54 protein-coding genes (2 of these 54 cut by a window edge) are annotated in these 56804 nt (G+C 74.5%); 41 read left to right on the plus strand and 13 right to left on the minus strand.

Annotated elements, in window-relative coordinates; all coding sequences use genetic code 11:
• Positions 1-540: the 3' portion of a S9 family peptidase gene (locus KOV94_RS17425; RefSeq protein ID WP_218052736.1), read on the plus strand. Its footprint begins 1488 nt before the window's first position; 540 of the gene's 2028 nt are visible here — the last part of the coding sequence; its start codon lies beyond the left edge, outside the window; the stop codon is at positions 538-540.
• Positions 541-559: 19 nt separating this feature from the next.
• Here the strand turns inward: KOV94_RS17425 and KOV94_RS17430 are convergent, their stop codons facing one another.
• A complete protein-coding gene (locus KOV94_RS17430) occupies positions 560-1585 on the minus strand; it encodes an aldo/keto reductase (protein WP_218052737.1) in 1026 nt (341 codons plus the stop codon).
• Positions 1586-1799: 214 nt separating this feature from the next.
• Here KOV94_RS17430 and KOV94_RS17435 point away from each other — a divergent pair, with 214 nt between their 5' ends.
• The gene (locus tag KOV94_RS17435) at positions 1800-1997 is read left to right on the plus strand and encodes a DUF5302 domain-containing protein (RefSeq protein ID WP_124342213.1); all 198 of its coding nucleotides are present in this window, start codon (positions 1800-1802) and stop codon (positions 1995-1997) included.
• Between the two features lie 98 nt (positions 1998-2095).
• Here KOV94_RS17435 and serA read toward each other — a convergent pair whose 3' ends face one another.
• Positions 2096-3295 carry a phosphoglycerate dehydrogenase gene (gene serA / locus KOV94_RS17440; protein WP_124342214.1) on the minus strand — a complete coding sequence of 400 codons (1200 nt, stop codon included), beginning with the start codon at positions 3293-3295 and terminating at the stop codon, positions 2096-2098.
• Between the two features lie 80 nt (positions 3296-3375).
• A complete protein-coding gene (locus KOV94_RS17445; protein WP_218052738.1) occupies positions 3376-5625 on the minus strand; it encodes a HelD family protein in 2250 nt (749 codons plus the stop codon).
• A gap of 208 nt (positions 5626-5833) precedes the next feature.
• On the opposite strand from KOV94_RS17445, the gene KOV94_RS17450 reads away from it, so the two are divergent.
• The 5 genes from KOV94_RS17450 to KOV94_RS17470 all read left to right on the plus strand — a co-directional run bounded on the left by KOV94_RS17450 (position 5834) and on the right by KOV94_RS17470 (position 10602).
• The gene (locus tag KOV94_RS17450; RefSeq protein WP_124342216.1) at positions 5834-7069 is read left to right on the plus strand and encodes a PP2C family protein-serine/threonine phosphatase; all 1236 of its coding nucleotides are present in this window, start codon (positions 5834-5836) and stop codon (positions 7067-7069) included.
• A complete protein-coding gene (locus KOV94_RS17455; RefSeq protein ID WP_218052739.1) occupies positions 7066-8649 on the plus strand; it encodes a sensor histidine kinase in 1584 nt (527 codons plus the stop codon). Before KOV94_RS17450 ends, KOV94_RS17455 begins: the two co-directional genes overlap by 4 nt.
• An 11-nt stretch (positions 8650-8660) precedes the next feature.
• The gene (locus KOV94_RS17460; RefSeq protein ID WP_124342218.1) at positions 8661-9101 is read left to right on the plus strand and encodes a response regulator; all 441 of its coding nucleotides are present in this window, start codon (positions 8661-8663) and stop codon (positions 9099-9101) included.
• Positions 9102-9192: 91 nt separating this feature from the next.
• Positions 9193-10125, plus strand: coding sequence for a proteasome assembly chaperone family protein (locus tag KOV94_RS17465; RefSeq protein ID WP_124342219.1), 933 nt, complete (start codon positions 9193-9195; stop codon positions 10123-10125).
• Positions 10126-10398: 273 nt separating this feature from the next.
• On the plus strand, positions 10399-10602 hold the full coding sequence (locus tag KOV94_RS17470; RefSeq protein ID WP_013770758.1) for a cold-shock protein: 204 nt from the start codon (positions 10399-10401) through the stop codon (positions 10600-10602).
• Between the two features lie 52 nt (positions 10603-10654).
• Here the strand turns inward: KOV94_RS17470 and KOV94_RS17475 are convergent, their stop codons facing one another.
• Positions 10655-11548 (minus strand): spermidine synthase, encoded by an 894-nt coding sequence (locus KOV94_RS17475; protein WP_308160628.1) that lies wholly within the window; start codon positions 11546-11548, stop codon positions 10655-10657.
• Between the two features lie 164 nt (positions 11549-11712).
• On the opposite strand from KOV94_RS17475, the gene KOV94_RS17480 reads away from it, so the two are divergent.
• Genes KOV94_RS17480 through KOV94_RS17490 form a run of 3 tightly spaced genes read left to right on the plus strand, consistent with a single transcriptional unit; the run spans position 11713 to position 13891 of the window.
• The gene (locus KOV94_RS17480) at positions 11713-12192 is read left to right on the plus strand and encodes an SAV_6107 family HEPN domain-containing protein (protein WP_218052741.1); all 480 of its coding nucleotides are present in this window, start codon (positions 11713-11715) and stop codon (positions 12190-12192) included.
• Complete coding sequence (locus KOV94_RS17485) at positions 12189-13460, plus strand: DNA polymerase IV (protein WP_124342221.1); 1272 nt, start codon at positions 12189-12191, stop codon at positions 13458-13460. Before KOV94_RS17480 ends, KOV94_RS17485 begins: the two co-directional genes overlap by 4 nt.
• 35 nt (positions 13461-13495) lie before the next feature.
• Complete coding sequence (locus tag KOV94_RS17490) at positions 13496-13891, plus strand: SCO2097 family morphological protein (RefSeq protein WP_124342222.1); 396 nt, start codon at positions 13496-13498, stop codon at positions 13889-13891.
• 194 nt (positions 13892-14085) lie between these two features.
• On the opposite strand, the gene KOV94_RS17495 is transcribed toward KOV94_RS17490, so the two are convergent.
• The 3 genes from KOV94_RS17495 to KOV94_RS17505 are packed head-to-tail and all read right to left on the minus strand — an operon-like array spanning position 14086 to position 18640.
• Complete coding sequence (locus KOV94_RS17495; RefSeq protein WP_218052742.1) at positions 14086-16389, minus strand: transglutaminase TgpA family protein; 2304 nt, start codon at positions 16387-16389, stop codon at positions 14086-14088.
• A complete protein-coding gene (locus tag KOV94_RS17500) occupies positions 16386-17627 on the minus strand; it encodes a DUF58 domain-containing protein (RefSeq protein WP_124342224.1) in 1242 nt (413 codons plus the stop codon). The genes KOV94_RS17495 and KOV94_RS17500 overlap by 4 nt, the downstream gene beginning before the upstream one ends.
• Complete coding sequence (locus KOV94_RS17505; protein WP_124342225.1) at positions 17627-18640, minus strand: AAA family ATPase; 1014 nt, start codon at positions 18638-18640, stop codon at positions 17627-17629. Before KOV94_RS17505 ends, KOV94_RS17500 begins: the two co-directional genes overlap by 1 nt.
• A 360-nt stretch (positions 18641-19000) precedes the next feature.
• Here KOV94_RS17505 and mraZ point away from each other — a divergent pair, with 360 nt between their 5' ends.
• From mraZ to KOV94_RS17620, 23 genes are all read left to right on the plus strand, one after another.
• Positions 19001-19477 carry a division/cell wall cluster transcriptional repressor MraZ gene (gene mraZ, locus KOV94_RS17510; RefSeq protein ID WP_124342229.1) on the plus strand — a complete coding sequence of 159 codons (477 nt, stop codon included), beginning with the start codon at positions 19001-19003 and terminating at the stop codon, positions 19475-19477.
• Between the two features lie 211 nt (positions 19478-19688).
• A complete protein-coding gene (gene rsmH, locus KOV94_RS17515) occupies positions 19689-20699 on the plus strand; it encodes a 16S rRNA (cytosine(1402)-N(4))-methyltransferase RsmH (RefSeq protein WP_124342226.1) in 1011 nt (336 codons plus the stop codon).
• Positions 20696-21112: a cell division protein FtsL gene (ftsL, locus tag KOV94_RS17520; protein ID WP_162351733.1), complete on the plus strand. Its 417-nt coding sequence runs from the start codon at positions 20696-20698 to the stop codon at positions 21110-21112. The genes rsmH and ftsL overlap by 4 nt, the downstream gene beginning before the upstream one ends.
• 266 nt (positions 21113-21378) lie before the next feature.
• Positions 21379-23097, plus strand: a complete 1719-nt coding sequence (locus tag KOV94_RS17525) for a peptidoglycan D,D-transpeptidase FtsI family protein (protein ID WP_124343951.1) — start codon at positions 21379-21381, stop codon at positions 23095-23097.
• Between the two features lie 61 nt (positions 23098-23158).
• On the plus strand, positions 23159-24736 hold the full coding sequence (locus KOV94_RS17530) for a UDP-N-acetylmuramoyl-L-alanyl-D-glutamate--2,6-diaminopimelate ligase (RefSeq protein ID WP_218052744.1): 1578 nt from the start codon (positions 23159-23161) through the stop codon (positions 24734-24736).
• Positions 24733-26184, plus strand: a complete 1452-nt coding sequence (locus tag KOV94_RS17535; protein ID WP_218052745.1) for a UDP-N-acetylmuramoyl-tripeptide--D-alanyl-D-alanine ligase — start codon at positions 24733-24735, stop codon at positions 26182-26184. The genes KOV94_RS17530 and KOV94_RS17535 overlap by 4 nt, the downstream gene beginning before the upstream one ends.
• Positions 26181-27263: a phospho-N-acetylmuramoyl-pentapeptide-transferase gene (gene mraY / locus KOV94_RS17540; protein WP_124343948.1), complete on the plus strand. Its 1083-nt coding sequence runs from the start codon at positions 26181-26183 to the stop codon at positions 27261-27263. The genes KOV94_RS17535 and mraY overlap by 4 nt, the downstream gene beginning before the upstream one ends.
• 45 nt (positions 27264-27308) lie before the next feature.
• On the plus strand, positions 27309-28694 hold the full coding sequence (murD, locus tag KOV94_RS17545) for a UDP-N-acetylmuramoyl-L-alanine--D-glutamate ligase (RefSeq protein ID WP_235843522.1): 1386 nt from the start codon (positions 27309-27311) through the stop codon (positions 28692-28694).
• 4 nt (positions 28695-28698) lie between these two features.
• Entirely contained in the window at positions 28699-29925 is a 1227-nt protein-coding gene (gene ftsW, locus KOV94_RS17550) for a putative lipid II flippase FtsW (RefSeq protein WP_124343946.1), read from the plus strand.
• On the plus strand, positions 29918-31063 hold the full coding sequence (gene murG, locus KOV94_RS17555; protein ID WP_218052746.1) for an undecaprenyldiphospho-muramoylpentapeptide beta-N-acetylglucosaminyltransferase: 1146 nt from the start codon (positions 29918-29920) through the stop codon (positions 31061-31063). Before ftsW ends, murG begins: the two co-directional genes overlap by 8 nt.
• A gap of 56 nt (positions 31064-31119) precedes the next feature.
• Entirely contained in the window at positions 31120-32487 is a 1368-nt protein-coding gene (murC, locus tag KOV94_RS17560) for a UDP-N-acetylmuramate--L-alanine ligase (RefSeq protein WP_218052758.1), read from the plus strand.
• Positions 32484-33635, plus strand: coding sequence for a cell division protein FtsQ/DivIB (locus tag KOV94_RS21370; protein WP_308160630.1), 1152 nt, complete (start codon positions 32484-32486; stop codon positions 33633-33635). Before murC ends, KOV94_RS21370 begins: the two co-directional genes overlap by 4 nt.
• Positions 33636-33854: 219 nt before the next feature.
• On the plus strand, positions 33855-35111 hold the full coding sequence (gene ftsZ, locus KOV94_RS17570) for a cell division protein FtsZ (RefSeq protein ID WP_218052747.1): 1257 nt from the start codon (positions 33855-33857) through the stop codon (positions 35109-35111).
• A 2-nt stretch (positions 35112-35113) separates the two neighbouring features.
• Positions 35114-35863: a peptidoglycan editing factor PgeF gene (gene pgeF / locus KOV94_RS17575; RefSeq protein ID WP_308160632.1), complete on the plus strand. Its 750-nt coding sequence runs from the start codon at positions 35114-35116 to the stop codon at positions 35861-35863.
• A 179-nt stretch (positions 35864-36042) separates the two neighbouring features.
• Positions 36043-36528, plus strand: a complete 486-nt coding sequence (locus KOV94_RS17580) for a cell division protein SepF (protein WP_124342209.1) — start codon at positions 36043-36045, stop codon at positions 36526-36528.
• A gap of 1 nt (position 36529) precedes the next feature.
• Entirely contained in the window at positions 36530-36820 is a 291-nt protein-coding gene (locus KOV94_RS17585; RefSeq protein ID WP_124342208.1) for a YggT family protein, read from the plus strand.
• A gap of 154 nt (positions 36821-36974) precedes the next feature.
• Positions 36975-37634 carry a DivIVA domain-containing protein gene (locus KOV94_RS17590; protein WP_124342207.1) on the plus strand — a complete coding sequence of 220 codons (660 nt, stop codon included), beginning with the start codon at positions 36975-36977 and terminating at the stop codon, positions 37632-37634.
• Between the two features lie 148 nt (positions 37635-37782).
• A complete protein-coding gene (locus KOV94_RS17595; RefSeq protein ID WP_124342206.1) occupies positions 37783-38244 on the plus strand; it encodes a TraR/DksA family transcriptional regulator in 462 nt (153 codons plus the stop codon).
• A 20-nt stretch (positions 38245-38264) separates the two neighbouring features.
• On the plus strand, positions 38265-38978 hold the full coding sequence (locus KOV94_RS17600; RefSeq protein WP_218052748.1) for a signal peptidase II: 714 nt from the start codon (positions 38265-38267) through the stop codon (positions 38976-38978).
• On the plus strand, positions 38971-39909 hold the full coding sequence (locus KOV94_RS17605) for an RluA family pseudouridine synthase (RefSeq protein WP_124342414.1): 939 nt from the start codon (positions 38971-38973) through the stop codon (positions 39907-39909). The genes KOV94_RS17600 and KOV94_RS17605 overlap by 8 nt, the downstream gene beginning before the upstream one ends.
• Before the next feature lie 154 nt (positions 39910-40063).
• Positions 40064-43603 (plus strand): DNA polymerase III subunit alpha, encoded by a 3540-nt coding sequence (gene dnaE / locus KOV94_RS17610; RefSeq protein ID WP_218052749.1) that lies wholly within the window; start codon positions 40064-40066, stop codon positions 43601-43603.
• Positions 43604-43661: 58 nt separating this feature from the next.
• Positions 43662-44027 carry an ArsR/SmtB family transcription factor gene (locus KOV94_RS17615; protein ID WP_124342418.1) on the plus strand — a complete coding sequence of 122 codons (366 nt, stop codon included), beginning with the start codon at positions 43662-43664 and terminating at the stop codon, positions 44025-44027.
• Positions 44024-44536 (plus strand): SRPBCC family protein, encoded by a 513-nt coding sequence (locus tag KOV94_RS17620; RefSeq protein WP_124342412.1) that lies wholly within the window; start codon positions 44024-44026, stop codon positions 44534-44536. Before KOV94_RS17615 ends, KOV94_RS17620 begins: the two co-directional genes overlap by 4 nt.
• Before the next feature lie 3 nt (positions 44537-44539).
• Here the strand turns inward: KOV94_RS17620 and KOV94_RS17625 are convergent, their stop codons facing one another.
• Entirely contained in the window at positions 44540-44758 is a 219-nt protein-coding gene (locus tag KOV94_RS17625; protein ID WP_162351753.1) for an RNA-binding S4 domain-containing protein, read from the minus strand.
• A gap of 83 nt (positions 44759-44841) precedes the next feature.
• On the opposite strand from KOV94_RS17625, the gene hisD reads away from it, so the two are divergent.
• From hisD to KOV94_RS17660, 7 genes are all read left to right on the plus strand, one after another.
• Positions 44842-46164 carry a histidinol dehydrogenase gene (gene hisD / locus KOV94_RS17630; protein WP_124342410.1) on the plus strand — a complete coding sequence of 441 codons (1323 nt, stop codon included), beginning with the start codon at positions 44842-44844 and terminating at the stop codon, positions 46162-46164.
• Positions 46165-46243: 79 nt separating this feature from the next.
• Positions 46244-47386 (plus strand): histidinol-phosphate transaminase, encoded by a 1143-nt coding sequence (locus tag KOV94_RS17635; RefSeq protein WP_218052750.1) that lies wholly within the window; start codon positions 46244-46246, stop codon positions 47384-47386.
• Complete coding sequence (gene hisB, locus KOV94_RS17640) at positions 47383-48003, plus strand: imidazoleglycerol-phosphate dehydratase HisB (RefSeq protein WP_124342408.1); 621 nt, start codon at positions 47383-47385, stop codon at positions 48001-48003. Before KOV94_RS17635 ends, hisB begins: the two co-directional genes overlap by 4 nt.
• Positions 48000-48773, plus strand: coding sequence for a hypothetical protein (locus KOV94_RS20835; protein WP_225916908.1), 774 nt, complete (start codon positions 48000-48002; stop codon positions 48771-48773). The genes hisB and KOV94_RS20835 overlap by 4 nt, the downstream gene beginning before the upstream one ends.
• A 63-nt stretch (positions 48774-48836) precedes the next feature.
• On the plus strand, positions 48837-49484 hold the full coding sequence (hisH, locus tag KOV94_RS17650) for an imidazole glycerol phosphate synthase subunit HisH (RefSeq protein WP_124342407.1): 648 nt from the start codon (positions 48837-48839) through the stop codon (positions 49482-49484).
• 45 nt (positions 49485-49529) lie between these two features.
• Positions 49530-50270 carry a bifunctional 1-(5-phosphoribosyl)-5-((5-phosphoribosylamino)methylideneamino)imidazole-4-carboxamide isomerase/phosphoribosylanthranilate isomerase PriA gene (gene priA, locus KOV94_RS17655; RefSeq protein ID WP_124342406.1) on the plus strand — a complete coding sequence of 247 codons (741 nt, stop codon included), beginning with the start codon at positions 49530-49532 and terminating at the stop codon, positions 50268-50270.
• A 7-nt stretch (positions 50271-50277) separates the two neighbouring features.
• The gene (locus KOV94_RS17660) at positions 50278-51012 is read left to right on the plus strand and encodes an SseB family protein (RefSeq protein WP_218052751.1); all 735 of its coding nucleotides are present in this window, start codon (positions 50278-50280) and stop codon (positions 51010-51012) included.
• 15 nt (positions 51013-51027) lie between these two features.
• Here KOV94_RS17660 and KOV94_RS17665 read toward each other — a convergent pair whose 3' ends face one another.
• The 3 genes from KOV94_RS17665 to KOV94_RS20840 are packed head-to-tail and all read right to left on the minus strand — an operon-like array spanning position 51028 to position 53043.
• The gene (locus KOV94_RS17665) at positions 51028-51450 is read right to left on the minus strand and encodes a spore germination protein GerW family protein (RefSeq protein WP_218052752.1); all 423 of its coding nucleotides are present in this window, start codon (positions 51448-51450) and stop codon (positions 51028-51030) included.
• A 46-nt stretch (positions 51451-51496) separates the two neighbouring features.
• On the minus strand, positions 51497-52228 hold the full coding sequence (locus KOV94_RS17670; protein ID WP_235843392.1) for a S1C family serine protease: 732 nt from the start codon (positions 52226-52228) through the stop codon (positions 51497-51499).
• Positions 52225-53043 (minus strand): hypothetical protein, encoded by an 819-nt coding sequence (locus KOV94_RS20840; RefSeq protein WP_225916909.1) that lies wholly within the window; start codon positions 53041-53043, stop codon positions 52225-52227. The genes KOV94_RS17670 and KOV94_RS20840 overlap by 4 nt, the downstream gene beginning before the upstream one ends.
• Positions 53044-53229: 186 nt before the next feature.
• Here KOV94_RS20840 and KOV94_RS17680 point away from each other — a divergent pair, with 186 nt between their 5' ends.
• Entirely contained in the window at positions 53230-54591 is a 1362-nt protein-coding gene (locus tag KOV94_RS17680; RefSeq protein WP_225916910.1) for an MFS transporter, read from the plus strand.
• A 172-nt stretch (positions 54592-54763) separates the two neighbouring features.
• Here the strand turns inward: KOV94_RS17680 and KOV94_RS17685 are convergent, their stop codons facing one another.
• Positions 54764-55159, minus strand: coding sequence for a DUF1844 domain-containing protein (locus KOV94_RS17685; protein ID WP_225916911.1), 396 nt, complete (start codon positions 55157-55159; stop codon positions 54764-54766).
• A gap of 208 nt (positions 55160-55367) precedes the next feature.
• Positions 55368-56804 carry the 3' portion of a catalase gene (locus KOV94_RS17690; RefSeq protein ID WP_218052754.1) on the minus strand. The gene runs 66 nt beyond the window's last position, so 1437 of the gene's 1503 nt are visible here — the last part of the coding sequence; the start codon falls outside the window, past its right edge; it ends in the stop codon at positions 55368-55370.

The following is a 56804-nucleotide window of genomic DNA, read 5'->3' on the forward strand; positions in this document are numbered from 1 at the left end:
CACCGCGCGTTCGGCACGGTCGACACGGACGACGTGCTGGCGCTGCTCGACGCGGCGGCGACGCTGCCGGAGGTCGACGCGGACCGGGTGGGCGTGATGGGCGGGTCGTACGGCGGGTACCTCACGGCGTGGCTGACGACGCGCACGGACCGGTTCGCGGCGGCGGTCGTCGAGCGCGGGTTCCTCGACCCGGTGAGCTTCGTCGGCTCGAGCGACATCGGCTGGTTCTTCGGCCTGGAGTACCTGGGCGACGCGGGCGACGAGGACGGTGCGCGCGCGGTCGCGGCGCAGTCGCCGATGGCGCACGTCGGTGCGGTGCGCACGCCGACGCTGGTGATCCACTCGGAGCAGGACTGGCGGTGCCCGGTCGAGCAGGGGCAGCGGTGGTTCGTGGAGCTGCGTCGGCGCGGTGTCGAGGCGGAGCTGCTGCTGTTCCCGGGCGAGGGCCACGAGCTGACGCGGTCCGGGCGTCCGCGGCACCGCCGCCAGCGCTTCGAGCACGTCCTCGCGTGGTGGGGCAGGCACCTGCCGGCCTCCTGACGGGCCGTCCGGCGACGACTCAGCGGTCGCTCGACCGCGGCCCCCACAGGTTGACGCCCGCGTCCACGGCGTGGGCGTCGACCGCGGCGACCTCGTCGTCGTCCAGGGGAGCCGCGGTCGCCGCGGCGAGGTTGTCGTCGAGCTGCTCGACGGTGCGCGCGCCGACGAGGACCGAGGTCACGCGCGGGTCGCGGAGCACCCAGGCGAGCGCGAGCTGCGGCAGCGTGCGTCCACCGGCGCGCGCGACGCCGTCGAGCGCGCGCACGTGGTCGAGCACCTCGGGGGTCAGCCACTCGGGGCGCAGCGGGCCGCCGCGTGCGGCGCGCGAGTCGGCGGGGACCCCGTCGAGGTACCGGGGCGTGAGCATGCCCTGCGCGAGGGGCGAGAACGCCACGACGGCCATCCCGGCGTCGCCGGCGACGTCGAGCAGCGACCGGCCGTCGGCGCCGGGTGTCTCGACCCACCGGTTGAGGATCGAGTAGGCGGGCTGGTGCACGGCGAGGCGCACCCCGAGGCGTGCGGCGACGTCGAGCGCCTCACGCGTGCGGTCCGCGGAGTACGACGAGATGCCCACGTGCACGGCCTTGCCCGCGCGGACCGCGGCACCGAGCGCACCGATCGTCTCCTCGAGCGGCGTCGTCGGGTCGTAGCGGTGGCTGTAGAACACGTCGACCGCGTCCACGCCGAGCCGCCGGAGGGACTCGTCGAGCGAGGCGCGCAGGTACTTCGCGGACCCGTGCTCGCCGTACGGGCCGGGCCACGCGCGGTACCCGGCCTTCGTGGTCAGGACGAGCTCGTCGCGGTGGCCGCGCAGGTCCGTCGCGAGCAGCCGTCCGACGGTCTCCTCGGCGGCGAACGGCGGTGGCCCGTAGTTGTTCGCGAGGTCGAGGTGCACGACGCCGCGCTCGACCGCGTGCAGCACGACCTCCCGCTGCTGCGCGTACGGTCGCGCCTCGCCGAAGTTCTGCCACAGCCCGAGCGAGACGGCCGGGAGCGAGAGACCGCCCGCGCGCCGGTGCGGGAGGGGCGGCGGTGCGGTGCTCACCGCTCGACCGTACCGCGCACGCGAGGACGACCGACGGGCCGTGAGGCCGCGCCTGCCGCCGCGCTCGTCGCACGGCAGGTCTGGGAGGACGCACGGCAGGCCTGGGACGACACGGGTGCCCCAAACGGGTGGCGCGGCCGCGCGCGGTCCGGGAGGCTGGACCGACGCGCCCCCCGGGTGCGTCGACAGACCGAGTCACACCGAGGAGTAGCCGATGAGCAACGACAGCGCGAAGCCGGCAGCGGAGGCGGTGAGCGAGGACGCCAAGGCGAAGTTCCGGGAGGCGCTCGACCGCAAGAAGGCGGCGCAGCACCGGACGGCCGCGGGCTCCACGAACACCGGGCAGGTCCACGGGTCGGAGACGGCGGGTCCGGCCCAGCGCCGGTTCCAGCGCAAGTCCGGCTCGTCCTGAGCCTCACCCGCACCGCATGACGAAGGGCCCCGCCGGCGACCGGTGGGGCCCTTCGTCGTGCACGGGCCAGCAGCGGTGACCGCCGCCGTGCACGAGGGTCAGGACAGCAGGCGCAGCCGCACCGTCTCCGGGCGCGACGACAGCGCGTCGACGACGGCCTGGTCGACGGCCGAGCCGGCGTCGGTGACCACGTAGCCGAGGTCGCCGCGCGTCGCGAGGAGCTGGCCCTCGATGTTGACGCCGTGCTCGGCGAGCGTGGCGTTCACCGCGGCGAGGACCCCGGGCACGTTGTGGTGCAGGTACGCGAGGCGGTGCACGCCCGGCGGCTGGTCGAGCGCGAGGTTCGGCACGTTGACGCTGAGCGTCGTCGAGCCCGTGGACAGGTAGTCCCGCACCTTGTTCGACACGAACTGGCCGATCGCCTCCTGCGCCTCCTCGGTCGAGCCGCCCGTGTGCGGCGTGAGGATGACGTTCGGCAGGCCGCGCAGCTCGGAGTCGAACGGGTCGCCCTTGCGCTTGGGCTCGACGGGGAAGACGTCGACGGCCGCGCCGCTCACGTGACCCGACACGACGGCGTCGCGCAGGGCCGAGTAGTCGACGACGAAGCCGCGGGACAGGTTGAGGAACACCGCGCCCGGACGCATGCGCGCGAACTGCTTGGCACCGAAGAGGCCCGCGTTGCCGCTGCGGCCGTCGACGTGCAGCGTGACGATGTCGGCGGCCTCGAGCAGCTCGTCGAGCGTGTCCATGCGACGCGCGTTGCCGAGCGCGAGCTTCTCGGCCGTGTCGTAGAAGACGACGGACATGCCGAGGTTCTCGGCGAGCACCGACAGCTGGGTGCCGATGTTGCCGTAGCCGATGATGCCGAGCGTGCGGCCGCGGACCTCGTGCGCGCCGGTCGCGGACTTGTTCCACACGCCGTCGTGCATGGCCTTGTCGAACTCGGTGAGGCGGCGGGTCAGCGCGATGATCTCGGAGATCGCGATCTCGACGACCGAGCGCGTGTTCGAGAACGGCGCGTTGAACGTCGCGACACCGCGCGACGCCGCCGCGGCGAGGTCGATCTGGTTGGTGCCGATGCAGTACGCGCCGATCGCGACGAGGTCGGACGCCTGCTCGAGCACCGCGGACGTCACGTGCGTCTTGGAGCGGATGCCGAGGAGCTGGACCCCCTCCAGGGCCTCGACGAGCTCGTGCTCGTCGAGCGCACCCGTGCGGGTGGTCACGTCGTAGCCGGCGGACTCGAGGATCGAGCGCGCCTGCGGGTGGAGGTTCTCGAGCAGCAGGGCCTTGGGCACGTCCCTATGGTGCGCCCCGTCCGGCCCGCGACCCAAGACGGTCCGGCCCTCGGACACGAGCCGCCCGCGGTCGTGACGCGTCAGTCCGCCGCCCAGCCGGCGGGCAGCGGCGCGCTGTGGAGCACGCGCAGCGCACGCGTCGGGCGGGTCATCGCGACGTACAGGTCGCCCGCGGAGGCCGCGAGCACGTCGGCGGGTTCGACGAGCACGACGACGTCGAACTCGAGGCCCTTGGCCTCGCGCGGCGTGAGCAGCACGAGCGGGGCGTCGAGGTCGGCGCTCGTCGCACCGGCGCCCAGCACCGCGGGCGTGCCGGCGTCGCGCAGCGCCTCGTGCACGCGCCCCAGGTGGCCGGGCGTCGCGACGACGGCGACGCGCCCCGCGCCGGACGCGTCGGTCACCTCGGTGACCGCCTTCTCGGCGTACCGGGCCGCCGCCGCCCCGATCGCGTCGCCCCCGACGGACTCCACGACCAGGGCGTCCGGCACGTCGCGCGCCGAGGTCAGGGGGCTCACGGGCAGCCCGGCGGCGACGGCCACGCGGCGGGCCGTGTCCGCGACGACCGCGGGAGTCCGGTAGTTCACGGTGAGCTCCGCGAGCCGCCACGACGAGCGCAGCACCGGGTCGAGCATGCGCGCCCAGTCGCGCGCACCGGCGGCGGCGGTCGTCTGGGCCACGTCACCGACGATCGTGAGCGACCGCGTGGGCACGCGGCGCAGCAGGGCGCGCCACGCCATGGCCGACAGCTCCTGCGCCTCGTCGACGACGACGTGCCCGTAGGTCCAGCTGCGGTCGGCGGCGGCGCGCTCCGCGGTCGTCAGCGCGGGACCGGACGACGCGAACCGGTCGGCGAGCATCTCGGCGGACACGAGCGCGCCGCTGCCCGTCGACTCGAGCACCTGACGCGCGTACTCGAGCTCCGACTGGCGGCGCTCGGCCGCCGCGCGGGCCTGCGCGCGCACCGCCTGGTCGTCCTCGCCCAGCAGCTCGGCGGCCTCGTCGAGCAGCGGCACGTCGGCGGGCGTCCACGGGGCGTCGGGGTCGCGCGCGAGCAGCCGGCGCTGGGCGGGGGAGAGCTGCGGCGCCGCGGACTCGAGCCGCCAGGGCTTGGCCCACAGGTCGGCGAGCAGCTTCTCCGGGGTCAGCGGCATCCACGCGAGGTTGAGCGCGATGCGGATCTCGCGGGTCGTACGGAGCTCCTCGACGATCTCGCTGCGCTCGTCGGAGGGGATCTCGCCGCCGAGCTGCTGCACGTACTGCTCGGCGAGCCGCGCGAGCATGTCGCGGACGAAGCCGACGCGCGCGAGGTTGTGCGGCCGGTGGTTGCGCCGGGCCCGGGCGATCGCCGACGCGACGTCCTGCGGCCGCACGACGATCGTCCGGCCGTCGACGCGCACCGTCGTCGCCTCGGCGGGTACCCGTTGCCGGTCGCGGACGGCACGCCCGACGACCGACGCCATGACGGCGCGGCCCTTGAGCTCGGCGACCGCCTCGGGCTCGGTGCCCGTCGCGACGATGCCCGGGACGAGCTCGGCGACGGTCGTCGTGACCACCCCCGTCTCGCCCAGGGACGGGAGCACCTGGTCGATGTAGCGCAGGAACGTGCGGCTCGGCCCGACGAGCAGGACGCCGGAACGCTCGAGCACGCGCCGGTGCGCGTACAGCAGGTACGCCGCGCGGTGCAGCGCGACCGCGGTCTTGCCGGTGCCCGGCCCGCCCTGCACGACGAGGGCGCCGGTGAGCTCGTCGCGGATGATCCGGTCCTGCTCGGCCTGGATCGTCGCGACGATGTCGCCCATCCGCCCGGTCCGGCCGGCGGCCAGGCCCGCGAGCAGGGCGCCCTCGCCCGACAGGCCCGAGAGGCGCGCGTCGTCGCCGTCGGTGAGCAGGTCGAGGTCGAGCACCTCGTCCTCGACACCCGTGACCGTCCGCCCGCGCGTGACGACGTGCCGTCGCCGCACGACGCCGTCGGGGTGCGCGGCGGTGGCGCGGTAGAACGGCTGCGCCGCGGGTGCGCGCCAGTCGGTGAGCAGCGGCGACTGCTCCTCGTCGGTCAGGCCGATGCGTCCCACGTACCGGCGCACGCCGTCCTCGAGGTCGAGCCGCCCGAACACCAGGCGCTCCTCGACGGCCTCGAGCTGCGCGACGCGGTCCTCGTACAGCGTCGCGAACGCGTCGCGCTCGCTGCGGTTCTGGGGCGACCCCGAGGGACCGGACCGGCGGACCCGTGCGAGCCGGTCGCGCGTCTGGGCGCGCAGGTCGTCGAGCCGCGCGTAGAGCCCGTCGACCGTCTGCTGCTCGGCGGCGAGCTCTGCCTCGATTCCTGCCACGTGCGCGATCCTCCGTCCGCGGAACGGTGCTCCGCTCGAACCTGCCGCCCGTTCACCCGGTCGGGTCGACGGGCGCCGAAAGCGGCCGTCCATTGTCCACCACGACGGGGACGCCTCGCACCGTCCGGTCGGCGGCCCGCCCGGCGGTGGGGGACGCACGAAGGCCGCGCGGGGCCTACGCTTCCCCCAGCCCGACGAGAGGAGACCCGTGACCCACGCGACGACCGCGGGCGACGACGCCCGCGGCACCGCCACGCCCGGTCCCGTCGGCTCCCGGGATGGTGTCGTCCGGATCCTCCTGGTCGAGGACGACGACGGCGACGCCCTTCTCGTGCGGGAGCACCTGAGCGACGCCGGCCTGCCGGTCGACCTCGTGTGGGTGCGCTCCCTCGACGAGGCGCTCGAACGGCTGGACGTCGACTGCGTGCTCCTGGACCTCGGCCTGCCCGACGCGATGGGGATCGGCGCGCTCGAGCGCCTGCTCGGCGCCGGTGCCCCCGCGGTCGTGGTGCTGACGGGACTCTCAGGCGCCGACGCCGGCGTGCAGGCCGTCGCCGCGGGTGCCCAGGACTACCTCGTCAAGGGCGAGGTCGACGGCGAGCTGCTGTCGCGCTCGGTGCGGTACGCCGTCCAGCGCCGCCGGCTCGAGGAGACCGACCGCGCGCTGTACCGGAGCCTGGTGCGCGCCGAGGAGACGACGCGCCTCGAGCGGGCGCTGCTCCCGACGCCGGCCGTGCGCGACGACAAGCTCGAGGTCCGCGTCGGGTACCGCGCGGGTCGCGACGGGCTCCTCGGCGGGGACTTCTACGACGTCGTCGAGCTGCCCGACGGCCGGGTGCTCGCGCTCGTCGGCGACGTGTGCGGGCACGGTCCGGACGAGGCCGCGCTCGGCGCGACGCTCCGCACGGCGTGGCGCACGCTCGTGCTGGCCGGGACGCCGGCGGGCGACATCCTCGGACTGCTCGAGCGCGTGCTCGCGTTCGAGCGTGCGCGTCCCGAGGTGTTCACGACGGCGACGATGCTGGTCGTCGCGCCCGACCGCGCGAGCGCCGACCTCTACCAGGCGGGTCACCCCGTGCCGTTCCTGCTCGGCCCGCCGTCGGCGCTCCTGCCGACGCAGCGTCGCGGCCGCGCGCTGGGCATCCCCGTGCACGGCGGCTGGGAGCCGGAGCGGCTCGAGCTCGACGGGGACTGGCGCATCCTCATGTACACCGACGGGCTGCTCGAGGCGACGGTGCACGGCGGACCGGAGCGCGTCGGCAAGGCCGGGCTGCTCGCGGTCGTCGACCGCGTCCTCGCGACCGAGCGTCGCGGCACCGACGACGCCCGTGCCGACGACGACCCCGTCGACCTCGTCGAGCGTGTCCTGCACGAGGTCCGCGGGCTGCACGGCGGCGACCTCGTCGACGACGCCGCGGTCGTCCTGCTCGGGTGGGGTGCATGAGCGCTCCGACCACCCCCCGCGTCGGCGGGCGGGTCACGCTGCGCCGTCGCCTGCTCAGGCTGCTCGTCACGGCGGCCGCCCTCCTCGCGCTCGTCGTGGTCGGAGCCGCGCTCGTCCTCGGCCGCGTCGTCGAGCGGCAGGACGCCGTGACGCAGACGTACTTCGACGCGATCACCCAGGCCGACGGCGCGTACATCCAGCTCGTCGACGCCGAGACGTCCGTCCGGGGGTACGCGCTGACGGGCGACGAGGTGACGCTCGAGCCGTACCAGCGCGCGCTCGAGGACGACCTGTCGTTCCGGGTCCTCGCCGAGCGCGAGCGCGAGCACGGCGCCGACCCGGAGCTCACGGCCGCCGCGCAGGCCGCCGCCGACGCGGGGGCGCGCTGGAACGAGGAGTTCGCGCAGCCGACCATGGCGCAGGTCGCGTCCGAGGGCACGGCGTCCGTGACCTCCGAGGAGATCGAGGCCGGCCGGCAGCTCTTCGACGAGGCCCGTGTGCAGGCCGACGCCTACATCACCCTCCTGCGGGACCGCCGCGCGGAGGCCGTCGACGAGCTGTCGCACTGGATGCTCGTCGCGGCGCTGTCCGTCATCCTGCTGGTGGTCGCGGCGATCGGTGTCGGCGTCGCGCTCTGGGTCGCCCTGCGCCGCTGGGTGCTGGAGCCCCTGGGCGAGCTCGCGGCGGACGCCCGCGCGGTCGCGTCGGGCGAGCTCGCGCACCCGGTCGACACGACGGGTCCGGGCGAGATCGCCGACCTCGCGGACGACGTCGAGCGCATGCGCGTCGCGCTCGTGACCGAGGTGCGCGCCGTCGAGCAGTCGCGGTCCGAGATCGCCGAGGCGCACGACCAGCTCACCGCACAGGCGGAGGAGCTGCGCCGCTCGAACCGCGACCTCGAGCAGTTCGCGTACGTCGCGTCGCACGACCTGCAGGAGCCGCTGCGCAAGGTCGCGAGCTTCACGCAGCTGCTGCAGAAGCGCTACGGCGGCCAGCTCGACGAGCGTGCCGACCAGTACATCGACTTCGCCGTCGACGGCGCGAAGCGCATGCAGCGGCTCATCAACGACCTGCTCGGCTTCTCCCGCGTCGGTCGGCACGGCGGCGAGGTGACCGACGTCGACCTCGACGCGGCGTTCGCGGAGGCCGTCGACAACCTCGAGGAACGGATCGCGGAGACGGGCGCGGTCGTCACGCACGACCCGCTGCCGACCGTGCGCGGCGAGGAGGCCCTGCTCGTCCAGCTCTTCCAGAACGTCGTCGGCAACGCCGTGAAGTTCCGGGCTCCCGACCGCGTGCCGCACGTGCACGTCAGCGCGCGTCAGGTCGGCGACGAGTGGGAGCTCGAGTGCCGGGACAACGGCATCGGGATCGACGCGCAGTACGCCGAACGGGTGTTCGTGATCTTCCAGCGGCTGCACGCCAAGGACGTCTACGAGGGCACGGGCATCGGGCTCGCGCTGTGCAAGAAGATCGTCGAGTTCCACGGCGGCCGCATCTGGATCGAGCCGTCGCAGGACGTCGGGACCCGTATCCTCTGGACGTTGCCTGCACCGGCTTTCGACACCCTCACCGCCTGAACGGAGCTCCTGTGCCCTCCAGCACCAAGGTCATCGACGTCCTTCTCGTCGAGGACGACCCGGGCGACGTCCTCATGACGCGTGAGGCCTTCGAGCACAACAAGGTGCGCAACCGGCTCTGGGTCGTGGCCGACGGCGTGAGCGCCATGGAGTTCCTCCGCAAGGAGGGTGAGCACACCGACGCGCCGACGCCGGACCTGATCCTCCTCGACCTCAACCTGCCGCGCATGGACGGGCGTGAGGTGCTGCAAGCCCTCAAGGTCGACGAGTCGCTGCGGTCGATCCCGGTCGTCGTGCTCACCACCTCGGAGGCCGAGGAGGACGTGGTGCGCAGCTACTCGCTGCACGCGAACGCGTACGTCACCAAGCCCGTCGACTTCGACCGGTTCATCGACGTCGTCCGCCAGATCGACGAGTTCTTCGTCGAGGTGGTGCGTCTCCCCGGTCGCTGACCGCCCGGGGAAGACTTCCGACCGTCCCGACGTTGTGGCGGGCAGGCCCACCCGCAGCGGGTGGGTGGTCGGAGGAAGGCGAACGCCCACGATGTTGGACCCCAGCGAGATCTACGACGTCGACCCGCAGGCGGCTGCGGCGCTCGCGGAGCACGCCCGGGAGGGCTCCGGCCCGGTCCTGGTGCACGCGGTGCGCGGGTTCGTCGACGCCGGGAGCGCGGGGCAGCTCGTCGCGGAGCACCTCACGGAGGAGCTCGGCACGACACGCCTCGTGACCTTCGACGTCGACCAGCTGCTCGACTACCGCTCGCGCCGCCCCGTGATGACGTTCGACTCCACGACGTGGAGCGACTACGCGGAGCCCGAGCTCGTCGTCGACGTCCTCGAGGACGCGGCCGGCGTCCCGTTCCTGCTGCTGCACGGCTCCGAGCCCGACGTGCAGTGGGAGCGGTACGTGGCGGCCGTCCGGCAGATCGTCGAGCGCTTCGACGTGCCCCTGACGATCGGCGTGCACGGCGTGCCCATGGGCATCCCGCACACGCGCCCGATCTCCGTGACGGCCCACGCGACGCGTCCCGACCTGGTCGCCGACCACGCGTCGTGGTTCGGCCGCGTCCAGGTCCCGGCGAGCGCGAGCGCCCTCCTGGAGCTGCGCCTCGGCCAGTCCGGGCACGACGCGATGGGCTTCGCGGTGCACGTCCCGCACTACCTCGCGCAGTCGTCGTACCCGCAGGCGAGCGTCGCGGCGCTCGAGGGGATCGAGCGGGCGACGGGTCTGGACCTGCGCGTCGCCGCGCTGACCGAGGCGGCGAAGGACGCCGAGCGGGAGATCGAGCGTCAGGTCGCGGGCTCCGAGGAGGTGTCGACCGTCGTGCGTGCGCTCGAGGAGCAGTACGACGCGTTCGCCCGGAGCATCGGCCGCACGAGCCTGCTTGCCGGGACGACCGACCTGCCGACGGCGGAGGAGCTCGGTGCGGAGTTCGAGCGCTTCCTCGCCGAGCAGGGTGGCGACGACCCTCGCTGAGCCTGGCCGCGACCGTTCTGCGACCGAACGTTTACCGGATCGTTGTCGAGTCGCGCCATGCACGTGCCAGAAATCGTGGCGTGGCGTAGGTCACCGTGCGAGGATGCAGTCGTTGCAGTGACGTACTCGTTTGACCGGCGCCGGCCCGCTCACCTGGGCTTCGGTACCTTCCAGCCGCAGGGCTGGTCCACCCGGTGCAGGACGTGAGGCATTGCGGCACGGCTCGGACAGAGGGTCTGGGCCGTCACACCGGTTGGACAGAGGGAAACGGTCATGGCACAGGGTGCTGTCAAGTGGTTCAACGCCGAGAAGGGCTACGGCTTCATCGCGCAGGACGGCGGCGGCGCTGACGTCTTCGTCCACTACTCCGCGATCGACACGCAGGGCTACCGCTCGCTCGACGAGGGCCAGCGCGTCGAGTTCGAGATCACGCAGGGCGACAAGGGCCCGCAGGCGGAGCACGTCCGCCCGCTCTGACCCCGCCCGCGCGCCGGACGGGCGCGCCGCACGGTTCCCACAGGGCCGCACCTCACGAGGTGCGGCCCTGTGCGTCGTCCGGGGCACGGTCCGGGACCGAGACCGGCGCCGTGCGTGCCCCGGGTCCGGCTCCCGCCGGGTCATCAGGGCCCGGGTGCGGGTCGACGTCCGGGTCCAGCAGGACACCCGCGCCACCGGTGAACGCGACCACGTCGTCACCGTGCAGCAGTCGGGCCGGCGCGGGCAGGCTCCGCACCGCGCGGGCCAGCGCGGGGGAGCCGAGCAGCTCGGGGTCGTCGGTCGCGGCGAGCACGACGTTGCCGTAGCCACGCCCACGCAGCAGCCCGGGCTCGGCGACGACCGCCACGTCGTCGAACACGTCCGCCAGGGTCGCGGCCTCCGACCGAGCGTCGGCGAGCGGGGGCCGGTCGGCGCAGTTGACGAGGTAGACGCCGCCGGGTCGCAGCACGCGCGCGACGTCCGCCGCGACCGCGCGCGTGCGCACGTGCGCGGGCGTCGTGTCCCCGGCGAAGACGTCCCGCACGACGACGTCCGCGGACGCGTCGGCCAGCCGGGCGAGCTGCTCGCGCGCGTCGCCTGCACGGATCCGCAGCGCGGGGGCGCGCGGCAGGTCGAACCAGCCGCGGACCAGCTCGGGCAGCGCGGTGTCGAGCTCGACCGCGACCTGCTGGGACCCGGGGCGTTCCGCGTCGACCGCGCGCGCGAGCGCACAGCCGCCCGCACCGAGGTGGACGACCGACAGCGGCGAGCCGGGCGGCCCGACGCGCTCGATGACGGCCGCCATCTGCTGCATGTACTCGAACACCAGCCGCGTCGGGTCCGCGGTGTCGAGGTAGGAACTGGGCACGCCGTTGACCAGCACGGTCACGCCGTCGGGGTCGTCGGGGTCGCGCACGAGCTCGACCGTGCCGGTGGGGATCGCCACGGGTCCGGTCGGCCACGGCGTGCGGGTCGCCGCCCGCCCCGGCCGTGTGGGTCCTCGGTGCGCTCCTGAGGTGCGGCGGGCGTTCCGGTCGGGCATGCCCCCACGCTACGGCGTTGACGGGATCGAACACGTGTTCGATACTGGAGGAGGTGGAGGGAGACGCGATGGGCGCCACGACGATCGGCACGGACGGGCAGGGCGGTGTCGTGCAGCGTCTCGACGCCGCACGGACGGCGCCGCGCGCCGCGGAGCTCCTCGGCCGCGCCGACGCCGAGCTCCTCGCGGCCCAGTTCTCGTCGGAGGCGTGGGAGCAGTTCTCGCACGCGCACCTCGCGGCGCTGCGGGCGGGCGCCGCCGTCATCGCCTCGCGCGGCCGTCCGGCGGGTCGTCGCGCGCTGCGGACCGTCTGGGAGATCCTCGACGTCGTGGCACCCGAGCTCGCGACCTGGAGCGGCTACTTCGCGGACGCGGCCCCGCTGCGGTCGGCGGTCGACGCCGGCCGTTTCGACGCCGTCACCCCGGCGCGCGCCGAGCAGGCGGTGTGCGCAGCCGAGGACTTCGTCGACGCCGCGCGCGCCCTGGTCGAGGCGTCGTCGACCGCGCTGCCGGGTGCACCGCGCATGCTCGCGGTGACGGCCTCGTGAGCCGAGGCCCACGGGCCGCCGCGGCCCGACGTGACTGGGGTCGCGAGGAGGACGGCTGCTCGATCCTGCACGTCGACATGGACGCGTTCTTCGCCTCCGTCGAGCTCGCGCGGCGGCCACAGCTGCGCGGGCTCCCCGTCATCGTCGGGGGCGCGCAGCGCGGCGTCGTGCTCGCGGCGACCTACGAGGCACGGGCCTTCGGCGTGCACTCGGCGATGCCGATGACAGCGGCGCTGCGCATGTGCCCGCAGGCCGTCGTCGTCCCGCCCGACCACACCGCGTACCGCGACGTCTCGCAGGGCGTCATGCGGATCCTGCACGACGTGACGGCGCTCGTGGAGCAGGTCAGCGTCGACGAAGCGTTCCTCGACGTCGCGGGCGCGCGACGCCGGCTCGGCCCTCCGACCACGATCGCGGCGGAGATCCGGCGGCGGGTGCACGCCGAGTTCGGCATCACGTGCTCGGTCGGCATCGCCGCGAACAAGTTCGTCGCCAAGCTCGCGTCCGGCCACGCCAAGCCCGACGGCGTCCTGCTCGTGCCCCGTGCGGCGACGCTCGACTTCCTGCGGGTGCTGCCCGTCGGCGCGCTCTGGGGCGTGGGGGAGCGGACGGAGGCCGCGCTCGCGCGCTGGGGCATCCGGACGGTCGCGGAGCTCGCGGACAGCGACGTCGCGACCGTGCAGCGCGCGGTCGGCAAGGTGGCCGGCGCGCACCTGTTCGACCTCTCGTGGGGGCGGGACCCGCGACCCGTGCAGCCGCACCGCGAGGAGAAGTCGATCGGCGCCGAGGAGACGTTCGCCGAGGACGTCGCCGACCTCGGGGTCGTCCAGGCCAAGGTGCTCGAGCTCGCCGACCGGTGCGCGACGCGCCTGCGGCACAAGGAGCTCGTCGCCCGGACGGTGACCGTCAAGGTCCGCACGTCCGACTTCCGCACGCTGACGCGCTCACGGACGCTCACCACGCCGAGCGACGTCGGCCGCGAGCTCTACCTCGTCGCCCGCGAGCTCGTCGCCGGTGCGGACCTCGGCGGGCTGCCGGTGCGGCTCGTCGGCGTGCGCGCCGAGGGTCTCGAGCCCGCCGCGGCGACCGTCCGGCAGCCGACGCTCGAGGAGGCCGTCGCGGAGCCGACGCCCGACCGACGGGACGCCGAACGGGTGATGGACGAGGTGCGCGCCCGGTTCGGGGCCGCTGCCATCAGGACAGGTGTCCATTCATCCGACCCTGAGGCGCGCTCGACTACCACCTTCGTTCCCGCGGATCTATCCTGAACCCGTCACGGATCCACAGCCCAACGGGGGTCGGAATGCCTCTCTCCGAGTACGAGCAGCGCGTACTTGAGCAGATGGAGCGCCAGCTCACCTCTGACGACCCGCGCTTGGCCAACACGCTCACCCAGCGTGGCCGCCGGCCCGTCAGTCGGTACCTCATCGCCGGCGGCGGCGCAGCCGTCGGCCTGCTCCTGCTCGTGCTCGGTGCCGCGGGAAGTCTTCCGTGGCTCGGCGTCGTCGGTTTCGTCGTGATGTTCGCGGGCGTTGCGTTCGCGTTCGCCGACCCGCACCGCGGCGCGCGACGGCACGGCCCGCAGGGCGTCGTCCAGGCGGACGGTGCCGTCCGTCGGGCTCCGCAGGCGCGCAAGAGCGGTTTCATGTCGCGGCTCGAGGAGCGCTGGGACCGTCGCCGGGGTCAGCAGGGTCGCTGATCCGCCGCGCTTACTCCCGGGCGCACGCGACCGCGAGCACGCGGTCGCCGTTCACCGGGCGTCGTCACCAGTGAGTCGGTGGGCGCGCCCTCCCTCGTCCCGCGACGGGACGTCGTCCTGTCGCCGGACCTCTTCCTGTCGCGAGGTCGAGCCTCGTCTTCCTGTCGCGAGGTCGAACCCTCACCGACCGGACGTCAGGACGAGGACCGGGACGCCCCCGTGAGCACCGACCCCACGCCGTCGACGATCTCGTCCGTCCACCGCACGAGCTGGTCGGGGTCCACGTCGCCCGGGACCGGCGCGTACCGCTGACGCTCGACGGTCCGCGCGAGCGCACGCAGGGCGGCCGCGGTGACCTCGTCGAGGTCGGCCCCCGACGTGGCGCGGACCTGGTCGTGCACGGCCGCGACCGCGTCGCGCGGTGTCGTCGAGTCCGACCACGACACTCCCTTCGCGGCGAGCCGCCGACGGGTCCGCAGCCAGGCGCGCTCGGGTGTCTCGTCGGCGCGGGTCCGCGTGCGACGCCGGACGAGCGACAGGCCGACGACGACGAGGACGAGCACGATCCCCCCGATGACGCCCACTCGGGTCCAGCTCGCGCCGGCCTCCTCCTGGGCGGTCGGGCCGGACGGCACGGGTGCGGTCGTGGCGGCACCGGTCGGCGCGGCGGCCGCGGAGGGGATCGCCTCGTCGGGCTGGCTCGCGGGCGCGTCGACGGCGCTGAACGGGTCGCTCCAGACCGGCGGGAGCCCTGCCTGGATCGCGGGCGTCGGCTCGAACCGCACCCAGCCCTGGTCGGCGAAGTACAGCTCGGGCCACGCGTGCGACTTGCGACCGGTGACGACGTACTGGCCGTCGCCGTTCGCGTCGCCAGGGAGGAAGCCGACACCGACGCGCGCGGGGATGCCGAGCATGCGGGCCATGAGCGTCATCGACGTGGCGAACTGCACGCAGTACCCGCGCCGTGACTGCAGGAAGTCCCACACGGCGTCCTCGGTGCGCGCGGGCGCGATCCGGGTGTCGTACGTGAAGTTGGTGCCGGCCCGGAAGTAGGACTGCAGCGCCATCGCCTGCTGGTACGGGGTCTCGGCGTCGGCCGTGATCTCGCGTGCGAGGTCGGCGATCTGCTCGCGGTGGTCGGTGCCGGGCACCTCGAGGGAGGCGCCGCCGTCGTCGGGCGTGCCGACGGGCGCGTCCTCGAGGTCGTCCGGCATGAGGTCGGGGACCTCGACGACCATCGAGTAGCGCATGCCGTCGAAGGTGCTGCGGCGCCCGACGACCTCGTCGCGCAGCTCGTCGTAGCTCCAGCCGCCCTCGACGGTGACCGTACGGGGGAAGGTGCTCACGGGCAGGCGTCGTTCGCGGAGTGCGCCGACCTCGACGTCGACGGTGGCCAGGGAGCCGCGGGTGGCGTCCGGGGCGCCGCCGCGCAGGGCGGGGTCCGAGGCGAGGAGCTCGCCGGGCTCCCACGTGGACAGGTCGAGGGTGTCGTCGCGCTGCCACTCCCGGCCGTCGAAGGTCGTGAGCGTGAAGGCGCGCAGCGGGCCCACGATGCGCGCGGTGACGACGACGGCGTCGTCGGTGGGTGCGGGGACCGGGACCTCGAGGGCACCGGTCGCGTCCTCGTCCGGCTCGGCGCTCGCCTCGGCGGCGGCGGCGTCCTCGGGCGACACGACGGTGTACCGCAGCACGACCTGACCGGAGCGGGTGCCGAGGCTCTCGCGCAGGTCCAGGTTGTCGGACAGCTGGAGAGGACCGACCGGGCCGTTGCCGAACGTGGGCAGCGCGAGCGACGCCCATCCCGGCAGCGCGGCGACCACGGGACCGGCGACCAGCGCGAGCACGACGACGGCGACGGCTCCGGCGAGCGCTCCGCCGGTCCGACGGGCGCGGTCGCTGTGCGCGGTCGTCGGCGTGGCGCTGAGCGCGAGCAGCAGCAGGTAGGCGAGGCCGGTCCAGGCGACCGCCCAGCTGCTCGCGGGGAAGCCGAGCACCACCGTCGGCGTCCACAGCGCGAGGAGCGGGATCCCGGCGAGCGCGGGGATGCCGATCCCGACGGCCACGAGGTCGGTGACGAGGAGCACGGTGACGGCGCCGGCGACGACGAGCAGCTCGGCGGGTCGGACGCCCGCCATCGGGACCAGCGACGCGTTGATCACAGCGGCACCCTCACGGGCGGTCGCGAGCGTGCGGTCGAGCGAGCCGAGGTCGGGCAGGACCTGGATGCGGCCCGGGGGAGCGCCGTACCGGACGAGCAGCCCGGCGGCGAGGACGACGAACCCGACGAGGGTCGGTGCCCACCAGGACCGGGTGACGGCGCGCGTCCCGGCCACGACCCCGGCGACGAGGAGCACCGCGACCCAGGTGACGGTGAGCCAGCGGCCGGGCTCGATGAGGTTGGACAGCGCGGTGACGGCGGCGCACGTCGCGATCGCGCACAGCGCGGTGGCGATCAGGCTGCGGGGGCCGCGCGGGACGCGCCCGGGGGCGGCGTTCACCGGGCGCTCCCGAGCAGCCGCAGCCAGCAGCCGACGATGTCCTCGCCGGGGGAGACCGTGCACGCGCGCCATCCCGCCCGGCGCAGGGCGTGCACGGTGTGCTGCGCCTCGCGCTCGTGCGCGGGCGACGCGCCGTCGGCCCGGACGACGGCCCAGCCCTGGGCGTCGTCGGCGACGTGCGCGAGCGCGGCGCGCGCGCTCGCGCCGAGCGGGCCCAGGACCGCGAGCACGATCTCGCCGCCCGCGTCGGTCGTCTCGAGCAGGTGCGCCGCGTCGAGCAGGTGGCTCTCGGCCTCGTCGGACGTGCGAGGCGCCTCGAGGTCGACGGTCGAGTCGAGCAGCGCGGTGCGTGCGGTCGGGCCGGTGCGCGCCTGGTGGAACGTCGACGGGGTCCCGGCCCGCCCGCCGACGAGCCGGACGGGGTGGCCGCCGTCGAGCATCGCGAGCGCCATCGACGCGGCGAGCGAGATGGTCCACTCGAGCGCGGTCAGCTTCGCGGGCAGGTCGAGGAGCACCGACACCGGGCGCATCCCGGCGCGCTCGTCCGAGCGGACCATGAGGGCCCCGCGGCGTGCGCTGCTGCGCCAGTGCACGCGACGCAGGTCGTCGCCCTCGCGGTAGTCGCGCAGCGACGCGTCGTCCGTCGACGGCGTGCGGGCCCCGAGCGCGACGCGGTCCGGCTCGCCCACGAGCACGTCGGACGCGGTGGGCAGCGGGACGACGGCGGGCCACACGACGACCTCGGCGTGGTCGCCGAGCGTCGCGCTGGACCGGGCCACGCCGAACGGGTCGCCGCGCGTGACGACGAGCGGGCCGAGCTGCCAGCGCCCGCGCCGGGCCGCGTCGACCTGGTAGGAGACGGTGACCTGCTGCGGCGATCGCTGGACGCGCGCGCGCAGCGGACGCCCGCCGGAGAGCTCGGTGGCCGCCTGCTCGGAGAACCGCAGACCGGCGAGACGCACGCGCGCGGCGGGGTCGGACGCCTTGATCCGCACGTCGACGCGCGCGTGCTCACCGGCGTGGACCGGGTTGGGCTGGACGTCGCGCGCGACGGCGAGCCGGTGCCGCCCGCGGCCCGGGTCGAGCATCCCGACGAGGACGCACGCCCCGACGACGAGCAGCACGACGAGCGTGCCGATGCGCACGAGGTCGACGGCACCGAGCCCGACGCCGAGGAGCCCGAGGGCGACCCCGCCGAGCCCGAGCGCCCAGCCTCGACGGGTGGGCCGCAGGCCCATCAGCCGATGGCGCGTCGGGCGCGCGAGGCGGTCGCGGTCAGCGACGCGGGCACGGGGAGCGGCGTGCGCTCCACGATGTCGGCGACGATGTCGCTCGTGCTGCGCCCGGAGAGCCGGGACTCGGTGCTGGGCAGGAGGCGGTGCGCGAGCACGGGCTCGGCGAGCCGCTGCACGTCGTCGGGCAGGACGTGGTCGCGCCCGTCCATCGCGGCGACCGACTTGGCGGCGCGCAGCAGCTGGATCGCGGCGCGGGGGGACGCCCCGAGCCGCAGCCCGTGGTCCTGGCGCGTCGCGGTGACGAGGTCGACGACGTACCGCTTGACGGCGGGTGCGGCGAAGAGGCGGCGCGTGGTGCCGATGAGCCGGGCGACCGCCTCGGCGTCGGTCACGGGGCGCAGCTGGTCGAGCGGGTCGGACGTCTCCTGCAGGTCGAGCATGTCGAGCTCGGACTCGACGCTCGGGTACCCGACGGTGAGCCGTGCCATGAAGCGGTCGCGCTGCGCCTCGGGCAGCGGGTAGGTCCCCTCCATCTCGACGGGGTTCTGCGTCGCGACGACGAGGAACGGCCGGGGGAGCGGGTAGGTGCGGCCGTCGACGGTGGCCTGCGCCTCCTGCATGCACTCGAGGAGCGCCGACTGCGTCTTGGGCGAGGCGCGGTTGATCTCGTCGCCGATGACCACGTGCGCGAAGACGGGTCCGGGCCGGAACTCGAACTCGTGCGTCTGCGTGCGGAAGATGTTGACGCCGGTGAGGTCGCTCGGCAGCAGGTCGGGCGTGAACTGGATGCGGCCGACCGGGCAGTCGATCGTGCGCGCGACCGCCTTGGCCAGCGTCGTCTTGCCGACGCCGGGGACGTCCTCGAGGAGGATGTGCCCTTCCGCGAGCAGCACGGCGAGCGTGGTCCGGACCAGGTCCGGACGCCCGGTGACGACGGACTCGATGCCGGCGCGCATCCGGTCGGTGGTGTCGACGACGTCGTCGAGCTCGCTCGACGACGGCACGGCCTGCAGCATGACGCCTCCCTTGGCGGAACTGTGACGAGCCTAAAGGAATCAGGCCCGCGCCGACCGGGAGTCCTTCCCCCACTTCCCTCCACCGGCGGGCGAAACCTCACCACGTCTCGCCCGGGGGCGTGTGCCGAATCGCGGAGTTCCGCCCGAAGAGCGCGGTTCTCGTCCCTGGCGCGACACGCCCCAGACGGGTGAACCCCCAATTCCGCTCCACTTCCCTCCACCGCCCCTGACCTGCATGTTCACCGTTCCCGACGGGTGAATTCACGCGCCTTTCCAGTGGCGGGTGGAGGGAAGTGGAGTACCGTGGAGGCACGTGGTGAGGCGGGGGGAACCCGCGACAGTGACCGGGAGGGAGGCGTGGTGACGCATGACTCGTCGACCGGCCTCTTCGGGTCCTTCGCGCCCTTCCTCGGGACGTACACACCGCGCCTGGACGACAAGGGCCGGCTCATCCTCCCGGCCAAGTTCCGCGGCCAGCTCGCCCCGGGGCTCGTCATGACGCGCGGGCAGGAGCGCTGCCTCTTCCTGCTGCCGATGGACGAGTTCCGTCGCATGCACGACCAGCTGCGGCAGGCGCCGGTGACCAGCAAGCAGGCGCGCGACTACCTGCGCGTGTTCCTGTCGGGGGCGAGCGACGAGCTGCCCGACAAGCAGGGCCGCATCTCGATCCCGCCGGTGCTGCGCAAGTACGCCGGGCTGGACCGGGACGTGGCCGTCATCGGCGCGGGCACCCGCGTCGAGATCTGGGACCTGCAGGCGTGGGAGACGTACCTCGCCGAGCAGGAGGCCGGCTACGCCGACACGGCGGAGGAGGTCTTCCCGAACGGGCCGTTCTGAGCACCACGGCCCACGTCCCGCCCCTGCCCGTCCCACGAACCCTCGCTCCGCCCGTCGAGACCTCCCCCCGTCCGCTCTGGCGCACTTCCCCGGTGCCAGAGGGTCGGTGGGGGATCTGGCCGGACGGCGGAGGGACCGTCCGACCACCACCCCACACCCCCGAGACCGGGGACACCCGTACCCGCATCCGGCGCACCGGAAGGAGGCAGCGATGGACGAGCGACGCGACGACGCCGCCACCCGGCACACGCCGGTCCTGCTCCAGCGCTGCCTCGACCTGCTCGCGCCCGCGCTCGCCGCGGAGGGTGCCGTCATGGTCGACTCGACGCTCGGCATGGGCGGGCACACCGAGGGCGTGCTGCGCGCGTTCCCGCACGTCCGCGTCGTCGGCATCGACCGCGACCCGCAGGCGCTCGACCTCGCGGGCCGCCGGCTCGCGCCGTTCGGCGAGCGGTTCACGGCGGTGCACGCGGTCTACGACGAGATCGGGGACGTGCTCGACGACCTCGGCCTCGCGCACGTGCAGGGCGTCCTCATGGACCTCGGCGTCTCGTCGCTGCAGCTCGACGAGCGCGAGCGCGGCTTCTCCTACGCCCACGACGCACCGCTCGACATGCGGATGGACCCCACGCGCGGTCTCACGGCGGCGGACGTCGTCAACACGTACGAGGAGCGCGAGATCGCGCGCGTCCTGCGCGAGTACGGCGAGGAGCGGTTCGCGCCGCGCATCGCCCGCTCGATCGTCCGGGCACGTGAGAAGGCGCCCCTGGCCCGCACCGGCGAGCTCGTGGACCTGGTCCGCGCGGCGATCCCGGCGGCGACGCGCAAGACGGGCGGTCACCCGGCCAAGCGCACGTTCCAGGCGCTGCGCATCGAGGTCAACGGCGAGCTCGAGGTCCTCGAGCGGGCGCTCCCGGCGTCGGTCGAGGCCCTCGCCGTCGGCGGCCGGATCGTCGTCGAGGCGTACCACTCGCTCGAGGACCGGCTGGTCAAGCGGACGTTCGCCGCGGGCGCCACCTCGAGCGCCCCGCCCGACCTGCCGGTCGAGCCCGAGACCCACGCGCCGTACCTGCGGCTCGTCACGCGCGGTGCGGAGGAGGCCGACGAGGCCGAGCTCGCCGCGAACCCCCGCTCGCAGTCCGTGCGCCTGCGCGCCGCCGAGCGGACCCGACCGACCCCCGACCACCTCCGTGGTGGCACCCCTGGCAGGAGGGCAGCATGAGCGCAGAGGCGACGGCGCGGGTCAGCGCCGCTCGGGCGTACCCCGCGGCACGGCCGCAGCCCGCACCGGCACCGCGGCTGCGGCTCGTCCGGGCACCGCAGACGGCGCGCACGCGCGTGCCGTTCGTGCTGGCCTGCATGGCCGTGCTGACGCTCGCGCTCGTGTCGGCGCTGCTGCTCAACACGCAGATGGCGCAGGGCGCGTACGAGAAGTACGGCCTGACGAACGAGCTCGGCCGGCTCAACCAGGACGCGAAGGACCTCCAGGCGCAGCTCGACCAGAAGGCGTCGCCGGCGCAGCTCGCCGCGGCGGCGCGTGCGCTCGGCATGGTGCCCGCCGACGGCACCGGCTGGGTCCGGGTCGCCGACGGCACCGTGCAGGGCTCGCCGGCGCCGGCAGCCGCGGGCGGATGACGACGCGCGTCGGCGGGTCGCCGCGGGTCCAGCCCCGTCGCCCGCAGACTGGGGGCATGCCACCGCACCGCACGTCGAGCGCGCCCACGCGCGGCGGGTCGGCGCGGCAGGCGTCCCCGCGACCGGCGGCGCAGCCGCGCACGATCGACGTCGTCCCGCGCCCCCGGACCGGTGCGGCCGCGCCACGCCGTGGCGGCGGTGCGCCTGTCCGTGGAGGCGGGGGAGGCCGTCCGCCGAGGAACGTGCGCACGGGCGGGCGTCCGCGGATGGCGTTCCTCACCGTGGTCGTGCTCCTCGTCCTCTCGGTGTTCACCGGGCGGCTCGTGTGGGTGCAGGGCATCCGTGGCGACGCGATCGCGGCGGAGGCGCGCGAGAAGCGCATGACGTCGTTCGAGGTGCTCGGCGCGCGCGGCGAGATCACCGACGCCGAGGGGCGTCCGCTCGCGATGTCCGTCGAGCGCTACGACATCTCGGTGAACCAGCGGCAGGTCGGTGAGTACAAGAGCACCGGCACGCCCGAGGTGCCCGACGGCGCCGCCGGGGTCGCGCAGCGCCTCGCGCCCATCCTCGGCAAGAGCCCGGCCGAGGTCGGCGGGATGCTCGTGGGCGACCGCCAGTTCCGCTACATCGCGAAGAACGTGGAGCCGACCGTCGCGCGCGAGATCCGCGCGCTGAAGCTGCCCGGCATCCAGATCGACAAGGTGGCCGAGCGCGTCTACCCGAACGGTGACCTCGCGGGCAACGTCATCGGGTTCGTGAACTCGAGCGGCGTGGGCCTCGAGGGCCTCGAACGGTCGCTCGACGACCGGCTCGCGGGCTCGCCGGGCGAGGAGACCTACGAGCGCGGGCGCAAGGGTCAGCCGATCCCCGGCGGGTACTCGGCGGGCTCCCCGGCGCAGCAGGGCGACTCGGTGCAGCTCACGATCCTGTCGGACCTGCAGTTCAAGGCGCAGGAGGCGCTGTCGGCCGCGGTCGCGTCGACGGGCGCCGACGGCGGCACGGTGGTCGTGCTCGACACGCGCACCGGCGAGGTGCTGGCCCTGGCCGACTCCGGCTCGGTGGACCCGAACGACCCGGGCGACAGCACCGGCGGCTCGCTGGCCAGCTCGGTGTCCGACGTCTTCGAGCCGGGGTCGACGGGCAAGGTCATCACGATGGCCGCGGCGCTCGACGCCGGGCTCGTCACCCCGCTCACGCAGTTCGAGGTGCCGTACACCTACACGACGGAGAACGGCGAGACGTTCAAGGACTCGCACGAGCACGGGCTGCTCCGCCTCACGACGACGGGCGTGCTCGCCGAGTCGTCGAACACGGGCACCGTCATGATCGGGCAGAACCTGCCGCAGCAGACCCGGCACGACTACCTCACGAAGTTCGGCTTCGGTGCGCGCACGGGCATCGAGCTGCCGGGGGAGTCGCCCGGCATCCTGCGGTCGTGGGAGACGTGGGACAGCTGGGACCGCCGCTCCAAGTTCGCCGTGCTGTTCGGGCAGGCGGTGTCGGTGACCGCGCTGCAGGCCACGCAGGTGTTCGCGACGATCGCGAACGGCGGTGTCCGCGTCCAGCCGCACATCATCAAGGGCTGGACGGCGGCCGACGGCACCTACACGCCCGAGCCCGCCGCGGCGACCACGCAGGTCGTCTCGCCGCAGACCGCGGCGACCGTCCTCACGATGATGGAGAGCGTCGTCGACGACGGCACCGGCGGGAGCGCCGCGATCCCGGGCTACCGGGTCGCCGGCAAGACGGGCACCGCGCAGAACTGGGTCAAGGGCCACCAGGGCATCACGGCGTCGTTCATCGGCGTCGCGCCCGTCGACTCGCCCCGCATCGCGGTGAGCGTGATCCTGCACAACCCGCGCACGTCCATCTACGGCGGCACGGTCGCCGCCCCCGTCTTCCGCGACGTCGCCGGGTTCGCGCTCGGCGAGCTCGGCGTGCCGCCGTCGGGAAGCCAGGCGCAGCTCTTCCCGACGACGTGGTGAGCGTGCTCACGGCGGCCCCGGACGCGGCGTGGTGGGGGTCCGACCGGGGTAGATTCTCCCCATGACGTCCCCGGCCCGGATGCGCCCCCAGCATCCCGCGACCCACCGGGTGACCGACCTCACCGCCACGTTCTCGCTGGTCGCGGACACGCTCGACCCCGCGCTCGCCGTCACCGGCGTCACCGTCTCGAGCGGCGACGTCGCGCCCGGTGACCTGTTCGTCGCCGTCCCCGGCCTCAAGGTGCACGGCGCGACGTACGCCCCGCAGGCGGTCGCCGCGGGCGCGGTCGCGGTCGTCACCGACACCGCCGGTGCGGCACTCGTCCGCGACGCCGGCCTGACCGTCCCCGTGCTCCTCACCGACGACCCGAGGGCCGTGTCGGGTCCGCTGGCCGCGCACGTGCACGGCCACCCGGGCGAGGACCTCGTGACCGTCGGCGTCACGGGCACCAACGGCAAGACCACGACGACGTACTTCGTCGACGCCGCCCTGCGGGCCGCGCACGCGGTCACGGCGGTGCTCGGCACGGTCGAGCTGCGCGTCGGCGACGACGCCGTCGAGAGCCCCCGCACGACCGTCGAGGCGCCCGCGCTGCAGGCGATCCTCGCGCTCGCGCGCGAGCGGGGCGCCGGTGCGGTCGCCATGGAGGTGTCGTCGCACGCGCTCGCGCTCGGTCGCGTGCGCGGCCTGACGTTCGACGTGGTCGGCTTCACCAACCTGCAGCGGGACCACCTGGACTTCCACGGCGACATGGAGGGGTACTTCCGCGACAAGGCGCGGTTGTTCGACCCCGAGCAGGCGCGCCGCGGCGTGGTGGTGGTCGACGACGAGTGGGGTCGGCGCCTCGCGAGCAGCGCGCAGATCCCCGTCGAGACGGTCGCGACGCACGTCGACGACCCGCACGCGGCGGACGCCGACTGGGCGGTCGTGACGGCCGACATCGGTCTCGACGGCGTCGGCTCGTCGTTCGTGCTGCGCGGTCCGGACGGCACGGAGCACGCGGCGGCGAGCCCGTTGCCCGGCCTCGTCAACGTGTCGAACGCGGCGCTCGCGATCGTGCTGGCCCACGCGGCCGGCGTCGACCTCGCGGTCGCGGTCGACGCGGTCGCGCACGCGCACGAGATCCCCGGCCGCATGGAGCGCGTGGTCGAGCGGGGCGACGGGTGGCCGCTGTGCCTCGTCGACTACGCGCACACGCCCGACGCCCTGGTGCTCGCGCTCGAGGCGGTGCGCCCCATCACGCCCGGCCGGCTGATCCTCGTGTTCGGCTCGGACGGCGACCGTGACCAGGGCAAGCGCCCGATCATGGGCCAGATCGCCGCCCGGCTCGCCGACGTGCTGGTCGTGACCGACGAGAACCCCCGCTCGGAGGACCCGGCGACGATCCGCGCCGCGATCCTCGAGGGCGTGCGCGCCGAGCGCCCGTCCGGCGCCGACGTGCACGAGGCGACGAGCCGCGCCCAGGCCATCCGCGACGCCCTCGCCCTGGCGACCGACCAGGACACCGTGATCGTCACGGGCAAGGGCCACGAACCCACACAGGAGATCGCCGGCGTGTTCCACCGGTACAACGACCGCGACGTCTACCTCGCGGCCAGGGCCGAGCGTTCGCACGCACGGGCGGAGCAGCACGCGTGATCGCCCTGACTGCGGCCGAGATCGCGGCCGCGACCGGCGGAGTGCTGCGTGCGGGCGTCGACCCCGCGCTCGTCGTCGCGGGTCCCGTCGTCGTCGACTCGCGCGAGGTCGAGCCGGGCGGGCTGTTCGTCGCCCTGCCCGGTGAGCACGTGGACGGGCACGACTACGCGGCCGGGGCCGTGGCCGCCGGAGCGGCGCTCGTGCTCGCCGCGCGCGACGTGACCGGGCCCGAGGGGCAGCCCTTGCCGACCGTCGTCGTACCGGACGTCGAGCGCGCGCTCGGCGACCTGGCGCGCGAGGTGCTCGTCCGCCTGCGGGCGGCGTCGCTCGAGCCCGGGGCGCCCGGTCTGCGCGTCGTGGGCATCACGGGTTCGGTCGGCAAGACGACGACGAAGGACCTGCTCGCGCAGCTGTGCGGCAGCGCGGGACCCACGATCGCGCCCGTGCGCTCGTTCAACAACGAGATCGGGCTGCCGCTCACGGTGCTCAAGGCCGACGAGGCGACGCGCTTCCTGGTGCTCGAGATGGGCGCGAGCGGCCTCGGCCACCTCACCTACCTCACCGACATCGCGCCCCCCGACGTCGCGGTCGTGCTGGTCGTCGGCCAGGCTCACCTGGGCGGCTTCGGCGGCATCGAGGCGGTCGCGCGCGCCAAGAGCGAGATCGTCCAGGGCCTCGTGCCCGACGGCGTCGCGGTCCTCAACGCCGACGACCTGCGCGTCATGGCGATGGCGGAGCTCGCACCCGGGGACGTCGTCACGTTCGGTGCGTCGGCCGGCGCGGACGTGCGGGCGCGCGACGTCGTGGTCGACCGGACCGGGCGTGCACGGTTCATGCTCGAGGCGCGGGACGCGGACGGCGGCACGCGCGCCGTGCCCGTCGAGCTGCGCCTCGTCGGCGAGCACCACGTGCACAACGCGCTCGCCGCGGCGGCCACGGGGCTCGCGGTCGGCCTGAGCCTCGACGAGGTCGCCGCAGGGCTCAGCGCCGCCGACGCGCTCAGCCCGCACCGGATGCACGTCGTCGAGCGTCCCGACGGCGTGACCGTCGTCGACGACTCCTACAACGCCAACCCGGACTCGATGCGCGCCGCGCTCAAGGCGCTCGCCGTGCTCGCGGGCCGCGACCGGCGCTCGATCGCGGTCCTCGGCGAGATGCTCGAGCTCGGCGACGAGCACCGCGAGGCGCACGACGCGATCGGACGCCTCGTCGTCCGGTTGAACATCGGTCTCACGGTCGTCGTCGGCGAGGGCGCGCGCGCGATCCGCGACGGCGCCAACCACGAGGGCTCGTGGGGCGACGAGGTCCTGCTCGCGGACGACGTCGAGGCTGCGGCGCAGTTCCTCGAGGGCGAGCTGCGGCCCGGGGACGTCGTGCTCGTCAAGTCGTCGTACGGGGCCGGGCTGTGGCAGCTCGGCGACCTGCTCGTCGGCGAGGTCGCCCGGTGATCGCGGTCCTCATCGCCGGTGGGCTCTCGATGCTCATCGCGCTGCTCGGCACGCCGCTGTTCATCCGCTTCCTCGTCGCGCGGCAGTACGGGCAGTTCATCCGCCAGGACGGGCCGACCGCGCACTTCACGAAGCGCGGGACGCCCACGATGGGTGGCGTCGTCATCATCGGCGCGACGCTGCTCGGGTTCGGCGGCGCGCAGATGGCGACCGGCACCCTGCCGTCCGCGTCCGCGGTGCTCGTGCTGTTCCTCATGACGGGTCTCGGCGTCGTCGGCTTCCTCGACGACTACATCAAGATCTCCCGGCAGCGCAGCCTCGGGCTCAAGGCGCGCTGGAAGATCGTGGGGCAGGGGCTCGTCGGGATCACCTTCTCGGTCGCCGCGCTGCAGTTCCCGAACGAGAAGTTCCGCACGCCCGCGTCGACGCACATCTCGTTCATCCGCGACACGAACATCGACCTGGCCTTCGCGGGTGCGACGGTCGGGCTGATCCTCTTCGTCGTCTGGGCGAACTTCCTCATCACCGCCTGGTCGAACGCGGTGAACCTCACCGACGGCCTCGACGGGCTCGCGACCGGCGTCTCGCTCATCGTGTTCGGCGCGTACGTCGTCGTCGGCGTGTGGCAGAACAACCAGAGCTGCCAGAACCTCCTGACGGCCGGGCCCAGCTGCTACGAGACGCGCGACCCCATGTCGCTCGCGGTCGTCGCGGCCGCGATCACCGGTGCGTGCTTCGGCTTCCTCTGGTGGAACGCCAGCCCCGCGAAGATCTTCATGGGCGACACCGGGTCGCTGGCCCTCGGCGGCGCGCTCGCCGGTCTCTCGATCCTGTCCCGCACCGAGATCCTCGCGGCGATCATCGGCGGCCTGTTCGTGCTCGTCGTGCTCTCCGACGTCATCCAGATCGGCTTCTTCCGGCTCACCGGGAAACGCGTCTTCAAGATGGCGCCGCTGCACCACCACTTCGAGCTGTCCGGGTGGGGTGAGGTCACCATCGTCATCCGGTTCTGGCTCATCGCCGGCCTGTTCGTCGCGCTGGGGGTCGGGATCTTCTACGCCGAGTGGGTGGCCGGCTAGGTGGCGGTCCCCGACCTGGAGGGTGCCCGCGTCGTCGTCGCCGGCATGGGGGTGTCGGGCCGCGCCGCGGCCGAGGTGCTCGCGTCGCGCGGCGCCCGCGTGGTCCCCGTGGACGACGCCGCCGGCGACGTCCTGTCCACCGACGAGCTGCTCGGGGGAGACGTCCTCGACCGGACCGACCTCGTCGTCGCGTCGCCGGGTCTCGCGCCCCACCACCCGTTGCTGCGCGCCGCGACCGAGCGCTCGGTGCCCGTGTGGAGCGAGGTCGAGCTCGCGTGGCAGGTGCGCGTCGCGACGACCGGCGGCGAGCCGGCGCCGTGGCTCGCGGTCACCGGGACGAACGGCAAGACGACGACCGTCGGCATGCTCGAGTCGATCCTGCGGGCCGCCGGACGCGCGACGGCGGCCGTCGGGAACGTCGGCACGCCCGTCGTGCTCGCGGCGACCGACCCCACGCTCGACGTGCTCGCCGTGGAGCTCTCGAGCTTCCAGCTGCACCACACGTACGCGATGTCCGCGCAGGCCGCGGCCGTGCTCAACGTCGCTGCCGACCACCTCGACTGGCACGGCACGCTCGACGCGTACGCCGCCGCGAAGGGGCGGATCTACGAGCGCGCGCAGGTCGCGTGCGTGTACAACGCGGCCGACCCCGTGACCGAGCACCTCGTGCGCGAGGCGGACGTCGTCGACGGCTGCGTGGCGGTCGGCTTCACGACGGGCACCCCGGGCGTCGGGCAGGTCGGGCTCGTGGAGGACGTGCTCGTCGACCGCGGGTTCGCGCGGCTGCGTCACACGCACGCCGCCGAGCTCGGCACGCTCGCCGACCTGCACCGGCTCGCCGGGCCCGACGGTGCCGTCCCGCCGCACGTCGTCGCCGACGCGCTCGCCGCGGGCGCGCTCGCGCTCGCGCACGGTGTCGAACCGCAGGCCGTGCGCGACGGGCTGCGCGCCTACGCACCCGGGGCGCACCGCATCGCGCCCGTCGGCGTCGTCGACGGGGTCGCGTACGTCGACGACTCGAAGGCCACCAACGCGCACGCCGCGGCCGCGTCGCTCGCGTCGTTCGCGCCGGGCAGCGTCGTCTGGGTCGCGGGCGGGCTCGCGAAGGGCGCGACGTTCGACGAGCTCGTGGCCGGCCGCCGGGACCGCCTGCGCGGCGTCGTGCTCATCGGCGCCGACCGCGAGCCGCTGCGGGACGCGCTCGCCCGACACGCACCGGACGTCCCGGTCGTCGAGGTCGAGCCCGGTGACACTGGGGCGGTGATGACCCTCGCCGTGCACGAGGCCCGACGGCTCGCGTCGGGCGCCCCCGCCGACGCCGTCACGGTGCTGCTCGCGCCGGCGTGCGCGTCGATGGACCAGTTCGCGTCGTACGCCGAGCGCGGCGACCGGTTCGCCGAGGCCGTGCGCGCGCTGCGCGAGGAGGGCTGACCCGATGGCCGACACCGCGACCGCGACGGCCGAGCCGCGCGGCTCGGCGCTCGGGCAGTGGAACTCCGCCGTCACGAGCTACTACGTGCTGCTGGGCGCCACGACGCTCCTGCTCGTCATCGGGCTCGTCATGGTCCTGTCGAGCTCGAGCGTCGAGTCGCTCGACGAGGGCAACTCGCCGTACGCGGTGTTCGCCGACCAGGCCAAGTTCGCGCTCATCGGCCTGCCCCTGCTCGTGATCCTGTCGCGCGTCCCCGTCCGCGTCATGCAGGCGTTCGCGTGGCCCGTGCTGGGCGCGGCGATCGTCTTCCAGCTGCTGGTGTTCGTGCCGGGGCTCGGCTGCGGCGAGGGCGGCAACCGCAACTGGGTGTGCGTCGGCGGCATGTCCGCGCAGCCGTCGGAGGCGATCAAGCTCGCGCTCGCCGTGTGGCTCGGGGCCGTGCTGGCCCGCAAGCTGCCGCTCCTGCACGAGTGGAAGCACGCGCTCATCCCCGTGGTCCCGATCGCCGGGCTGGCGGTGCTCGTCGTCCTCGCGGGCCACGACCTCGGCACGGCGCTCGTCCTGCTCATGCTCGTCGCGGGCGCGCTGTTCGTCGCCGGGGTGCCGCTGCGGATGTTCGGACTCGCCGCGGTCGCCGGTGCCGCTGTCGCCTTCGTGCTGACCGTGACGAGCGACAACCGCACCGACCGCATCACCTCGTGGCTGTCCACCGAGGGCTGCGACACGAGCAGCGCCTGCTACCAGACGCTGCACGGCGGCTGGGGTCTCGCGAGCGGCGGCTGGGGCGGCCTCGGGCTGGGGGAGAGCCGCGAGAAGTGGTCCTACCTGCCCGCGGCGCACAACGACTTCATCTTCGCGATCATCGGTGAGGAGCTGGGACTGATCGGCACGCTGCTCGTCCTCGGACTGTTCGGCCTCATGGCGCTGGCGATGGTGCGCGTCATCCGCCGCCACCCGGACCCGTTCGTCCAGATCACGACGGGCGCGGTGCTGTGCTGGATCATCGGCCAGGCGTTCGTCAACGTCGCCGTCGTGATCGGCCTGGCGCCCGTCATCGGCCTGCCGCTGCCGCTCGTGTCGGCGGGCGGGTCCGCGCTCATCATGACGATGGCGGCGCTCGGCGTCGTCATCTCGTTCGCGCGGTCCGAGCCCGGCGCGGCCGAGGCCCTCGCGGCCCGACCCAGCGTCGTGCGGCGGTCGCTCGCGGTGATCGGGCGGTCCCGTGGCTGACGCGACGCCGGGTGCCGTCCTGCTCGCGGGCGGCGGCACCGCGGGCCACGTGAACCCCCTGCTCGCCGTCGCGGACGCGGTCGCGGCCCGCCGCCCGGGCGTCGTCCTGCGCGTGCTCGGCACGGCCGAGGGCCTGGAGTCGACGCTCGTGCCGCAGCACGGGCTGACGCTCGACGTCGTGCCGCGCGTCCCGCTCCCGCGGCGCCCGACCCCCGACTACCTGCGCCTGCCGACGCGGCTGCGTGCGGCCGTCGACGCGGCCGGTGCGGCGATCGACGCGATCGGTGCCGACGTCGTCGTCGGCTTCGGCGGCTACGTCGCGACGCCCGCCTACCTCGCCGCGCGGCGACGGGGCGTCCCCGTCGTCGTGCACGAGCAGAACGCGCGTCCCGGACTCGCGAACCGGCTCGGCGCGCGCTGGGCGGCGGACGTCGCCGTGACGTTCCCGGGGACCGCGCTGCCGCGTGCCCAGGTCACCGGCCTGCCGCTGCGGGCCGCCGTCGCCGAGCTCGTCGCCGCGCGCGCCGCCGACGCGGCCGGGTCGCGCCGGGCCGCCGCCGACGTGCTCGGGCTCGACCCCGACCTGCCGACGCTGCTCGTGTCGGGCGGCTCGCTGGGTGCCGTCTCGGTCAACACCGCAGTCTCGGGCGCGGCCGCCGACCTGCTCGCGGGCGGTGCCCAGGTGCTGCACCTCACGGGGCGCGGCAAGGCCGACGCGGTGCGGACCGCGATCGAGGGTGCGCCGGGTGCCGAGCGGTACCAGGTGCGCGAGTACCTCGCCGACATGCACCTCGCGCTGGCCGTCGCCGACCTCGCCGTCGGACGGTCGGGTGCGGGCACCGTGTGCGAGCTCGCCGCGCTCGGCATCCCCGCGGTCTACGTCCCGCTGCCGGTCGGCAACGGCGAGCAGCGGCTCAACGCGGCGCCCGTCGTCGCCGCCGGCGGCGGGCTGCTGGTCGACGACGACGCGCTCACGTCCGCGTGGGTCAGCACGCACGTCCCGCGGCTGCTGGTCGGTGACGACGCCGTCGCGACGCGCGAGCGCATGGCCGCGGCCGCGGCGTCGGTCGGCGTGCGCGACGCCGCGGACCGGGTCGCCGCGCTCGTCGAGCGCCACCTCCCGGGAGGGGACGCGTGACCGCGACCGTGGCGGACCTCGGGCGCGTGCACCTGGTCGGCGTCGGTGGCGCGGGCATGTCCGCGATCGCCGCGCTGCTCGCGGCGCGCGGCCTGCACGTGAGCGGTTCCGACGCGGCCGACGGCCCCGCGCTGCCGGGGCTGCGCTCCGCCGGCGTGGTGGTGCACCTCGGTCACGACGCGGCGCTCGTCGCGGACGCCGACACGGTCGTCGTGTCGTCGGCCGTCCGCGAGTCCAACCCGGAGCTCGCGGCGGCCCGCGCCGCCGGGCTGCGGGTGCTGCACCGCTCGGAGGCGCTCGCCGCGCTCATGGCGGACCGTGACGCCGTCGCGGTCGCGGGCGCGCACGGCAAGACGACGACCTCGGCGATGGTCGCGACCGCGCTGCTGCACGCCGGCGCCGACCCGTCGTTCGCGATCGGCGGCACGGTCCTCACGGCCGAGGGTGCGCTCGGCGGCAGCCGCGACGGCAGCGGACCGGCGTTCGTCGCCGAGGCCGACGAGTCCGACGGGTCGTTCCTCGCGTACGAGCCGCTCGTCGCGGTCGTCACCAACGTCGAGCCCGACCACCTGGACCACTACGGCTCGCGCGAGGCGTTCGAGGACGCGTTCGTCGCGTTCGCGCGACGCGTCCGGCCGGGCGGCGTGCTCGTGGCGTGCGCCGACGACGACGGTGCGGCGCGGCTCGTGGCGACGGTCGCGCAGGCGCTCGCCGACGCGTCCGTCACGGTCGTGACCTACGGCCGGTCGGACGACGCCGACGTGCGGGTCGGCGACCTGCGTCCCGCGGGTGACGGCTGGGCCGTCGACCTGACGACGGACGCGGTGACGGTCACCGTGCACCTCGCGGTGCCGGGCGAGCACAACGCGCTCAACGCGGCGGCCGCATGGGCGGCGACGCGCGCGCTGGGCGTGGACCCGGTCGACGCGGCACGCGCGCTCGGCGAGTTCCGCGGCACGGGTCGCCGGTTCGAGGACCGCGGGACGGTGGCCGGCGTGCGCGTCGTGGACGACTACGCGCACCACCCGACGGAGGTCGCCGCGATCCTGCGCGCCGCCCGCTCGGTCGTCGGCGACGGCCGTGTCCTCGTGCTGTTCCAGCCGCACCTCTTCTCCCGCACGCGCACGTTCGCGCGCGAGTTCGGCGCCGCCCTCGACCTCGCGGACGTCGTCGTCGTGACGGACGTCTACGCGGCGCGCGAGGACCCGGACCCGAGCGTCACGGGCGCGCTGCTCGTCGCGCAGGTGCCGACCGCGGGTCGGGCCACGTTCGTGCCGGACCGCGTCGAGGCCGCGCGCGCGATCGCCGCGGCCGCCCGTCCCGGCGACCTCCTCATGACGGTGGGCGCCGGCGACGTGACCGCCCTCGTCCCGGTCGTGCTGGAGGCCCTGGGGAGCCGGCCCTCGGGAGGGGGACGGCCGTGAGCCCGTCGCGCCCGCCGAAGCCGCGCGTGGCGCCGCCGTCGCGGCCGCGCGCGGTGCCGGCGGCGCGACCGGACGGTGCGTCCGACGGATCCCGACCGGCGACGCCCGGGCAGGGGACCGGTGAGTCCTCCGCCCCGACCAGCGCGAGCGCGGGCCGCGCGGCTCGCAGTGGCAGCGCGTCGCGGGACGCGAGCGGCACGCGGGACGCGGGCACGGCACGCGCGGAGGGTCCCGCACGGGACGCGGGCGCGTCGCGCGCCGCACGCCCCGGGCCGGCGCCCGCTCGGGGAGGTTCCGCGGCCGCGTCCGGCAGCGCCGACGCGTCCACGACGTTCGGGCGCGCCGTCACGACGTACACCGCGGGCGGCCGTGGCCTGACCGGCCGCGGAGGCCCGGTCGCGCCGCCCGTCGTCTCGTCGAGCTCGGCCGCCCGGTTCGAGGAGCGGGCGCGTGCGCGCCGGTCCCGCTCGCGGCGCAAGGTCGCGGCGGTCGCCGGGGGAGCGGTCGCGGCGGGCGCGCTCGGCTGGCTGCTGCTCCTGTCGCCGGTGCTCGCGCTGGACCCGCAGGACGTGCGTGTCGAGGGTGCGGGCACCGTGGTCGCGGTCGACCAGGTGCTCGACGTCGTGGACGCGCACGCCGGCACGCCGCTGCCGCGGCTCGACACCGTGCGCCTGCGCGACGAGGTGCTCGAGGTCCCGGGGGTCCGCGAGGCGCGGGTGACGCGCGGCTGGCCGCACGGGCTGCTCGTGGTCCTCGTCGCGCGCGAGCCGGTCGCGGCGGTGCCCGAGCCGGCCGAGGGCGGGTTCGCGCTCCTCGACATGGAGGGCGTCCAGGTGGGCCGGGTCGACACCGCCCCGGACGGGCTCCCGGTGGTCGACGTGCCGGTCGGTGACGCGCGCACGCTGTCCGCGGTCCTCGCGGTGCTCGAGCAGCTGCCCGCCGACCTGCTGGCGCAGGTGCAGGGCGTGTCGGCGCGCACGCAGGACACGGTCACCATGCAGCTGCGCGACGGTGTGCGGGTGGACTGGGGGTCCGCGTCGGAGACGCCGCTCAAGATCGCGGTGCTGTCGACGCTGCGGTCGTCGGCCGCGGCGGCGGGGGCGACGGTGATCGACGTCTCGGCCCCGCGGCTGCCGATCACGCGGTGACGGGTCGGGCGGCGCGAGGGCGTCCGGAACACGTCGCGCGACACGCGGCGTGGTGCGTTGAACACGGCGCGTGCGGCACCTAGCGTCACGCACTGACAGCACGCCTGACATAACTCTAACCCTCAACCTGAACCTGAAGGTTGAACCTCGACCGCGGCGTGTCGCGGTCACCCTCGCGGGCAGCACCCCGCGACCGGCTCGGAACGAGAGGCACCCACCGTGGCAGCTCCGCAGAACTACCTGGCGGTCATCAAGGTCGTCGGCATCGGCGGCGGCGGCGTCAACGCCGTGAACCGCATGATCGAGGTCGGCCTCAAGGGTGTCGAGTTCATCGCCGTCAACACCGACGCCCAGGCCCTGCTCATGTCGGACGCCGACGTCAAGCTCGACGTCGGCCGCGAGCTCACGCGCGGGCTCGGCGCGGGAGCGGACCCCGAGGTCGGCAAGAAGGCCGCCGAGGACCACGCCGAGGAGATCGAGGACGTCCTGCGCGGCGCCGACATGGTCTTCGTGACCGCGGGCGAGGGCGGCGGCACGGGTACCGGCGGCGCGCCGGTCGTCGCGCGCATCGCCCGCTCGCTCGGCGCCCTGACGATCGGTGTCGTGACGCGTCCGTTCACCTTCGAGGGCCGACGCCGCTCGGTGCAGGCCGACACGGGCATCGAGGCGCTGCGCGCCGAGGTCGACACGCTCATCGTCATCCCGAACGACCGCCTGCTGTCGATCTCCGACCGCAACGTGTCGGTCCTCGACGCGTTCCACTCCGCCGACCAGGTGCTGCTGTCCGGCGTGCAGGGCATCACCGACCTCATCACGACCCCGGGTCTCATCAACCTCGACTTCGCCGACGTGAAGTCCGTCATGCAGGGCGCCGGCTCGGCGCTCATGGGCATCGGGTTCGCGCGCGGTGAGGACCGTGCGGTGCAGGCCGCCGAGATGGCGATCTCGTCGCCGCTGCTCGAGGCCAGCATCGACGGCGCGCACGGCGTGCTGCTGTCGATCCAGGGCGGCTCCGACCTCGGTCTGTTCGAGATCAACGAGGCCGCGCGCCTCGTGCAGGAGGCCGCGCACCCCGAGGCGAACATCATCTTCGGTGCCGTCATCGACGACGCCCTGGGCGACGAGGTCCGCGTGACCGTCATCGCGGCCGGTTTCGACGGCGGCGGCCCGGTCGTGCGCCGCGACTCGCGCGCGCTCGGTCAGGTCAGCGGCGCGTCCGTCCGCTCCGTCCCGTCGGTCCCGTCGGTGCCCACGCCGCGTCCCGTCGTCGACCCCGAGGACGAGGTCCTGCCGGTCGGCGCGTACGGGCAGTCGCGCACCGCGCGCCCCGCGCCGCAGCCCGAGGTGCCCGCGTTCCTGTCCACCGAGGCCGAGCCCACGCCGATCACCGGCGCGCTCGAGGTGCCGCGCATCTTCACCGAGGACGCGCCCCGCCGGGAGCGCGAGGAGCTCGACGTCCCCGACTTCCTCAAGTAGCGGTGCCGCGCGAGCTCGCCGTGCTCGCCGTGGACCTCGGCCCGGGCGTCCGGGCAGGGTTCACGACGCGGGCCGGCGGCGTGAGCCGTGCGCCGTACGACGCGCTCAACCTCGGTGCGGGCGTCGCCGACGACCCGTCGGCCGTCGCGGAGAACCGCCGCCGCATCGCGCGCTGGGTCGGCGCACCGGTGGCGTACGGCACGCAGGTGCACGGTCGGCAGGTCGCGGTCGTGCGCGCCCCGGCCGAGGACGACGACCCGCTCGCGTCGGTCGGCGAGGTCGACGCGCTCGTCGGCGTCGCGCCGGGTGTCGCGGTCGGCGTGCTCGTCGCGGACTGCGTGCCCGTGCTGCTCGCCGACGCCGAGGCCGGCCTGGTCGCCGCGGTGCACGCCGGTCGGCGCGGGCTGGTCGCGGGCGTCGTGCAGGCGGCCGTCGACGCGCTCGCCGTCGCGGGCGCCGACCGGGAGCGCGTGCGCGCCGCGGTCGGTCCGAGCATCGCGGGGGCGTCGTACGAGGTGCCGCGCGACCTGCACGACGAGGTCGCCGCGGCGGTCCCGGAGACGGCCGCGACGACGGCCTGGGGCACGCCCGCGCTCGACCTGCCCGCGGGTGTCGCGGCGGTGCTGCGCCGCGCCGGTGTGCGGGCGGTGCAGCGCGTCGACCGTGACACGTTCACGGACCCCGACCTCTTCTCCTTCCGCCGCGACGGCACGACGGGCCGCCTCGCGGGGGTCGTGCGCGCTCCGGGCTGACCAGCGACGCGACCCGATCGGGCGAGTCCGGCGCGTCGCGGGCGTGTCGCGGTGGCGGTCCGCGGACCCGTTGCTAGCGTGACGGTCGGAGGGAGCCCGTCGCTCCCGGTACCGGTGTCCCCGGTGCCGGACGGCGGGACCGGGAAGGCCGGAGAGATCCGGGGAGGGAGCCACAGGCGATGGCCGGAGCGCTGCGCAAGACGATGCTGTACCTCGGTCTGGCCGACGACCGGTCCGAGCACGAGGAGTACCTCGAGGACCTCGACGGAGGGGACGTCGCCGTGGAGCACGAGTACGAGGCACAGGTCACGCCGCTGCACCGCCCGGTGCCGCGCACGCCCGCCCCGGCGCCCGCGCCGGCGCCGGTCGCGCACGACCTGCGCCGCATCACCACGATCCACCCGCGCTCGTACAACGACGCGCGCAAGATCGGCGAGGCGTTCCGCGAGGGCACGCCGGTGATCATGAACCTCACGGACATGGACGACGCGGACGCCAAGCGTCTCGTCGACTTCTCCGCGGGTCTCATCTTCGGCCTGCACGGCGCGATCGAGCGCGTGACGAGCAAGGTGTTCCTGCTCTCGCCCGCGCACGTCGAGGTCGCGGGCGACGCCGCGCCCTCGGAGCCGCAGGCCGGACGCTCCGGCTTCTACAACCAGAGCTGACGTGCGCCTGCTCTTCGGCGTCCTGTACCTGGTCGTCCTCGCGTTCTTCCTGCTGCTGCTCGTCCGCCTGGTGCTGGACTGGGTCCAGTTCTTCGCACGCGACTGGCGCCCCCGCGGTGTGGCGCTCGTCATCGCCGAGGCGACCTATACGGTGACCGACCCGCCGCTGAAGGCGCTGCGACGGGTCCTCCCGCCCGTCGGGATCGGGTCGATCCGGCTCGACCTGGCGTTCTTCGTGCTGGTCATCGGGTGCTCGCTGCTGATGGCGGTCCTGGGCAACCTGGCCGCATGATCACGCGCCCCGCGACCCACGGACGGACCGTGTCCACGCCCGGTCCAGCCGTGTGTCGAGGGACGTGCCCCCGCTGCAATCTCCGCTACGGTGGCCCGAGGCGGTCGGTCGACCGCCGCGGCCCGACCGAGCTCGACCGACAGAGGTGACGACGATGGCACTGCTGACCGCAGACGACGTCCTGAACAAGAAGTTCCAGGCGACGAAGTTCCGCGAGGGGTACGACCAGGACGAGGTCGACGACTTCCTGGACGAGGTCGTCAACACGCTGCGCGAGCTCCAGAACGAGAACGAGGACCTCAAGACCAAGCTCGCCGCCGCCGAGCGTCGGATCGCCGAGCTGAGCCGCGCCGGTGCGCAGCAGGCGGCTCCCGCGCCGAAGCCCGAGCCGGTCCCCGAGCTGCAGAAGCCGCAGCCCGCCCCCGTGGTCGCCCCCGTCGCGCCGGTCGCGCCGCAGCGTCCGAGCGAGCCCGAGTCGGCGACGGGCATGCTCGCCCTGGCGCAGAAGCTGCACGACGACTACGTCCGCAGCGGCCAGGAGGAGAGCGACCGCCTCGTCGGCGAGGCGAAGACGCAGGCCAACCGCATCGTCCGCGAGGCGGAGGAGACGTCGCAGCGGACGCTGGGCCAGCTGGAGCAGGAGCGCTCGCTCCTCGAGCGCAAGATCGACGAGCTGCGGGTGTTCGAGCGCGACTACCGCACGCGTCTCAAGAGCTACCTCGAGAACCTGCTGGGCGACCTCGACAACCGGGGCAACGCCCTGCCGCCGCGCTCCGGTCAGGCGCAGCCGGTCGGGGACGGTCAGAACATCTGACCCAGGACGGCGCCGGGCCGCGTCGTCACAGGTCAGGGCAGTACTCGCACGACACACCACGCCGGGGATTCACCCGGCGTGGTGTGTTGTCTCCGGACGTATCCACGCATAAAGTCGCGGGACTTGACGACTTGGGGGGGACCAGGACGTGGCAATCAACGACGCACTGAGCGACGTCGCCGTAGCGGCCGACACGAAGGATCTGGACGAGCGCGTGAAGCAGTTCCCCGTCCGCGACGGCGAGTCGCCCTGGACGGCGGCCGAGGTCAAGGAGGTCGCCGACGAGCTGACCTCGGACATCGACCGTCTGACCGGTGAGCTCGCGGCTGCCGACGCGGAGCTGTCCGACCTGCTGCGGAACTCCGGTGACGGCGCCGGCGACGACCAGGCGGACTCGGGCTCGTCGGCGCTCGAGCGCGAGCAGGAGCTCACGCTCGTCAACAACACGCGGGACCTGCTCGCGCAGACGCAGCGCGCGCTCGGCCGGATCTCGGCGGGCACGTTCGGCACGTGCGAGTCGTGCGGCCGCGCGATCGGCAAGGCGCGGGTGCAGGCCTTCCCGCGCGCCACGCTGTGCGTCGAGTGCAAGCAGCGGGAGGAGCGTCGCTGACGCGCCCGTAGACTCCTGCGGTGCCTTCCACGACCTCCGGACCTGACGCGTCCGCGACCACGCCTGCGCGCCGCCGGCGGCTGGTGACGACGCTCGTCGTCCTCGCCGTCTCGGTGCTGCTCGTCGACCAGCTCACGAAGCAGTGGGCGCTCGCGTCGCTCGAGGACGGCGTGCGGCACGAGCTGCTCGGCGACCTGCTGGGGCTGCAGCTCGTGTTCAACCCCGGTGCCGCGCTCGGGATCGCGACCGGCATGACGTGGGTGCTGACGGTCGTCGCGACGGTCGTCGTCGTCGTGGTCGTACGCGCGTCGCGCCGGATCGGCTCGGCCATGTGGGCCGTCGCGCTCGGTCTGCTGCTCGGCGGTGCGCTGGGCAACCTCGTCGACCGGTTCCTGCGTGAGCCCGCCTTCGCGCGCGGCGAGGTCGTGGACTTCATCGCGTACGCCAACTGGTTCGTCGGCAACGTCGCCGACATCGCGATCGTCGTCGCGGCGGGCCTGATCGTCCTGCTCGCAGGGCGCGGGGTGCACCTCGACGGGACGCGCGACGGCGACGCCGCGCCTGCCGACGGCGCCGCACCTGCCGACGGCGCCGCAGGCCTCGACGGCTCCGCGACCCGCGACGGCTCCGCGCACGACGCGCCTGGCGCCGGGGCACCGACGCGCGGCGGCACGGCCGACGACGCCGGCTCCGCCGCCCGCACGGACTCCCCGGCGGAGCGACCCGGTGCCTGAGGTCCGCGCGCTGCCCGTGCCCGACGGTCTCGCCGGCGAGCGGGTCGACGCCGCGCTGTCCCGCATGCTCGGCCTGTCGCGGACCCGTGCCGCGGAGATCGCCGCCGCCGGTGGTGTCCGCGTCGACGGACGGTCGGTCGGCAAGTCGGACCGGCTCGTGGCCGGTGGGTGGCTCGAGGTCGAGATCCCGGACCCGCAGGGCCCGCCGGCGCCGGCGGTCGTGCCGGAGCCGGTCCCGGGGATGCGGATCGTGCACGACGACGACGAGGTCGTGGTCGTCGACAAGCCCGTGGGGGTCGCCGCGCACCCGTCGCCGGGCTGGACCGGCCCGACCGTCGTCGGCGCGCTCGCCGCCGCGGGGTACCGCATCTCGACGTCGGGGGCCGCCGAGCGGCAGGGCGTCGTGCACCGTCTCGACGTCGGGACGTCGGGGCTCATGGTCGTCGCGAAGAGCGAGCACGCGTACACGGTGCTCAAGCGCGCGTTCAAGGAGCGCACGGTCGAGAAGGTGTACCACGCGCTCGTCCAGGGCCACCCCGAGCCGACGACCGGCACGATCGACGCCCCGATCGGGCGGCACCCGTCGGCGGACTGGAAGTTCGCGGTGGTCGCGGACGGCAAGCCGTCGGTCACGCACTACGAGGTCCTCGAGATGCTCCCGTCGGCGTCGCTCGTCGAGGTGCACCTGGAGACGGGCCGCACGCATCAGATCCGCGTGCACTTCGCGGCGCTGCGGCACCCGTGCGTCGGGGACCTGACGTACGGTGCGGACCCGACGCTCGCGGCCCGCACGGGCCTGTCGCGGCAGTGGCTGCACGCGGTCCGGCTGGGCTTCGAGCACCCGGGTACGGGCCAGTGGCTCGAGGTCACGAGCACGTACCCGGACGACCTCGCGCACGCGCTCGAGACGCTGGGCGCGGGCTACCGCTGACGCTCCGCCGCGTGCCGCGGCGCGGTTCCGGCGGAGCCGGTCGGGGCGGTCCGCCGTCCGCCCGCGGCGAGGTGCCCGGCGTGTCGCGCACGCCACCGCCGACACGGTCGCGGGGCGTCCGGAGGTGTCGGTGGGGCGACCTAGGATGGCCCGCATGGCATCTGCTGGAGGCTCCGACTTCGTCCACCTCCACGTGCACACCGAGTACTCGATGCTCGACGGTGCGGCCCGGCTCGGCGACCTCTTCGCGGAGGTCGAGCGGCAGGGCCAGACCGCCATCGCGACCACGGACCACGGCTACCTGTTCGGTGCGTTCGACTTCTGGTCGAAGGGCACGGCGGCCGGGATCAAGCCGATCATCGGCATCGAGGCGTACGTCACGCCGGGCACCAGCCGGTTCGACCAGACGCGCGTGCGGTTCGGCCAGCAGGGTCAGGAGGCCGACGACGTCTCGGCCCGCGGTGCGTACACGCACATGACGATGCTGGCGCGGAACAACGAGGGTCTGCACAACCTGTTCCGCGCGTCGTCGCTCGCGTCGCTCGAGGGCCAGATGGGCAAGTGGCCCCGGATGGACCGCGACCTGCTGGAGACCTACGGCAACGGGCTCATCGCGACGTCGGGCTGCCCGTCGGGCGAGATCCAGACGCGGCTGCGCCTCGGCCAGTGGGACGAGGCGGTGCGCGTCGCCGGCGAGCTGCAGGACATCTTCGGCAAGGAGTTCTTCTACGTCGAGCTGATGGACCACGGGATCGACATCGAGACCCGCGTCCTCAAGGACCTGCTGCGACTGTCGGAGACGATCGGAGCGCCGCTCGTCGCGACGAACGACCTGCACTACGTGAAGCAGGAGGACAGCGCGTCGCAGGAGGCGCTGCTCGCGATCAACTCGGGCTCGACGCTCGCGGACCCGGACCGGTTCAAGTTCGACGGCGACGGCTACTACGTGAAGTCGGCCGCGGAGATGCGGCGCATCTGGGCCGAGCTGCCCGAGGCGTGCGACAACACGCTGCTGATCGCGGAGCAGTGCGAGGTCTCGTTCAACACGTCGGCGAACTACATGCCGAACTACCCGGTCCCGGCCGGCGAGGACGAGACGAGCTGGTTCGTCAAGGAGGTCGAGGCGGGCCTGCACCACCGGTACCCGGGCGGCATCCCGGACGAGGTGCGCAAGCAGGCCGCGTACGAGACCGAGGTCATCACGCAGATGGGCTTCCCGGGGTACTTCCTCGTGGTCGCCGACTTCATCAACTGGGCCAAGGACAACGGGATCCGCGTCGGACCGGGCCGTGGTTCGGGTGCGGGCTCGATGGCCGCGTACGCCATGAAGATCACGGACCTCGACCCGTTGCAGCACGGCCTGATCTTCGAGCGGTTCCTCAACCCCGACCGTGTCTCGATGCCCGACTTCGACGTCGACTTCGACGAGCGTCGTCGCGGCGAGGTCATCCGGTACGTGACGGAGAAGTACGGCGAGGACCGCGTCGCGCAGATCGTCACGTACGGCACCATCAAGGCCAAGCAGGCCCTCAAGGACTCCGCGCGGCTGCTGGGCATGCCGTTCGCGATGGGGGAGAAGCTCACCAAGGCGATGCCGCCCGCGATCATGGGCAAGGACATCAGCCTGACGGGCATCTTCGACCCGGCGGACAAGCGCTACCACGAGGCCGAGGAGTTCCGTCAGGTCCACGCGACCGACCCGGACGCGCAGCGCGTGGTCGAGCTCGCGAAGGGCATCGAGGGCCTGAAGCGGCAGTGGGGCGTGCACGCGGCGGGCGTCATCATGTCGAGCGACCCGCTGATCGACATCATCCCGATCATGCGGCGGCCGCAGGACGGCGCCGTCATCACGCAGTTCGACTACCCGACGTCCGAGGGCCTCGGCCTCATCAAGATGGACTTCCTCGGGCTGCGCAACCTCACGATCCTCGACGACGCGCTCGAGAACATCGTGATGAACGGCAAGGACCCGGTCGTGCTCGAGGAGCTCGAGCTCACCGACCGCAAGACGTACGAGATGCTGGGGCGCGGCGACACGCTGGGGGTGTTCCAGCTCGACGGCGGCGGCATGCGCACCCTGCTGCGCCTCATGCGCCCCGACAACTTCGAGGACATCTCGGCCGTCGGCGCGCTGTACCGGCCGGGCCCGATGGGTGCCAACTCGCACACCAACTACGCGCTGCGCAAGAACGGCGCGCAGGAGGTCACGCCGATCCACCCCGAGCTGGCCGAGCCGCTCGAGGACATCCTCGGCACGACGTACGGCCTGATCGTGTACCAGGAGCAGGTCATGGCGATCGCGCAGCGCGTCGCCGGGTACTCCCTCGGACAGGCCGACATCCTGCGCCGCGCGATGGGCAAGAAGAAGAAGTCCGAGCTGGACAAGCAGTTCGAGGGCTTCTCCGCGGGCATGCAGGAGCGCGGCTTCTCGATGGCCGCGGTGCAGACGCTGTGGGACATCCTGCTGCCGTTCTCCGACTACGCGTTCAACAAGGCCCACTCGGCCGCGTACGGCGTCATCTCGTACTGGACGGCGTACCTCAAGGCGAACTACTCGGTCGAGTACATGGCCGCGCTGCTCACGTCGGTCAAGGACGACAAGGACAAGTCGGCCCTGTACCTCGGCGAGTGCCGGCACATGGGCATCACGGTGCTGCCGCCCGACGTGAACTCGTCGGCCGCCAACTTCACGGCCGTGGGCGCGGACATCCGCTTCGGCCTCACCGCGGTGCGCAACGTCGGCGCGAACGTCGTCGACGCGATCGTGCGGACGCGTGAGGAGAAGGGCGCGTTCACGTCGTTCACCGACTTCCTCGAGAAGGTGCCGGCGGTCGTCTGCAACAAGCGGACCATCGAGTCGCTCATCAAGGCGGGCGCGTTCGACTCGCTCGGTCACCCGCGGCGTGCGCTGCTGCTCGTGCACGAGCAGGCGGTCGACTCGGTCATCGGCGTCAAGCGCAAGGAGGCCGAGGGCCAGTTCGACCTGTTCGCCGACCTCATGGGCGGCGACGACGCGGGCCCGGGCTTCGCGGTCGCGATCCCGGACCTGCCCGACTGGGACAAGAAGCAGCGCCTCGCGTTCGAGCGGGAGATGCTCGGCCTCTACGTGTCCGACCACCCGCTGTCGGGCATCGAGCACGTCCTCGCGGCCTCGGCGGACGTGTCGATCGCGACGCTGCTCGCGGACGAGGCGCGGCCCGACGGGTCCACCGTGGTGATCGCCGGCCTCATCACGTCGCTGCAGCGCAAGATGTCGAAGCAGGGCAACCCGTGGGCCGCGGTCACGATCGAGGACATGGAGGGCTCTGTCGAGATCATGTTCTTCGGCGAGACGTACCTCGCGTACTCGACGGTGCTCGCGGAGGACGCGGTCGTCGTCGTGAAGGGCCGGGTGCGCCGCCGCGACGAGTCGATGTCGCTGCAGGCGATGGAGGTGTCCCTGCCCGACGTGTCGCAGGTCGCGGACGCGCCGGTCGTCGTCTCGCTCGCGGTCGCGCGCTGCACGCAGCCGCTGGTCGAGCGCCTGCGCGAGGTCCTGTCGACCCACCCGGGGATCACGGAGGTGCACCTGCGCCTCACCAGCCCGGGGCGGGCGACGGTGATGCGCCTGGGCGACGGGTTGCGGGTCGAGCGTTCGCCGTCGCTGTTCGGCGACCTCAAGGCGCTCCTCGGCCCGAGCTGCCTCTCCGCCTGACGACACATAGCCCTTGCGTTATATAACGCAGGATGGAAACATCGCCTCCGTGGACGTGATGGACGCGTTGGGCGACCCGGTGCGGCGGCGGCTCGTCGAGCTGCTCGCCGACGGCGGTCGGAGCGCGGGCGACCTCGCCGACGCGGTCGGCGCGGAGTTCGGCATCAGCCAGCCCGCGACGTCCCGTCATCTGCGCGTCCTGCGCGAGGCGGGCGTCGTCGAGTCGCGCCCGCAGGGCCCGGTCCGGCTGTACTCCGTGCGTCCCGAGCCGCTCGCCGACGTCGAGCGGTGGGCGCGCGACGTGCGCCGCTACTGGGAGCCCCGTCTCGACGCGCTCGCCACCGAGGTCGCACGTGGCACGCGTGCCCGCCGCCTGGCGTCGGACGACGCGCCCGGCACCAACGACCAGGGGAGGAACCCATGAGCGACAGCACCGACGTGCGCGGCGTCCTGACCGCGACGCCCGCCGGCACCACCGTCCGCTTCGAGCGCCGGTACGCGACGGACGTCGACGACCTGTGGACGTGCCTGACGGAGCCGGCCCGCGTCGCCCGCTGGCTCGGCCCGCTGCTCGGCGAGCTGCGGGTCGGCGGCCGGTTCGAGGTGCGGATGGGCGACGACGTCGACGACTCGCCGCAGAACGCGACGGGCGACGTGCTGCTGTGCGACCGCCCCCACCGGCTCGACGTCACGTGGTCGTTCCCGGGCGAGCCCGTCACCCGCCTCTCGGCGACGCTCACCGGCGACGCCGGTGCGACCGTGCTGGTGCTCGAGCACCACGACCTCGAGGATCGTGCGGCCCGGGGGTACGGCGGCGGGTGGCACACGTGCCTCGACCGCCTGGACGACCTCCTGGCGGGGCGCGACGTCCGGTCGTGGGACGAGCTGTTCGGCGAGCGCCAGTCGCTCTACCGGGAGGGCGCGGCCGGCTGACCGTCAGCCGACCGTCGCGCTGACCACGCCCGTCGGCAGGTCCACGTCGACGCGGTCGCCGCGGACGAGCTGACGGCCGCGACGGGACTCGGGCTCGCCGTTCACGGTCACCGCACCGTCGTCGAGGAGCTCGCGCGCCTGCGCGCCCGTCTCGGCGAGGTCGGCGAGCTTGAGGAACTGGCCGAGGCGGATCGAGTCGTCGGCGATGGGCACCTGAGTCATGGCAGCAGTCTGCCCCGCCGACGCATGCGACCGGTGCGTGGGCGCACGGGAAAGGGGAGGCGTCCGCTCGTAGAATCGTCGCCGTGATCACCCGAATCGACCTGCGCGGTCGCGTGCTGTCCCGTCGTGAGCTCCTGCAGGAGCTGCCTCGCGCGGAGGTCGACGTCGAGCACGCCGCCGAGGCGGTCGCGCCGATCATCGCGGCCGTGCGCGAGCGGGGCGCGGCCGAGCTGCGCGACCTCGCCGAGCGGTTCGACGGCGTCCGCCCGCAGCACGTGCGCGTCCCCGCCGCGACGATCACGGCGGCGGTCGACCGGCTCGACCCGCAGGTGCGGGCCGCGCTCGAGGAGACGATCCGCCGCGTCCGTCAGGTGCACGGCGCGCAGCGTCCCGACGACTTCACGGTCCAGGTCGCGCCGGGTGCGACGGTCCGCCAGCGCTGGCTCCCGGTGCGGCGCGTGGGCCTGTACGTGCCGGGCGGGCTCGCGGTGTACCCGTCGTCGGTCGTGATGAACGTCGTCGCGGCGCAGGAGGCCGGGGTCGGCTCGCTCGCGGTCGCGTCGCCGCCGCAGCAGGACGAGGGCGGGCTGCCCGACCCGGTGGTGCTCGCCACGTGCGCGCTGCTCGGGGTCGACGAGGTGTACGCCGTCGGCGGCGCGCAGGCGGTCGCGATGTTCGCGTACGGCGCCGCGGGCTCGCAGGCGGAGGACGGCGACACGCTGTGCGAGCCGGTCGACGTCATCACCGGACCGGGCAACGTCTACGTCGCCGCAGCCAAGCGGCTGGTGCGCGGCGTCGTCGGCATCGACGCGGAGGCGGGCCCGACGGAGATCGCGATCCTCGCCGACGGGACGGCCGACGCGAACCACGTCGCCGCGGACCTCGTCTCGCAGGCGGAGCACGACCCCCTGGCCGCGGCGGTGCTGGTCACGACGTCGGTCGAGCTCGCGGGCTCGGTCGAGGCGAAGCTCGTCGACCGCGTCGACGCGACGCGGCACCGCGAGCGTGTGACGACCGCGCTCAACGGCACGCAGTCGGCGATCGTCCTGGTCGACGACCTGGACGCAGGGCTCGACGTCGTCAACGCGTACGGTGCCGAGCACCTCGAGATCCAGGCCGTCGGCGCTGCGGCGCTCGCGGACCGGGTGACGAGCGCGGGTGCGATCTTCGTCGGCCCGTACTCGCCGGTGTCGCTCGGCGACTACATGGCGGGCTCGAACCACGTGCTGCCGACGGGCGGCTGCGCGCACTTCGCGAGCGGGCTCGGCGTGCACTCCTTCCTGCGCGCGGTGCAGGTGGTGGAGTACGACGCCGACGCGCTCGCGGTGGTCGCCGACCGGATCGTGGCGCTCGCCGACGCCGAGGGGCTGCCGGCGCACGGCGAGGCGGTCCGCGCGCGCTTCTGACCGGGCCGTCGCGCAGCGCCGTCCCCACCCTGCGGACGTCGGGGACGGCGGGCGGCGGGCGCTCCCTAGAATCGGCAGGGTGACCGCCGACCTCGCCCGTCCCGCGCTGCCGCTGCGCCCCGAGCTCGCCGGGCTGGAGCCGTACGGCGCGCCCCAGCTCGACGTGCCCGTGCTGCTCAACGTCAACGAGAACCCGTACGCGCCGTCGGACGCCGTCGTCGAGGACGTCGCGCGCGCGGTGGCCGACGCGACGCGCACGCTCAACCGGTACCCGGACCGCGACTTCGCCGCCCTCCGCCAGGACCTCGCGGACTACCTCGCGGTCGAGTCGGGCGTGCGGGTCGCACCCGAGCAGGTGTGGGCGGCCAACGGGTCGAACGAGATCATGCTGCACGTCCTGCAGGCCTTCGGTGGTCCGGGCCGCACGGCGCTGTCGTTCTCGCCGACCTACTCGATGTACCCGGAGTACGCGCGCGACACCTCGACGGCCTGGATCGAGGGGCGTCGCGAGGAGGACTTCAGCCTCGACCCCGACGCGGCGCGCGCGGCGATCGCGCAGCACGCGCCGTCGGTGGTCCTGCTCGCCAGCCCGAACAACCCGACGGGCACCGCGCTGCCGGCGGACACGGTGCTCGCGGTCCTCGACGCGGCGGCGCGCGTGCCGGGCGGGTGCGTCGTCGTCGTCGACGAGGCGTACGGCGAGTTCCGGCGCCGCGGCACGCCGTCCGCGCTCGAGCTGCTCGACGGTCACCCGCACCTCGCCGTGAGCCGCACGATGTCGAAGGCGTTCGGCCTGGCCGGTGCACGCGTCGGCTACCTGACGGCCTCGACCGCGTTCGTCGACGCGTTGCGCGTCGTGCGCCTGCCCTACCACCTGTCGGCCGTCACACAGGCGGTCGCACGGGCCGCGCTGCGGCACGCGCCGGAGCTCATGGCGCAGGTCGGGTCGCTGCGCGACGAGCGCGACGCCCTCGTCGGCTGGCTGCGCGAGCGCGGGCTGCGCGTCGCGGACTCCGACGCCAACTTCGTCCTGTTCGGCACGTTCGACGACCGTCGGGCCGTCTGGCAGGGTCTGCTCGACCGCGGCGTCCTCATCCGCGAGGTCGGGCCGCAGGGCTGGTTGCGGGTGTCGGTCGGCACCCCGCAGGAGACGGCGGCGTTCAAGGACGCCCTGACGCAGGTCGTGGGACTGGCCGCGACCGGCAACGAGGAGGACCGGTGAGCACTGGCACGACCGCGGCCCCGCGGACCGCACGCGTCGAGCGCACGACGAGCGAGTCGAGCGTCGTCGTCGAGCTCGACCTGGACGGCACGGGCCGCACCGAGATCTCGACGACGGTGCCGTTCTACGACCACATGCTCACGGCGCTCGGCAAGCACTCGCTCATCGACCTCACCGTCCGCGCGACGGGCGACACGCACATCGACGCGCACCACACGGTCGAGGACGTCGCGATCACCCTCGGCGAGGCGCTGCGTCAGGCGCTCGGCGACAAGCGCGGCATCTCGCGGTACGGCGACGCGACGGTGCCGCTCGACGAGGCGCTCGCGCAGGCCGTCGTCGACGTGTCCGGCCGCCCGTACCTCGTGCACTCCGGGGAGCCCGAGGGGCAGGAGTACCACCTCATCGGCGGGCACTTCACCGGCTCCCTGACGCGGCACGTGCTCGAGTCGATCGCGCACCACGCCGCCTTCAGCATCCACGTCCGCGTGCTCGCGGGCCGCGACCCCCACCACATCGTCGAGGCGCAGTTCAAGGCCCTCGCGCGGGCGCTGCGGTTCGCGGTCGCGCTCGACCCGCGCGTGGACGGCATCCCGTCGACGAAGGGTGCGCTGTGAGCGACCAGCCCGCCGGCGGCCGCACGCCCGACGAGCCGGACGACGTCGTCGTCCCGGACGACCTGTCGTCGCTGCTCGACGGGCCTGCCGGCTCGTCGGTCCCGGACGACGCCTCGTCGCTGCTCGACGACACCGCGGACCGGACCGTGCCCGACGACGCGTCGGCGCTCCTCGGCAGCGACGGCGACGAGCGGTCGGCGACGGCCGGCACGCCCACGGGGGACGGCGCGAGCGCCGCGGACGCGGCCGACGACAGGGACGCGGCTGACGACGCGGCCGCCCGCGACGACGCGGACGCCGCGCCCGTCGTCGTGCCGGACGACCTGTCGTCGCTGGCCGCGGGTGGCACGGAGGTCCCGTCGCTCGCGCTCGTCGTGACGCAGGTCGCCGCACCCGCGCCGCTCGCCGCGGCGTGCGCGCTCGCCAAGGTCGACGTGGACGTCGTGCCGTCGTCGGTCGGCGCGATCGCGGTGCTGTGCGACCCCGCGAGCGGCGCAGCCGGCGCGGAGGCGATCTCGCGGCTGCTGCGGACGCTGCCCGTGATCCTGCTCGAGCGCCGCGAGGGTCAGATCTCCGCGGGACGCTGGACGGGCGGGGCCCGGGTCGCGGACCTGCCGCCGGGTCTCGTGCTGTCGGACGCGCCGTCGGTGCTCGAGGACCTGCTGCTCGGCGACGCGAAGGTCGCCGAGGTCCCGGGCGTCGTGTCGAGCGTCGGCATGTCCCGCTGGCAGGCGATGCGCGCGCTCGCGGCGGGTCGCAAGAGCCGGTGAGAGGTGCGTCTCGTCGCACGGCCGCGGCCCGCGTCGTCGACGGCCGGCGGGTAGCCTGACGCGGTGTCCACCCCCCGCGTCGTCGTCCTCGACTACGGCTTCGGCAACGTCCGCTCCGCGGTGCGCGCGCTCGAGCGCGTCGGCGCCCAGGTCGAGCTGACGGCGGACAAGCACGCCGCAACGGAGGCCGACGGCCTGGTCGTGCCCGGCGTCGGCGCCTTCGCGGCCGTCATGGGCGGGCTGCGCGCGGTCGGCGGCGACCAGGTGGTCGACCGTCGCCTGGCCGGCGGCCGTCCCGTGCTCGGGATCTGCGTCGGCATGCAGGTGATGTTCGCCGAGGGTGTCGAGCACGGTGACCGCACGGACGGGCTCGGCGAGTGGCCCGGCGTGGTCGACCGGCTCGAGGCCGACGTCGTGCCGCACATGGGCTGGGCCACGATCGAACCGCCGGCAGGCAGCACGCTGTTCCGCGGCCTCGAGGACGAGCGCTTCTACTTCGTGCACTCCTACGCGGCCCGGTCGTTCCCGCTGACCGACGAGGAGCAGAGCGCGACACCGTTCAGCGCGCCGCTCGTCACGTGGGCCACGCACGGCGACCGGTTCGTCGCGGCGGTCGAGAACGGCCCCCTCGCCGCGACGCAGTTCCACCCCGAGAAGTCCGGCGACGCGGGCGCGCAGCTGCTGACCCACTGGGTCGACTCGCTGCGCTGACCCCGGCGCTCCCCTCACCACCGCACCACCTCCCGGAGGACACCCATGACCGACCGCCTCGAGCTGCTGCCCGCCGTCGACGTCGCCGACGGCCAGGCCGTCCGCCTCGTCCAGGGGGAGGCCGGCTCCGAGACCGGCTACGGCGACCCGCTCGCCGCGGCGCTCGACTGGCACGCGGGGGGCGCCGAGTGGATCCACCTCGTCGACCTCGACGCGGCGTTCGGGCGCGGCTCCAACGCGGGTCTGCTCGCGGACGTCACGCAGCACCTGGCGGGCAAGGGCGTGAAGATCGAGCTGTCGGGCGGGATCCGCGACGACGCGTCGCTTGCCCGCGCGCTCGGGACCGGCGCGACGCGCGTCAACCTCGGCACGGCCGCGCTCGAGGACCCGGAGTGGACGGCGCGCGTCATCGCCGAGCACGGCGACCAGATCGCGGTGGGCCTCGACGTGCGCGGCACGACGCTCGCGGCCCGCGGCTGGACGCAGGAGGGCGGCGACCTGTGGGAGGTGCTCGAGCGCCTCGACGCGGCCGGCTGCTCCCGCTACGTCGTCACCGACGTGACGAAGGACGGCACGCTGCGCGGCCCCAACGTCGACCTGCTCCGCGAGGTGTGCGCGCGCACCGACGCCCCGGTCGTCGCGTCCGGCGGCGTGTCGAGCCTCGAGGACCTGCGCGTGCTGCGCGAGCTCGTGCCCGTGGGCGTCGAGGGCGCGATCGTCGGCAAGGCGCTCTACGCGGGGGCGTTCACGCTGCCGCAGGCGCTCGACGTCGCCGGCCGGCCCTGACCCGGTCGTGAGCACCGGCCGCGCGCTGCCGCCGTCGTCACCGTTCGCCGGGGACGACGGGTCCGCCGACCCGCGCGTCGCGGCGGCGCTGTCCGCCTACGGCCGGGGCGACGGGACGGTCGCGGGCGTGGTCGACGCGCTCGCGGGCACGCGTGTGCTGGTGCCCGTGCTCGCCGAGCTCGAGGCGGCCGACGTCGTCGTGCACGACGGGCACGCGCACACGGTCGACAAGGAGGCCTCCGCGGGGATCGTCGCGCTGCGGACGCCCGACGGTCGCACGGCGCTGCCGGTGTTCACGAGCGTCGCGGCGATGACGGCGTGGCGGGCTGACGCGCGGCCCGTGCCCACCGACGCGGCGCGCGCGGCGCTGTCCGCGGTCGACGAGGGCTGGGAGGTCCTCGTCGTGGACGCCGGCGGGCCGGTCACCGTGCTGCTGCCGCGGACGGCCGTGTGGGCGCTGGCCCAGGGGCAGGCGTGGCGGCCCGCCGTGGTCGGCGGGACGATCGACCGCGACGTCGCCGAGGCGGTCCGGCACGCGCTCGCGACCGTGCGCGACGTCGTCGAGTCGAGCACGGAGCCGGGGACACGCGCGGAGGTGGCCGTCGTCCTGGGCCTCGTCCCCGGGCTGGACCGGGCGCGTCTCGACGCAGCGCTGGCGCAGGTGAACGCCGCGCTGGCGGCCGACGAGACCGTGACGTCGCGCGTCGACTCGCTCGAGCTGCGCGTGCGCGCCGCCCGCTGACCCGGGCGCGCGGCGTCAGTGCCGGCGGCGCAGCGCCCAGGCGAACGCGCACACCGTGACCGCGGTCGCGGCGACCAGCTGCCCGCCGAGGATCACCCGGTTGAGGTCGAGCGTGGGCCGCCACTGCACCCCGGACTCGTCGACGACGAACACGCCGACCGCCTTCACGTGCGCGGCGTAGCCGCCGCCCCCGCCGTGCCCGCCGCCGTGCCCGTGGTGCGGCTCGGGGTCGCCCGTGCGCCGGCCGAACGACGGCGCCGACGGCAGGTCGCCCTCGCCGTCGCCGGACCCGAGACCGACCGCCCCCGAGACGCGTGCGACGGGGATGACGAGCCGGCCGTCCCGCTCGTACGCGTCGCCGAACACGCGGCGGACCGTGAGGTTGTCGTTGGCGGCGCCGGCGAGCTGCGTCGGGTCGAAACGAGGTGCGTCGGACATGCGTTCCTCCGTGCGTTCTCGGTCGGTCAGGAGCAGGTCGAGCGGTTCAGGTGCAGGTGGGTGCGTCCGTGAAGGCGGACTCGTCGTCCAGCATGGCGCGCAGGGTGCTCACGGGCACCACGAAGCTGTGCCCCTCGGCGTCCTTCGCGTACACGACCCCGACGACGCGCCCGTCGGTGTCGAGCACGGCGGAGCCCGAGCTCCCCGGCTCGACGGGGGCGTCGGTCACGAGGACCTCGCCGAGGTTGACGTTGAGCGGGTCGGTCGTCGCGCCGAGCACGGCGCCGGTCGTGATCGTGAGCCGCTGCCCGAGCGGGTAGCCGACGACGGTCACGGCGTCCCCGGGCGCGGGGTCGGCGTCCGCGAGCTCGGGTGCGGCAGGCAGCGGCTCGGCCGTCCGGACGATCGCGAGGTCCGCAAGGCCCGCGGTGCTCGCCGCGGTCGCGCCGACGTCGCGCCCGTCGTAGGTGCTGAGCTGCAGCGCGGACGAGTCGGCGACGACGTGCCGGTTCGTGACGAGCGTGTTCGCATCGATCGCGAAGCCCGAACCCGTCGAGACGGAGCCGCACCCGATGTTCCGGATCCGGACCGCCATGCGCTGTGCCGAGTCGAAGCCGTCGGGGGAGAGGTTGCCGGACGACGTGGGCGCCGGAGCCGGGGCTCGGCTCGGGATGACGCTCGACGGCACGGGCGCGGGCATCGCGGGCAGGACGGCGCAGCCGGTCAGGGACGCCAGGAGCGCGAGCCCGGAGAACGCCCGTAGGCGGGGTCGCGTCACCGGTCGAGCTCGCGCTGGAGGGAGGCGTTCGCGTCGGTCGCGGCGCCGCACACGCGGTCCACGTCGGTCGCGAAGCGCTGCAGGTCGGACGGGTCGTACTGGTCGGACTCGCGGAGGTAGCCGATGAGACGCTGCTGGCCGTCGATGCAGTTCGCGAGCGCGGTCGCGACCTGACCCGCGGCCTGGGACACGCGCGCCTGGTAGTCGGCGAGCTGCTGCTGCGAGGCGCTCGTGTCGCCGAGCCGGGCCTTCTCGTCGGCGAGCTCGGTGATGCGCTGCTGCGCGGCGGCGAGCTGCGTCTGCGTGTCCGTGAGCTCGGCCTGCGCGGCCTCGAGGTCCGTCTGCGTCTGGGCCAGCGCCGTGCCGTGCGTGCGCGCGAGGTCCTCCCACTGCGCCGACGACCGCTGCCACGCGCTCGTGGTGCGGATCAGGTAGACGGTCAGGAGCGCGGCCGCGACGACCACGGCGACGAGCGCGATCGCGAGGACGGTCGTGCCTCGGCGACGCGGCGCCCTCGGCCCGCTGGCACCGTCGACCGCACCGGCGGGCGGGACGACGGGCGGGCTCGCCGGCACCCAGGGCGCCGGCCCGGGCGCCGCGGTGGCGGCCGGCACCCCGGGCGCGCCCGGGGTGGCAACCGTCGCGGGTGCGGGGTGAGGGCTCGCCGGGGGCGGAACGGCGCCGGGCACGGACGGCAGGGGAGCCGTCGGGGCGTACGTGGCGGGCGTGACCGGAGCGCTCGCGGGCGAGCCCGCTGCGGGTGTCCCCGGTCGCGGGGTCTCGGGCCAGCCGGCGGGGGCGTTGTCGGTCGGCATCGCCCCAGGATACGAGCGCGCGACCGTCCGGGGATCGACCGTGGCGGGTGAGGACGGGTGCCGGTCCGGGGGTTCGCCCGGTCCGTCCCGATGCCGGCCCTCGTCGGACGCGAGCCGCGTCACACCAGGCCCGCGGGCCCGGGAATTCGGTCGGAGGAGCGTGCGCCCCGGGCGACAATGGTCGCCATGTCCCGCTTCCCCTACGGCGCGCTGCTGCGCCTCCCGGGGGTGGGGCGGCTGTTCGCCGTGTCGTTCGTCGCCCGCATCCCGCACGCCATGACCGGCGTGGTCCTCACGCTGCACGTCGTGACGGCGCTCGACCGCGGCTACGCCCAGGCGGGTCTCGTCGCGGGCGCGATGACGGTGGGCATGGCCGTCGGTGCGCCGTGGCGCGGGCGGCTGGTCGACCGGCTCGGCCTGCGCCGCGCGATCGCGCCGTCCATCGTGGTCGAGTCGGCCGTCTGGGTCGTCGCGCCGCACCTCTCCTACGAGGCGCTCGTGGGCGCGGCCGTGGTCGCCGGGCTGTTCCTCGTGCCCGTGTTCTCGGTGACGCGCCAGTCGCTGTCGGTCATGGTGCCGCTCGCCCAGCAGCGGTCGGCGTTCGCGCTCGACTCGGTCGCCGTCGAGGTGACCTTCATGCTCGCGCCCGTGCTCGGCGTGGAGCTCGCGACCCAGGTGTCCACGTCCGTCGCCCTCACCGTCGTCGGCAGCACGACGGTGCTCGCGGGCGTCCTGCTGTTCTGGGCGAACCCGCCGACGCGCTCGGCCACCCCGCTCGACACCGCAGCGGTCGTCGAGCGCGCGCGGGCCCGCGTGCTCGGACCCGACCTCGTCGTGGTGCTGCTCGCGGCGCTCGCGGCGTCGTTCGTGCTGATCGGCACCGACGTGTCGCTCGTGGCCGCGCTCAACGACGAGGGCCGCGCGTCCGACGTCGGCTGGATGATCGCGCTGTGGGCGGGCGGCTCGGTCGTCGGCGGCCTGGTCCACGGCGCCCGGCGGCGCTCGCCGTCGCCGCTCGCGCTCGTCGCGATCCTGGCGCTCGCGACCGTGCCGGCGGCGTTCGCGCCCGTCCCGGTCTGGCTCGCGCTCGCGGTCGTGCTCGCGGGCCTGCCGTGCGCGCCCGCGCTGTCGTCGATCAACGCGACGCTCGTGCGGCTCGTGCCCGAGCACCGGCGCGGCGAGGTCATGGGCTGGAGCGGGACGATGTCGACCGTCGGCAACGCGCTCGGCGCGCCGCTGTGCGGGTGGGTGATCGACCACGGCACGCCGGGTCACGGCTTCCTCACCGCGGCGGCCGTCGGCGGTGCCGTCGCGGTCGGTGGTCTCGTGGTCCTGCGGGTCACGTCCGCGCGGCGCGGCGGGTCGGTCGACGGTGCGGCGCCGCGCGACGACGCCGCTCCCGTGCCTGCCGACGCCGACGGGACGCCGCACGCACGGGCGTCGGCCGCCGCCGACGAGCCGACCGTGGTCACGCCGCGCGAGCCGCTCGCCACCGAGGGTGTCGTCGTGACCGAGGGTGTCGTCGTGAAGGACCCCGCGGGCGTCTGAGGCCCCTCGAAGGACCCCGCGGGCGTCTGACGCCCCTCGCGCCGGCGGCGTCCCGGAACGTCCCACGCCGGGGTTGCGCCGGCGACACCCCCGGCGCGTCAGACGACGCCCGTCGGCCCGGTCGGCGCCTCCGGGTGACAGCGACCCCAGCGTCGGGAGCCGCTCACGCCGTTCAGACGACCGAGCCCGTGAACTTCTCGCCGGGCCCCTCGCCAGGGGCGTCGGGGATGACGGACGCCTCGCGGAACGCGAGCTGGAGGGTGCGGAGCCCGTCGCGCAGCGACCGCGCGTGCTGGTTGCCGATGTCGGGGGCGGACGCCGTGACGAGCGCGGCGAGCGCGGTGATGAGCTTGCGCGCCTCGTCGAGGTCCAGGTACGCGGCACCCGCGCCGTCCGGGCCGTCCTCCGCGAGCCCGCACTTGACGGCGGCGGCGCTCATGAGGTGCACCGCGGCGGTCGTGATGACCTCGACGGCGGCGACGTCCGCGATGTCGCGCGTCGCACCGGTCACCGAGCCGTCGGTCGTCTCGGCGGTGTCGGGGGCGTCGGACGTGGGGGAGTCGGTCATGGGCTCGATCCTCTCACCGCTCATACCCGCCTCCGACCGTCGCAGACCGCTGGCGCCGGCCGTCGAGCCTCTCCTGTCGGGCGCCCGGACGCCCGGCACGACGCCGCGAGGCCGGCGCGCCCGCCCGTCATGCGGGCGCGGCGGACGCGACGAGGCCCCGCACTGCCGGGGTCGGCGGGACGGGGCCTCGTCGTGCGGGGTCGTGCGGTCAGGCGACCGGGACGCTCGCCGTCGCGGGCTCGCCGGTCTCGACGGGGGCAGCGCCGGTCAGCGCGGCGCGGAGCTGCGCGCCGAGGCCGGCGTCGACCTGCGTCCAGTACTGGATGGCCCGCTCGCGGATGTCGTCGCGGCGCACGCCGCCCACGTGCCCCGTGATCGTCTCGAGGAACCGGGCGCGCGCCGCGTCGTCGAAGACCTCGCGGTAGAGCGTGCCCGCCTGGCCGAAGTCGTCGTCCTCGGCGTGCAGCGTCGCGGCGGCGCGGACCATCGCGCCGTCGGACTCCCACCCGCCGGACTCGCCGGCGCGCGCCGGGTCGGCCGCGGGACCGCCCGCCGAGTTCGGGGCGTAGACCGGGACGTCGGGGGCGGCGAAGGCGATGCGCGCGGCCCCGTCCTTCGAGTACGAGTGCACGTCGGAGTGCGGCGCGTTGACCGGGAGCTGCGCGTGGTTGGTGCCCACGCGGTACCGGTGCGCGTCGGCGTAGGAGAAGATCCGCGCGAGCAGCATCTTGTCGGGGCTGGCGCCGATGCCGGGGACGAAGTTCGACGGGGCGAACGTCGCCTGCTCGATCTGCGCGAAGTAGTTCTCGGGGTTGCGGTTGAGCTCCATGACGCCGACCTCGACCAGCGGGTAGTCCGCGTGCGGCCACACCTTCGTGAGGTCGAACGGGTTGAAGCGGTACGTCGTCGCGTCCTGGTACGGCATGACCTGGACCGACAGGGTCCAGCGCGGGAAGTCGCCGGCCTCGATGTGGCCGAACAGGTCGCGGATGTGGTGGTCGGCGTCGGACCCGGCGAGCTGCGCGGCCTCGTCGGCCGTGAGGTTGTCGATGCCCTGCTGGGTCGTGAAGTGGTACTTGACCCAGAACCGCTCGCCCGCGGCGTTGACCCACTGGTAGGTGTGCGAGCCGAAGCCGTCCATGTGGCGCCACGACGACGGCAGACCGCGGTCGCCCATGAGCCACGTGACCTGGTGCGCCGACTCCGGCGACAGCGTCCAGAAGTCCCACTGCATGTCGTTGTCGCGCAGGTGCGAGCCGGGCAGGCGCTTCTGCGAGCGGATGAAGTCGGGGAACTTGATCCCGTCGCGGATGAAGAAGACCGGGGTGTTGTTGCCGACGAGGTCGTAGTTGCCCTCGGACGTGTAGAACTTCAGCGCGAACCCGCGGGGGTCGCGCCACGTGTCGGGCGAGCCGTTCTCGCCCGCGACCGACGAGAAGCGCGCGAGCATCTTGGTCTGCACCCCCGGCTGGAACAGCGCGGCACGCGTGTAGGCGGACACGTCGCCCGTCGTCGTGAACGTGCCGAACGCGCCGCCGCCCTTGGCGTGGACCACGCGCTCGGGTACGCGCTCGCGGTTGAACTGCGCGAGCTTCTCGACGAGGTAGTGGTCGTGCAGGACGATCGGACCGTCGGCGCCGACGGC

This window comes from Cellulomonas algicola (genome assembly GCF_019024305.1).
Lineage (GTDB): Bacteria > Actinomycetota > Actinomycetes > Actinomycetales > Cellulomonadaceae > Cellulomonas > Cellulomonas algicola.

Excerpts from the sequence above, each read along its gene's own strand:
- KOV94_RS17530 (WP_218052744.1), top strand. The coding sequence starts at position 23,159 with ATGACGTCCCCGGCCCGGATGCGCCCCCAGCATCCCGCGACCCACCGG.
- ftsL (WP_162351733.1), top strand. The coding sequence starts at position 20,696 with ATGAGCGCAGAGGCGACGGCGCGGGTCAGCGCCGCTCGGGCGTACCCC.
- dnaE (WP_218052749.1), top strand. The coding sequence starts at position 40,064 with ATGGCATCTGCTGGAGGCTCCGACTTCGTCCACCTCCACGTGCACACC.
- murC (WP_218052758.1), top strand. The coding sequence starts at position 31,120 with ATGTCCGCGATCGCCGCGCTGCTCGCGGCGCGCGGCCTGCACGTGAGC.
- priA (WP_124342406.1), top strand. The coding sequence starts at position 49,530 with ATGACCGACCGCCTCGAGCTGCTGCCCGCCGTCGACGTCGCCGACGGC.
- KOV94_RS17615 (WP_124342418.1), top strand. The coding sequence starts at position 43,662 with ATGGACGCGTTGGGCGACCCGGTGCGGCGGCGGCTCGTCGAGCTGCTC.
- KOV94_RS17480 (WP_218052741.1), top strand. The coding sequence starts at position 11,713 with ATGGGCGCCACGACGATCGGCACGGACGGGCAGGGCGGTGTCGTGCAG.
- KOV94_RS17500 (WP_124342224.1), bottom strand. The coding sequence starts at position 17,627 with ATGGGCCTGCGGCCCACCCGTCGAGGCTGGGCGCTCGGGCTCGGCGGG.
- murD (WP_235843522.1), top strand. The coding sequence starts at position 27,309 with ATGGGGGTGTCGGGCCGCGCCGCGGCCGAGGTGCTCGCGTCGCGCGGC.
- KOV94_RS17665 (WP_218052752.1), bottom strand. The coding sequence starts at position 51,450 with ATGTCCGACGCACCTCGTTTCGACCCGACGCAGCTCGCCGGCGCCGCC.
- KOV94_RS17590 (WP_124342207.1), top strand. The coding sequence starts at position 36,975 with ATGGCACTGCTGACCGCAGACGACGTCCTGAACAAGAAGTTCCAGGCG.
- KOV94_RS20840 (WP_225916909.1), bottom strand. The coding sequence starts at position 53,043 with ATGCCGACCGACAACGCCCCCGCCGGCTGGCCCGAGACCCCGCGACCG.
- KOV94_RS17580 (WP_124342209.1), top strand. The coding sequence starts at position 36,043 with ATGGCCGGAGCGCTGCGCAAGACGATGCTGTACCTCGGTCTGGCCGAC.
- ftsW (WP_124343946.1), top strand. The coding sequence starts at position 28,699 with ATGGCCGACACCGCGACCGCGACGGCCGAGCCGCGCGGCTCGGCGCTC.
- KOV94_RS17455 (WP_218052739.1), top strand. The coding sequence starts at position 7,066 with ATGAGCGCTCCGACCACCCCCCGCGTCGGCGGGCGGGTCACGCTGCGC.
- KOV94_RS17625 (WP_162351753.1), bottom strand. The coding sequence starts at position 44,758 with ATGACTCAGGTGCCCATCGCCGACGACTCGATCCGCCTCGGCCAGTTC.
- KOV94_RS17490 (WP_124342222.1), top strand. The coding sequence starts at position 13,496 with ATGCCTCTCTCCGAGTACGAGCAGCGCGTACTTGAGCAGATGGAGCGC.
- KOV94_RS17465 (WP_124342219.1), top strand. The coding sequence starts at position 9,193 with ATGTTGGACCCCAGCGAGATCTACGACGTCGACCCGCAGGCGGCTGCG.
- KOV94_RS17435 (WP_124342213.1), top strand. The coding sequence starts at position 1,800 with ATGAGCAACGACAGCGCGAAGCCGGCAGCGGAGGCGGTGAGCGAGGAC.
- KOV94_RS17470 (WP_013770758.1), top strand. The coding sequence starts at position 10,399 with ATGGCACAGGGTGCTGTCAAGTGGTTCAACGCCGAGAAGGGCTACGGC.
- KOV94_RS17685 (WP_225916911.1), bottom strand. The coding sequence starts at position 55,159 with ATGACCGACTCCCCCACGTCCGACGCCCCCGACACCGCCGAGACGACC.
- KOV94_RS17505 (WP_124342225.1), bottom strand. The coding sequence starts at position 18,640 with ATGCTGCAGGCCGTGCCGTCGTCGAGCGAGCTCGACGACGTCGTCGAC.
- KOV94_RS17525 (WP_124343951.1), top strand. The coding sequence starts at position 21,379 with ATGGCGTTCCTCACCGTGGTCGTGCTCCTCGTCCTCTCGGTGTTCACC.
- rsmH (WP_124342226.1), top strand. The coding sequence starts at position 19,689 with ATGGACGAGCGACGCGACGACGCCGCCACCCGGCACACGCCGGTCCTG.
- KOV94_RS17680 (WP_225916910.1), top strand. The coding sequence starts at position 53,230 with ATGTCCCGCTTCCCCTACGGCGCGCTGCTGCGCCTCCCGGGGGTGGGG.
- KOV94_RS17620 (WP_124342412.1), top strand. The coding sequence starts at position 44,024 with ATGAGCGACAGCACCGACGTGCGCGGCGTCCTGACCGCGACGCCCGCC.